Origin of the sequence: Sphingomonas sp., from assembly GCF_965200105.1 — a bacterium.
Classification (GTDB): Bacteria; Pseudomonadota; Alphaproteobacteria; order Sphingomonadales; family Sphingomonadaceae; genus Solisphingomonas.
This window is the reverse complement of sequence record NZ_CBDATN010000003.1, coordinates 54368-109477: the sequence shown is the minus strand read 5'-3', so window position 1 is coordinate 109477 and position 55110 is coordinate 54368. Positions and strand designations below refer to the sequence as shown.

General features: G+C 69.6%; 54 protein-coding genes, 1 tRNA gene and 3 pseudogenes (1 of these 58 running past the window's edge). 20 read left to right on the top strand and 38 right to left on the bottom strand.

The window, feature by feature from the left end; all coding sequences use genetic code 11:
* Nucleotides 1-610 carry the 5' portion of a helix-turn-helix transcriptional regulator gene (locus tag ACOFKX_RS13210; RefSeq protein WP_419827542.1) on the bottom strand. Its footprint begins 170 nt before the window's first position, so only the first 610 of its 780 coding nucleotides appear in the window; its start codon is at nt 608-610; the stop codon falls past the left edge of the window.
* Between the two features lie 109 nt (nt 611-719).
* On the opposite strand from ACOFKX_RS13210, the gene ACOFKX_RS13205 reads away from it, so the two are divergent.
* A complete protein-coding gene (locus tag ACOFKX_RS13205) occupies nt 720-917 on the top strand; it encodes a tautomerase family protein (RefSeq protein WP_419827541.1) in 198 nt (65 codons plus the stop codon).
* Nucleotides 896-1129, top strand: coding sequence for a tautomerase family protein (locus ACOFKX_RS13200; protein ID WP_419827540.1), 234 nt, complete (start codon nt 896-898; stop codon nt 1127-1129). The genes ACOFKX_RS13205 and ACOFKX_RS13200 overlap by 22 nt, the downstream gene beginning before the upstream one ends.
* 275 nt (nt 1130-1404) lie before the next feature.
* Here the strand turns inward: ACOFKX_RS13200 and ACOFKX_RS13195 are convergent, their stop codons facing one another.
* The 4 genes and pseudogenes from ACOFKX_RS13195 to ACOFKX_RS13180 all read right to left on the bottom strand — a co-directional run.
* Nucleotides 1405-1767, bottom strand: a complete 363-nt coding sequence (locus tag ACOFKX_RS13195) for a hypothetical protein (RefSeq protein ID WP_419827539.1) — start codon at nt 1765-1767, stop codon at nt 1405-1407.
* Nucleotides 1764-1937, bottom strand: a complete 174-nt coding sequence (locus ACOFKX_RS13190) for a hypothetical protein (protein ID WP_419827538.1) — start codon at nt 1935-1937, stop codon at nt 1764-1766. Before ACOFKX_RS13190 ends, ACOFKX_RS13195 begins: the two co-directional genes overlap by 4 nt.
* Nucleotides 1938-2215: 278 nt before the next feature.
* Nucleotides 2216-2479: pseudogene (locus ACOFKX_RS13185) on the bottom strand (type IV secretory system conjugative DNA transfer family protein); the annotation flags it as partial.
* Nucleotides 2468-2983, bottom strand: a pseudogene (locus ACOFKX_RS13180) (DUF932 domain-containing protein); the annotation flags it as partial. The pseudogenes ACOFKX_RS13185 and ACOFKX_RS13180, both read right to left, overlap by 12 nt.
* On the opposite strand from ACOFKX_RS13180, the gene ACOFKX_RS13175 reads away from it, so the two are divergent.
* Nucleotides 2978-3349, top strand: a complete 372-nt coding sequence (locus ACOFKX_RS13175) for a hypothetical protein (protein WP_419828303.1) — start codon at nt 2978-2980, stop codon at nt 3347-3349. The pseudogene ACOFKX_RS13180 and the gene ACOFKX_RS13175 overlap by 6 nt on opposite strands.
* Here the strand turns inward: ACOFKX_RS13175 and ACOFKX_RS13170 are convergent.
* From ACOFKX_RS13170 to ACOFKX_RS13150, 5 genes and pseudogenes are all read right to left on the bottom strand, one after another.
* Nucleotides 3329-3919: pseudogene (locus ACOFKX_RS13170) on the bottom strand (LysR family transcriptional regulator); the annotation flags it as partial. The gene ACOFKX_RS13175 and the pseudogene ACOFKX_RS13170 overlap by 21 nt on opposite strands.
* A gap of 260 nt (nt 3920-4179) precedes the next feature.
* Entirely contained in the window at nt 4180-4578 is a 399-nt protein-coding gene (locus ACOFKX_RS13165) for a nuclear transport factor 2 family protein (protein ID WP_419827537.1), read from the bottom strand.
* Nucleotides 4579-4580: 2 nt separating this feature from the next.
* Complete coding sequence (locus ACOFKX_RS13160; RefSeq protein WP_419827536.1) at nt 4581-5750, bottom strand: epoxide hydrolase family protein; 1170 nt, start codon at nt 5748-5750, stop codon at nt 4581-4583.
* Nucleotides 5743-6507 (bottom strand): SDR family NAD(P)-dependent oxidoreductase, encoded by a 765-nt coding sequence (locus ACOFKX_RS13155; RefSeq protein ID WP_419827535.1) that lies wholly within the window; start codon nt 6505-6507, stop codon nt 5743-5745. The genes ACOFKX_RS13160 and ACOFKX_RS13155 overlap by 8 nt, the downstream gene beginning before the upstream one ends.
* Before the next feature lie 113 nt (nt 6508-6620).
* A complete protein-coding gene (locus tag ACOFKX_RS13150) occupies nt 6621-7508 on the bottom strand; it encodes a LysR family transcriptional regulator (protein ID WP_419827534.1) in 888 nt (295 codons plus the stop codon).
* Nucleotides 7509-7866: 358 nt separating this feature from the next.
* Between ACOFKX_RS13150 and ACOFKX_RS13145 the strand changes: the two genes are divergently transcribed.
* Nucleotides 7867-8478: an FMN-dependent NADH-azoreductase gene (locus tag ACOFKX_RS13145; protein WP_419827533.1), complete on the top strand. Its 612-nt coding sequence runs from the start codon at nt 7867-7869 to the stop codon at nt 8476-8478.
* A gap of 41 nt (nt 8479-8519) precedes the next feature.
* Here the strand turns inward: ACOFKX_RS13145 and ACOFKX_RS13140 are convergent, their stop codons facing one another.
* Nucleotides 8520-9437, bottom strand: a complete 918-nt coding sequence (locus ACOFKX_RS13140) for a LysR family transcriptional regulator (protein WP_419827532.1) — start codon at nt 9435-9437, stop codon at nt 8520-8522.
* Nucleotides 9438-9853: 416 nt separating this feature from the next.
* On the opposite strand from ACOFKX_RS13140, the gene ACOFKX_RS13135 reads away from it, so the two are divergent.
* A protein-coding gene (locus tag ACOFKX_RS13135) for an IS3 family transposase (protein WP_419826167.1) occupies nt 9854-10983 on the top strand; the annotation gives its coding sequence in 2 pieces (ribosomal slippage) (nt 9854-10115 and nt 10115-10983; 1131 coding nt in all).
* 194 nt (nt 10984-11177) lie between these two features.
* Here ACOFKX_RS13135 and ACOFKX_RS13130 read toward each other — a convergent pair.
* The 10 genes from ACOFKX_RS13130 to ACOFKX_RS13085 form a co-directional block, all read right to left on the bottom strand.
* Nucleotides 11178-11259 (bottom strand) — tRNA-Leu (locus tag ACOFKX_RS13130).
* Nucleotides 11260-11695: 436 nt separating this feature from the next.
* Nucleotides 11696-12229, bottom strand: a complete 534-nt coding sequence (locus tag ACOFKX_RS13125) for a demethoxyubiquinone hydroxylase family protein (RefSeq protein ID WP_419827531.1) — start codon at nt 12227-12229, stop codon at nt 11696-11698.
* The gene (locus ACOFKX_RS13120; RefSeq protein WP_419827530.1) at nt 12205-12681 is read right to left on the bottom strand and encodes a disulfide bond formation protein B; all 477 of its coding nucleotides are present in this window, start codon (nt 12679-12681) and stop codon (nt 12205-12207) included. Before ACOFKX_RS13120 ends, ACOFKX_RS13125 begins: the two co-directional genes overlap by 25 nt.
* 37 nt (nt 12682-12718) lie before the next feature.
* Nucleotides 12719-14074: a S41 family peptidase gene (locus ACOFKX_RS13115; RefSeq protein ID WP_419827529.1), complete on the bottom strand. Its 1356-nt coding sequence runs from the start codon at nt 14072-14074 to the stop codon at nt 12719-12721.
* A gap of 86 nt (nt 14075-14160) precedes the next feature.
* Complete coding sequence (locus ACOFKX_RS13110) at nt 14161-15324, bottom strand: murein hydrolase activator EnvC family protein (protein WP_419827528.1); 1164 nt, start codon at nt 15322-15324, stop codon at nt 14161-14163.
* A gap of 1 nt (nt 15325) precedes the next feature.
* Nucleotides 15326-15748, bottom strand: coding sequence for a 23S rRNA (pseudouridine(1915)-N(3))-methyltransferase RlmH (locus ACOFKX_RS13105; RefSeq protein ID WP_419827527.1), 423 nt, complete (start codon nt 15746-15748; stop codon nt 15326-15328).
* A 10-nt stretch (nt 15749-15758) separates the two neighbouring features.
* A complete protein-coding gene (rsfS, locus tag ACOFKX_RS13100; protein WP_419828267.1) occupies nt 15759-16106 on the bottom strand; it encodes a ribosome silencing factor in 348 nt (115 codons plus the stop codon).
* Nucleotides 16107-16195: 89 nt separating this feature from the next.
* A complete protein-coding gene (locus ACOFKX_RS13095) occupies nt 16196-16852 on the bottom strand; it encodes a nicotinate-nucleotide adenylyltransferase (RefSeq protein ID WP_419827526.1) in 657 nt (218 codons plus the stop codon).
* Nucleotides 16853-17137, bottom strand: coding sequence for a type II toxin-antitoxin system RelE/ParE family toxin (locus ACOFKX_RS13090; protein WP_419827525.1), 285 nt, complete (start codon nt 17135-17137; stop codon nt 16853-16855). It abuts the gene before it with no gap.
* Between the two features lie 176 nt (nt 17138-17313).
* Nucleotides 17314-18573, bottom strand: a complete 1260-nt coding sequence (locus ACOFKX_RS13085) for a glutamate-5-semialdehyde dehydrogenase (RefSeq protein WP_419827524.1) — start codon at nt 18571-18573, stop codon at nt 17314-17316.
* A 205-nt stretch (nt 18574-18778) separates the two neighbouring features.
* Between ACOFKX_RS13085 and ACOFKX_RS13080 the strand changes: the two genes are divergently transcribed.
* On the top strand, nt 18779-19210 hold the full coding sequence (locus ACOFKX_RS13080) for a PilZ domain-containing protein (RefSeq protein WP_419827523.1): 432 nt from the start codon (nt 18779-18781) through the stop codon (nt 19208-19210).
* A 23-nt stretch (nt 19211-19233) separates the two neighbouring features.
* On the opposite strand, the gene ftsH is transcribed toward ACOFKX_RS13080, so the two are convergent.
* From ftsH to ACOFKX_RS13045, 7 genes are all read right to left on the bottom strand, one after another.
* Complete coding sequence (gene ftsH / locus ACOFKX_RS13075; protein WP_419827522.1) at nt 19234-21201, bottom strand: ATP-dependent zinc metalloprotease FtsH; 1968 nt, start codon at nt 21199-21201, stop codon at nt 19234-19236.
* Between the two features lie 71 nt (nt 21202-21272).
* A complete protein-coding gene (gene tilS / locus ACOFKX_RS13070; RefSeq protein WP_419827521.1) occupies nt 21273-22274 on the bottom strand; it encodes a tRNA lysidine(34) synthetase TilS in 1002 nt (333 codons plus the stop codon).
* Nucleotides 22255-23232, bottom strand: coding sequence for a tetratricopeptide repeat protein (locus ACOFKX_RS13065; RefSeq protein WP_419827520.1), 978 nt, complete (start codon nt 23230-23232; stop codon nt 22255-22257). Before ACOFKX_RS13065 ends, tilS begins: the two co-directional genes overlap by 20 nt.
* 16 nt (nt 23233-23248) lie before the next feature.
* Nucleotides 23249-24139: a helix-turn-helix domain-containing protein gene (locus tag ACOFKX_RS13060; RefSeq protein WP_419827519.1), complete on the bottom strand. Its 891-nt coding sequence runs from the start codon at nt 24137-24139 to the stop codon at nt 23249-23251.
* Between the two features lie 129 nt (nt 24140-24268).
* Nucleotides 24269-26551: a phosphoenolpyruvate--protein phosphotransferase gene (gene ptsP, locus ACOFKX_RS13055; protein ID WP_419827518.1), complete on the bottom strand. Its 2283-nt coding sequence runs from the start codon at nt 26549-26551 to the stop codon at nt 24269-24271.
* Nucleotides 26552-26643: 92 nt separating this feature from the next.
* Nucleotides 26644-27084 carry a CoA-binding protein gene (locus tag ACOFKX_RS13050; RefSeq protein WP_419827517.1) on the bottom strand — a complete coding sequence of 147 codons (441 nt, stop codon included), beginning with the start codon at nt 27082-27084 and terminating at the stop codon, nt 26644-26646.
* A 29-nt stretch (nt 27085-27113) separates the two neighbouring features.
* Nucleotides 27114-28109: an Mrp/NBP35 family ATP-binding protein gene (locus ACOFKX_RS13045; RefSeq protein WP_419827516.1), complete on the bottom strand. Its 996-nt coding sequence runs from the start codon at nt 28107-28109 to the stop codon at nt 27114-27116.
* 9 nt (nt 28110-28118) lie between these two features.
* On the opposite strand from ACOFKX_RS13045, the gene hflK reads away from it, so the two are divergent.
* From hflK to ACOFKX_RS13025, 4 genes are all read left to right on the top strand, one after another.
* A complete protein-coding gene (gene hflK / locus ACOFKX_RS13040) occupies nt 28119-29279 on the top strand; it encodes a protease modulator HflK (RefSeq protein WP_419827515.1) in 1161 nt (386 codons plus the stop codon).
* Complete coding sequence (hflC, locus tag ACOFKX_RS13035; RefSeq protein WP_419827514.1) at nt 29276-30148, top strand: protease modulator HflC; 873 nt, start codon at nt 29276-29278, stop codon at nt 30146-30148. The genes hflK and hflC overlap by 4 nt, the downstream gene beginning before the upstream one ends.
* Before the next feature lie 108 nt (nt 30149-30256).
* Nucleotides 30257-31828: a Do family serine endopeptidase gene (locus ACOFKX_RS13030; RefSeq protein ID WP_419827513.1), complete on the top strand. Its 1572-nt coding sequence runs from the start codon at nt 30257-30259 to the stop codon at nt 31826-31828.
* A 6-nt stretch (nt 31829-31834) separates the two neighbouring features.
* Nucleotides 31835-33364, top strand: a complete 1530-nt coding sequence (locus ACOFKX_RS13025; RefSeq protein WP_419827512.1) for a helicase HerA-like domain-containing protein — start codon at nt 31835-31837, stop codon at nt 33362-33364.
* 200 nt (nt 33365-33564) lie between these two features.
* Here ACOFKX_RS13025 and ACOFKX_RS13020 read toward each other — a convergent pair whose 3' ends face one another.
* Nucleotides 33565-33900, bottom strand: a complete 336-nt coding sequence (locus tag ACOFKX_RS13020; protein ID WP_419827511.1) for an arsenate reductase family protein — start codon at nt 33898-33900, stop codon at nt 33565-33567.
* 10 nt (nt 33901-33910) lie between these two features.
* Nucleotides 33911-34279, bottom strand: coding sequence for a hypothetical protein (locus tag ACOFKX_RS13015; RefSeq protein WP_419827510.1), 369 nt, complete (start codon nt 34277-34279; stop codon nt 33911-33913).
* A gap of 101 nt (nt 34280-34380) precedes the next feature.
* Between ACOFKX_RS13015 and ACOFKX_RS13010 the strand changes: the two genes are divergently transcribed.
* The 3 genes from ACOFKX_RS13010 (at nt 34381) to ACOFKX_RS13000 (ending at nt 36583) form a co-directional block, all read left to right on the top strand.
* Entirely contained in the window at nt 34381-35472 is a 1092-nt protein-coding gene (locus tag ACOFKX_RS13010) for a sensor histidine kinase (protein WP_419827509.1), read from the top strand.
* A complete protein-coding gene (locus ACOFKX_RS13005; RefSeq protein ID WP_419827508.1) occupies nt 35469-36278 on the top strand; it encodes a LytR/AlgR family response regulator transcription factor in 810 nt (269 codons plus the stop codon). The genes ACOFKX_RS13010 and ACOFKX_RS13005 overlap by 4 nt, the downstream gene beginning before the upstream one ends.
* Nucleotides 36279-36340: 62 nt before the next feature.
* Nucleotides 36341-36583 carry a CsbD family protein gene (locus ACOFKX_RS13000; RefSeq protein ID WP_419827507.1) on the top strand — a complete coding sequence of 81 codons (243 nt, stop codon included), beginning with the start codon at nt 36341-36343 and terminating at the stop codon, nt 36581-36583.
* Nucleotides 36584-36586: 3 nt separating this feature from the next.
* Here ACOFKX_RS13000 and dcd read toward each other — a convergent pair whose 3' ends face one another.
* On the bottom strand, nt 36587-37138 hold the full coding sequence (dcd, locus tag ACOFKX_RS12995; protein ID WP_419827506.1) for a dCTP deaminase: 552 nt from the start codon (nt 37136-37138) through the stop codon (nt 36587-36589).
* A 98-nt stretch (nt 37139-37236) separates the two neighbouring features.
* On the opposite strand from dcd, the gene rmuC reads away from it, so the two are divergent.
* Complete coding sequence (gene rmuC / locus ACOFKX_RS12990; protein WP_419827505.1) at nt 37237-38664, top strand: DNA recombination protein RmuC; 1428 nt, start codon at nt 37237-37239, stop codon at nt 38662-38664.
* A 186-nt stretch (nt 38665-38850) separates the two neighbouring features.
* On the opposite strand, the gene ACOFKX_RS12985 is transcribed toward rmuC, so the two are convergent.
* From ACOFKX_RS12985 to ACOFKX_RS12975, 3 genes are read right to left on the bottom strand one after another with little or no spacing between them, the layout of a single operon-like run.
* Nucleotides 38851-40677: a glycoside hydrolase family 15 protein gene (locus ACOFKX_RS12985; RefSeq protein WP_419827504.1), complete on the bottom strand. Its 1827-nt coding sequence runs from the start codon at nt 40675-40677 to the stop codon at nt 38851-38853.
* Entirely contained in the window at nt 40670-41473 is an 804-nt protein-coding gene (locus ACOFKX_RS12980; RefSeq protein ID WP_419827503.1) for a glucose 1-dehydrogenase, read from the bottom strand. Before ACOFKX_RS12980 ends, ACOFKX_RS12985 begins: the two co-directional genes overlap by 8 nt.
* Nucleotides 41473-42363: a bestrophin family protein gene (locus ACOFKX_RS12975; protein WP_419827502.1), complete on the bottom strand. Its 891-nt coding sequence runs from the start codon at nt 42361-42363 to the stop codon at nt 41473-41475. Before ACOFKX_RS12975 ends, ACOFKX_RS12980 begins: the two co-directional genes overlap by 1 nt.
* A gap of 132 nt (nt 42364-42495) precedes the next feature.
* Here ACOFKX_RS12975 and ACOFKX_RS12970 point away from each other — a divergent pair, with 132 nt between their 5' ends.
* On the top strand, nt 42496-43260 hold the full coding sequence (locus ACOFKX_RS12970; RefSeq protein ID WP_419827501.1) for a Crp/Fnr family transcriptional regulator: 765 nt from the start codon (nt 42496-42498) through the stop codon (nt 43258-43260).
* Nucleotides 43261-43270: 10 nt separating this feature from the next.
* Here ACOFKX_RS12970 and ACOFKX_RS12965 read toward each other — a convergent pair whose 3' ends face one another.
* A complete protein-coding gene (locus tag ACOFKX_RS12965) occupies nt 43271-43906 on the bottom strand; it encodes a retropepsin-like aspartic protease family protein (RefSeq protein WP_419827500.1) in 636 nt (211 codons plus the stop codon).
* Nucleotides 43907-44138: 232 nt separating this feature from the next.
* On the opposite strand from ACOFKX_RS12965, the gene ACOFKX_RS12960 reads away from it, so the two are divergent.
* Complete coding sequence (locus ACOFKX_RS12960; RefSeq protein ID WP_419827499.1) at nt 44139-44900, top strand: SDR family NAD(P)-dependent oxidoreductase; 762 nt, start codon at nt 44139-44141, stop codon at nt 44898-44900.
* A 711-nt stretch (nt 44901-45611) separates the two neighbouring features.
* Here ACOFKX_RS12960 and greB read toward each other — a convergent pair.
* Together greB and ACOFKX_RS12950 are read right to left on the bottom strand one after the other, a co-directional pair.
* On the bottom strand, nt 45612-46094 hold the full coding sequence (gene greB, locus ACOFKX_RS12955) for a transcription elongation factor GreB (RefSeq protein WP_419827498.1): 483 nt from the start codon (nt 46092-46094) through the stop codon (nt 45612-45614).
* 20 nt (nt 46095-46114) lie between these two features.
* Nucleotides 46115-48181: a transglycosylase SLT domain-containing protein gene (locus ACOFKX_RS12950; RefSeq protein ID WP_419827497.1), complete on the bottom strand. Its 2067-nt coding sequence runs from the start codon at nt 48179-48181 to the stop codon at nt 46115-46117.
* A gap of 106 nt (nt 48182-48287) precedes the next feature.
* On the opposite strand from ACOFKX_RS12950, the gene dapA reads away from it, so the two are divergent.
* The 4 genes from dapA (at nt 48288) to ACOFKX_RS12930 (ending at nt 54102) form a co-directional block, all read left to right on the top strand.
* Nucleotides 48288-49160, top strand: a complete 873-nt coding sequence (gene dapA, locus ACOFKX_RS12945; protein WP_419827496.1) for a 4-hydroxy-tetrahydrodipicolinate synthase — start codon at nt 48288-48290, stop codon at nt 49158-49160.
* On the top strand, nt 49160-49642 hold the full coding sequence (smpB, locus tag ACOFKX_RS12940; protein WP_419827495.1) for an SsrA-binding protein SmpB: 483 nt from the start codon (nt 49160-49162) through the stop codon (nt 49640-49642). Before dapA ends, smpB begins: the two co-directional genes overlap by 1 nt.
* Nucleotides 49643-49682: 40 nt before the next feature.
* A complete protein-coding gene (locus ACOFKX_RS12935) occupies nt 49683-52019 on the top strand; it encodes an ATP-binding protein (protein WP_419828266.1) in 2337 nt (778 codons plus the stop codon).
* Nucleotides 52020-52083: 64 nt separating this feature from the next.
* Nucleotides 52084-54102 (top strand): M13 family metallopeptidase, encoded by a 2019-nt coding sequence (locus tag ACOFKX_RS12930; protein WP_419827494.1) that lies wholly within the window; start codon nt 52084-52086, stop codon nt 54100-54102.
* A 110-nt stretch (nt 54103-54212) separates the two neighbouring features.
* Here ACOFKX_RS12930 and ACOFKX_RS12925 read toward each other — a convergent pair whose 3' ends face one another.
* On the bottom strand, nt 54213-54932 hold the full coding sequence (locus ACOFKX_RS12925) for an enoyl-CoA hydratase/isomerase family protein (RefSeq protein WP_419827493.1): 720 nt from the start codon (nt 54930-54932) through the stop codon (nt 54213-54215).
* Between the last annotated feature and the right edge of the window lie 178 nt (nt 54933-55110).

Here is a 55110-nt window from a genome sequence, read left to right as displayed (position 1 = left end):
CGTCGGAGGCAGCGTTCAACGACGAGACCAGCTCTTCGAACGCCGGATCGCCCGCGCGCTGATCGTAAGTCATTCGAAACAGCGCGACCATCCGCTCGGCCTCCTGTTCCCAGTGGCTGTCGAACAGCGCCCGTGCCTCCAAGGTCGTCAGCATGTAGAGAAGAATGTTACGGTTGCTTTTCGCCATCGTGGTAAACCCGAAGAGTTCGTCGGCGGCGGCGTTCCACGTCAGCACATCCCAGCGCAGACCGGTAACGTAGGCGGGCTCGGGCAGGCTCCTCACAATGGCAGCGACGATGTCCGGCACCGTCTCAGAGTCGAAAGCCTCGGCAGAATTCCAGACTGCCAGCTTGCGGAGGTGAGCCGTTTCGTCGTCGTCGAGTACGAGTGCTCGCGCGAGCGCCGCCATGGTCTCGGCCGATGCCGATACATTGCGACCCTGCTCGAGCTTGACGTACCACTCGCAGCTGATCCCGGCCCGCTCAGCGACTTCTTCGCGCCGCAGTCCGGGCGTTCGGCGTCGCCGCGTGCCGGAAAGGCCCAGCACGACAGGGTCGAGCCGGTGCCGGCGAGATCGCAGGAAGTCACCCAGTGCCTTTCTACCGCTCACGCTCGCCTCCTGGCTGGTACCGCCTGATACCAGGATAAGGCCGGCTCTTCTTGGGTCAACGTAAGCCGCTAACTTGGTTCCGCACCTGCTCAACCAAAGGAGACCGGCGATGCCTATGGTCTACATTCAACTGCACGAGGGAAAGGACGCAGCGTACAAAAAGGCTGTGTCGGAAGGCATTCACGCCGCCATGATGGATGTGCTCGGTGTACCGGACGACACGTGGGATCAGTTCTTCAACGAGCATAAGCCGGGCAACATGGTCTACGATCCAACTATTTCAGCGTGCCGCGCAGCTCGGACATGATGTTCATCCACTTCTTCTTTAACACGCGTCCGAAGGAGATGAAGGAGCGGTTTTTCGAGGCCGTCGCGGACGAGGTGACCAGGCGCGCGGGACTCCGCCGCGAGGACTTGCTGATGGCGATCACCGAAGTGCCGTGGGAGAAATGGTGGGCCTACGGCCGCACGGTCGATCCGAACACGGGCTTCGACACTCGCATGAAGGGACAACGGTGATGGAAATCTCCGGCTTGGGCGGGCGATTGCCCCTGCAATCGCCAGGAAGCCTCAAAACGGCGGCGCGCGCTCTCTACGACCGGCTTGCGAGTGGACGCCTGGCTAAGGCGTCGCCCTTCACCAGCAAAACTGACGCGGGCGAGCTAATCGGGCCGTTCAACGCGTTGCTTTAGGCGACCTCGGGCTGCAGCAGCCCGAACCCGCTGTCGATGTAGCGGGCGAAGGTGTCGAGGAAGCGGTCGATGACGCCGAGATCGTTCACGGTAGCACTCGCGTCAGAGGATGCGGCCGGGCTGGCGCGGCGGGCTGGCGTTGTTGCCGCTCGGCGGCGTCGCCGGCTGAGGCCGCGTCGGGAACGGGTCCACCGCGCGGGGCCGGTACGGCACGCCCTGACCGCGGAAGCGCAGGCGGATGGCCTGCGCCGCTTCCCGGCAGAGCGCCTCGGTCGCCCAGGGCTGGTTGGTCTTGCAGCCGCGCTGGACGGCGGCGAGCCGCGCCGGGTCCGCGAGCAGGCTCTTCGCCGTGTCGGCCGCCTTCGCCTCGGCGATCAGCGACCCGGCCGTGAGGCCGATCGCCAGCCCTGCTACGAGCTGCGAGCCGTAGCGGAGGAGACGCGCGCGGGTGAGGAGCGCGCTCATTGCCGGAATGCCTGGACTGGCGACGGCGTGTAGGTGACGCCGTTGCCCTGGAATCGCTGCCGGTTGGCGCGGCCCTGCTCCTCGGCCTGCAGCATGCGCGCCTGCTCGAGCGCGGTCGAGCGGCCCTCGGCGAGGCGGAGCTGCTGGTCCTGCATGGTCTGCTTGACCATCAGCGCGAGCAGCTGGTTGGTGGCCTGGGTCGCCTGGAGGATGCCGACCGCGCCCTGGCTTGAACCGACGACCTGTGCGAGCGTGCCCTGGTCGGCGGTGATCGCGTCGTTGACCTGGGCCTGCAGCGATAGCGTCGTGCGCAGGCCCTCCAGCGAGTTGGACCATTGCGTCCGCGCGTCGGCGACAGTGCGGGCGGCGGTCGTGCCGGCGCCATAGCCGGAGGGATATTGCAGACGGAACTGCTGATCGAGGTTGGCGACCTGGGTGGTCAGGCCCTGCGCCTGGCCGTCCGCTCGTCGTTCGACGCGAACGCCACCCGGACGTGGCAGTTGTCGAGGATGGCGTTGTTCGGCCCGTAGGCCTTCTCGATCTGGTTGAGGCTCTGCGCGATCAGGAAAGAGCGCAGGCCGTAGCCCGCCATGAAGGCGAGCGCGGACTCGAAGAAGTCGAGCCGGCCGAGCGCCGGGAACTCGTCGAGCATCAGGAGCAGCTTGTGCTTGCGCGCGATCCCGTCCGAGCCGTCGAGGCTCTCGGTCAAACGCCCCGCCTCGATCGGATTGAGGTCGTCGACCAGGAACAGGAAGACGTCGCGATCGGACGCGTAGAGGGTGGTGGTGTCGCGGCTGATGTCGACGAGGGGATTGTAGACGCCCGTTGACCAGTCGAGCACGCCGGGCACCTTCCAGCGCGTGTCGCCTGTGCCGTTGCCCGCGATCCGCTGCACGGCCGCGACCAGCTCGTGGTCGTAGATGCGCCCGTAGTCGGGACCGGTGACGGCGCGCAGCTCGACGCGGCCGTCCATGTTCTCCAGCGTCTTCACCTGCTCGGCGCGGTGCGAGGTCAGACCGTACTGCAGGTTGATGCCGGCGAGCGGCGCCGGCAGCTGGCGCAGGTAGGTGGCGGGGGCGCTGACCAGCGCGGCGAGCTGGCCGAAGCTCCAGTGCGTCGGCGCCAGTGCGACATCGGAGCCGGGCAGCACGAGGTCGAGCCGCTCGGCGTCGTCGCGGCTGTGGGCGACGGACGTAACCGCTGGAGCGCGGTGCACCGCCTCGACGCCGCATGGCTGTACCGGCTGGCGCTGGAGAAGGGCGTCGCGGGCGCTCGCTATCATGCGGTGACGGAAGAAGGCGTGACGCTTCGCGCCATCGCGGAAGCGATTGGCCGGGCGTTGCGGATGCCGGTCACGGCGCTGCCGCCCGAGCAGGCCCGCGATCATTTCGGCTGGCTGGCGCTCCCGGCGAGCATGGATGCTCCGGCCTCCAGCGATCTGACGCAACAACGCCTCGATTGGCGGCCGGCGGAGAAGAGCGGGCTTATTGGCGACCTCGATAATGCGGATACCGTGACGGTCCAGAAGGCTATTGATCTGGACAACGTACCCCTGACACTCGCCCGAGTAAGGAAGCGATAGAACCTCATCCGAGAAGGCACGCAAGCTCACCCGCTCTTGATCAGCCAACTTGTGGCCCATCGGAACGACTGCCATTAGTGGTTCGCTCCAGCCGCAAGATCGTGTGAGCTCAGGCTCATCTCTTACGCTATAGGTCACGACAACGTCGGACCCTCCATCGCGAACTAGCCGGACCGCATCTGCGCGCACGAGCTCTCGGACGTCCAGTCTCACTTTAGGCTGATGATGCGCCAATTCGAGAAGTAGCCGTGTGAACGGTTCGCTGGCTAAGTCGTCGCCGAGAACCAAGCGAACGCGATCTGGCTGATCGTTCGCATCGCGGCGGGCAGTGGCGACTGCTGCATCAATGTCATCGAGGATACGTCTCGCTTCTTGGTAAAAGCGGGCGCCGGCACGGGTGAGCCAAGTCCGCCTCGTCGTACGCTGGAGAAGCTTGGTCCCGAGGTCAGCCTCAAGGTTGCGAATCGAATGACTCAATGGAGATTGCTCCATGCCGAGCCGCTCGGCGGCGCGCGCGAAATGTAGCTCCTCTGCGACGGCCACGAAGTGGCGGAGATGCCGGATCTCCATATAATATCTTCCTTTGAATCGATCGCTCCCCAGGCCACTGCGAAGGCGATCGACGCTGCAGGGTGATGAACGAGACTGGCTTTGTTCGTCAGTCTCCGCTCAAGTACTTCCGCGCAATGCAAAACCGTTCGGTATGACATTGTATTAGCCCGCCTTCTCCGATCGCCATGAAGGGCGACCCGACGTTTCTCTCCATCGCCCTTGTGCGAGCGCGGCGCTTGTTGACGCGTTGGACCAAAGCGAAGGAGGCGAGTAACCGGCTAAGCTCCAGGCAGGTTCGCCGGATTGTAGTATTCTCGGTAGCGGCCGATGCGGCCGCCGGTCGTCTCAATGACTGCGACGTATTCCTGCTCAAAGCGCTCGTCGGTCGCGACAAGACGCGCCTGCGATCGATACTCCATAACCATGCCCGCGCCCTCGATCGGGTGGCAGGCGTCGAGATCGAACCGTTCGAACACGATCGTGCCCTCGAGCGTCGCCAGATAGGACGCCATCGCCGCCTTGCCCTCGACGCGTCGGGGTTCGGCAGGGGCGTAGGGGAATTCGAATACCGCGTCGTCGTGAAACATATCGAGATAGCCCTCGACACCGGGCGCGAGCCGCGGACCGAGTGCTGCGACCGTCATCTCGGTAACGGGCTGGAGCATGGGGAAGCGCATCGCTAAGCCTCCGATCGCCGCGGCCGCATCGCCCTAAATGCCGCCCTGACCTCGTCGACGAAGACGGCCGGCTGCTCGAACGCTGCAAAATGCCCGCCGCGCGCGATCGCGTCGTTGAAGTAGGCGATGTTCGCATACTTGCTGTCCGCCCAGCGGCGCGAGGTCCGCACATTCTCCTTGGGGAAGACGCTGAACGCGACCGGCATCTCGATCCGCTGGCCCGTGTCGAGCTGAGCCAGGCTCTCCCAGTACAACCGTGCCGACGAGGCACCCGAATTGGTCAGCCAGTAGAGCGTGATATTGTCGAGCAGCTCGTCCAGCGACAGGACGGTCTCCGGGCTCCCGTCATTGTCGGTCCACTCGTAAAACTTTTCGTAGATCCAAGCGGCCTGCCCGATCGGCGTGTCGGCAAGCGCGTAGCCGATCGTCTGCGGTCGCGTGGACTGTTCCTTCGCGTATCCCGACTGCTCCTTGTCGAACAGCTTGAGCCGGTCGAGGATCGCGCGTTCCTTCGGGTCCGCGTTCACGACCTGCTCAGGCGTCGGCTGGACGAAGGCGAGGTTGAAGTGGCAGCCGACGCAACCCGCAGGCGCCTTGTCGGCGATCGCCAGCGCTACCGCGGCGCCCCAATCGCCGCCCTGCGTCCCCCAGCGATCGCCGTAGCCGAGCCGCCGCATCAGCTCGATCCAGGCGTCGGCGATGCGCGGCAGGCTCCACCCGGTCTCGGCCGGCTTGTCGGAGAAGCCGTAGCCGGGCAGGTGCGGCAAGATCAGGTGGAGCGCGTCCTCGCGCCGGCCGCCGTGCGCCGCCGGATCGGTGAGCGGCCCGACCACCTTGTTGAACTCGACGACCGAGCCGGGCCAGCCGTGCGTCATTATAACGGGCAACGCGTCGGGCTCGGGCGAGCGGATGTGGTGAAAGGCGATGCCGAGACCGTCGATTTCCGTGCGCTGCGGGTCCCACGCGTTCAGCATCGCCTCGCAGCGCCGCCAGTCATACCGGTGCTGCCAATGCTCGCACAGCGCCTGCAGGCTGGCGATCGGCACGCCCTGGCTCCAGTCGCCGACCGGCTCGGCCTCGGGCCAGCGCGCCCGCGAGAGCCGGTCGCGCAAGTCGGCGAGCTGCGCGTCGGCGACGCGGATCGTGAACGGCTCGATTCCGGACTCAGGCATCGGCCGGCACCACCGGCCCGATCAGCAGGCCGCCGTCGATGACGTAATCCGAGCCAGTGATGAACGCCGACTCCTCGGACGCGAGGAACATCACCACGCGCGTGATCTCTTCGGGCTCCGCCATGCGCTTGACGGCGAGTTGATCGCCGTTCCACGTCTCCGCGATCGGCTTCGCGCCTGGCCGTGCCGGCTCGGTGATGAACGGCGTCCTGACCACGCCCGGGCTGACCGAATCGACCCGGATGTTGTCGCGCGCGAGCTCGAGCGCGGCGGTCTGGGTCAGGCCGCGAATGCCCCATTTACTGGTACTATAGGCGGCGATGAAGCTCGTGCCGATATGGCCGGTGGTCGAGGCAATGTTGACGATCGCCCCGCCGCCGGCGCGCCGCAGCGACGGCACCGCGGCGCGGATTCCGAGATACGGGCCCTTCAAGTCGGTGGCGATGACGAGGTCCCAATCCGCGGGATCGCTGTCGGCGATCGGGGCGGCGGCGGAAACGATCCCGGCATTGTTCACCAGTACCGAGATCGGGCCGAAGCGGCGCTCAGTTTCGTCGACGGCCGCCTTCCAGCTGGCCGGATCGCGAACGTCGAGCCGCACGAACGCAGCATTCTCCCCGATCTCGCTGACAACGGCGCGACCGCCCACCTCGTCGACGTCCGCGACGACGACGTTATATCCGGCCGCCGCGAACCCGCGCGCATGCGCGCGACCCATGCCGCTGGCCGCGCCGCTGATGAAAACTGTCCTACCCATGCCTCAGTCCAATCTGGATTGTTCTTCGACTTAGGTAGTTCCGGCCCTTGACAGGTATAACCGCCTCGAAACTTATTAGCCCTATTACAACAGCTACTTGCTGCGAGCTCGGCTCAGGTCGCGCGAATGGCCTCCAGGAACAGCTGGAACGCCTGCGTTTGATGCCGCTTGTGAGGGTAGTAGAGGTGGTATCCCTCGAAGGGCTCGCACCAGTCCGCCAGGACGCGTTCCAGTAGACCGGCCTCGACCGCGACGTCTACCACATCTTCCATCAGGTAGGTTGGCCCGACGCCGGCAAGCGCAGCTTCGCGCATAAGATAGGCATCGTTGAACACCGCGCTACCGCCAACTTTAACGGCCAACTCGCGGCCATCCTTTTCAAACTCCCACGGGCGCGTACCGCCGTCGGCACTGCGGAATGTAATGCAAGGATGGCGTCGCAGGTCTTCGGGTGCCGCTGGCCTCCCGTGCAGAGACCAGTAGGCCGGCGTAGCTACGACAGCCATTCGCAGCGTCGGACTGACTCGCACCGCGATCATGTCATTCTCCAGACGCTCTCTCAGCCTAATGCCCGCGTCGAACCCTTCCGCCACGATATCGACATAGCGATCGTCGACGCTCGCCTCGACAGCAATACTCGGATATGCCTGAAGCAGCCGTACAATTGCCGGGGCGAGCACGGCGTCCGCGGCATGCCGACCGGCGGTGACGCGGATCCGGCCCGCCGGACGCTCGGCCAAGTCCGCTAGCGAGGCCAACTCCGCCTCTATCCCGGCGAGGGCGGGCTCCAGCGTCGCGAGCAGCCGCTCGCCCGCGGCGTTCGGTGTCACACTGCGCGTCGTGCGGTCGAGCAAGCGGATGCCGAGCTCCGCTTCAAGCCGTCTGATTGCTTGGCTTAGGGCGGATTGGGTTACGCCCAGCCTTGTCGCGGCACGCGTGAAGCTGCGTTCCGCGGCGACTGCCCGGAACACGGTCAATCCGTTCAGAAGTTCCGGGCGCATCCGTGATCCTCCGCTCGCGCCTACTCATCGGACGACGACGAGACGCCCGCGATCGGCTTTTCCGCTCGGCAATTCCCTACCTAGACCCGCGCTGATTATGGCTGCGCCCAGGATAACGCCAGAAGAACCGTCCGACTGCCAATTACGTCCCCGACGTACGGTTTGCCCTGCCCTATGCCGACCTGTCCGCCGGCATCGTCGGGAAGGCGGAGCGGACCATCGGCAAGCGGCTCGCGATCAAAGCGTTTCGCTGGACGACGGGCGTTCGCATCTAGGCAACGTCCAGTTATCGATGCGTTAGCTTTTCGCGTGACCACGCAACGACGATTTATGTCGGGCCTTCACAAGGAACCGCACCATGCCCAAACTGCTCGTCGTCGAAGCCAGCCCCCGTGGCGAATACTCCGTTTCCCGCCAGCTCGCCGAGCGGTTCGCCGAGGAGTGGCGGGGCAACCACGGCGGGGACGTGATCGTCCGCGACCTCGCGACCTCGCACGTGCCCTACATCAGCCTGCCCTGGATCGGCGGCGCGTTCACCCCGGCCGAGCAGCACTCGCCCGAGATGGACGAGGCGATCAAGGTGTCCGACGACTACATCGCCGAGCTGCTCGACGCCGATGAGATCGTGATCGGCACGCCCATGTACAACTTCTCGATCCCCGCGCTGCTCAAGTCATGGATCGACCATGTCGTTCGCGCCGGCGTGACCTTCTCGATGAGCTACGAGGGCCTGGTCGAAGGCAAGAAGGCGACCGTCATCATCGCGTCCGGCGGGAACTTCGCACCGGGCACGCCTTATGCAGGCCTGAACGTCGCCAGCGACTACCTGAAGCAGATCCTGGGGTTCATCGGCATCACCGACGTGACGGTCGTCCTCGCGGGCGGGACGCTGGCCATCGATCAGGGCCAGACGACGCTGGACGCGTTCGTCGCCCAGCAGACCGACGTGCCGCTGGCCGCCGCCGCCTGAACCGCGCGCGAGCAGCCAGCGCGCCGGCTGCCCGCGTCCTCCTATCGGACGGCTTCGGAATCAGGATCCCAGGACGGCTCCGGCCCGAACCGCGCCGCCAGCGCATCGATGAACGCGCGCGTCTTGGCGGGCGGCGGACCGGGCGGGCGGACGGCGTACAAGCCGGCCTCGGCCACCGGATAGCCGGTCAGGAGGGGCACGAGCGAGCCGTCGGCGATAGCGGCGCCCAGCATGTAGGTCGGCAGTCCGGCGATGCCGTGCCCGCTCACCGCCGCCGCGCGCATGGCTTCGGCGCTGTCGGAGCGGAAGCGACCCGTGACCCTGACCGAGGTGGAGCGCCCGCCCTCTCGGAACCGCCACACGTCGCCGCCGGGCACGGTGTAGACGATGCAGTCGTGGTCTGCGAGGTCGCGCGGCCGCGCGGGCACGCCGCGGCGCGCCAGATAGGCGGGGCTGGCGAGGACCGCCAGCCGGAGCGGCGCAATGCGCCGGGCCACCAAGGTGGAATCGGACAGCGAGCCCATTCGCACCGCGACGTCGAAGCCTTCGGCCAGAATGTCCACCCGCCGGTCGCCGAGCGAGAGGTCCAGCCTCAGCCGGGGATGCACGTCCATGAAGTCGGTGAGCATCGCCGCCAGGTGGGTCGTGCCGAAGGCGATCGGCGCGGTGATGCGCAACAGTCCGGTCAGCTCCTCCTCGCGGCGCCCCGCGTCGAGCAACGCGCCGTCCAGCGCGTCAAAGGCCGACCCGGCGCGAAGGCGCAACGCCTCGCCCGCCTCCGTCAGCACGACGCCTCGGGCGTTTCGGGTCAGCAATCGGGTGCCGAGTCCCTGCTCCAACCGCGCGATCCTGCGGCTCACGACCGATTTCGAGGTGGCCAGCCGATGGGCGGCTCGGCTCAGCCCGCCCGCCTCCGCAACGGCCAGGAAGCACTTCACGTCGTCGTAGTCGGTCGCCATAGCTGCCCCGCTCGTATGCCCAATCCCTGACAAAGCGCCGTTTTGATGGAGAAGACGCAGGATTAATTCATACGTAAGGGGCGAACGGCCAACTTGCTTAGCATTCGTCCCCTATTCGCATCTGATTCCTGGTGACTTGGACGAGCATTTCACCCAAGGGTTCGGGAGCGTACGCCTTAGTGGCGTCTGATTGGAAAATCTTCGCGGGCTACGAGCTTACCGCGTCGGTCAGGTCAGTGCGTCTCAGTACTTCGGGATACGCAGGGTCCGATGCAATTTTGTGGGGTTGCGGCGTTTGCGTCGAAAGGAATGTGGGAACAGCTCGGTGATCAGAGGTGGCTCGGGGAATCTGCACAGCGGGGATAAGTGGATTGCCGATCTGACAGCGGCCATGCTGGCCGCGAGCAGGAGGCAAGATGAGCAAGCGACCGCGCCGGAACCACAGCCCGGCGTTCAAGGCCAGGGTGGCGCTGGCTGCCGTGAAGGGCGAGAAAACGCTGGCCGAGCTGGCGCAGCAGTATGACGTGCATCCGAACCTGATCAACCAGTGGCGGGCACGGCTGCTTGAGGGGGCAGCGGACGTGTTCGGGTCGGAGCCCACAGCGACAGAGCCAACCGTCGATGTGACGGTGCTGCACGCGAAGATCGGCGAGTTGACGCTGGCGAATGATTTTTTGGCCGGTGCGCTCGGCAAGGCCGGTCTGTTGCCGAGCGCAAAGCGATGATCGACCGTGGTCATGCGCTGCCGCTGGTTGCCCAGGTGCGGCAGCTCGGGATCAGCCGCGGCAGCATCTACTATCTGCCACGCGCTGTGCCGGGCACTGACCTGGCGATCATGCGGCGGATCGACGAGCTGCACCTGCTCTATCCGTTCGCCGGCAGCCGGATGCTGCGCGACCTGCTCCGGCAGGAGGGCGTGAGCGTTGGTCGGCTGCATGTCGCGACGCTGATGAAGCGGATGGGGTTGGAGGCGATCTACCGGCGGCCGAACACGTCGAAGCCGGCACCGGGGCACAAGATCTATCCATACCTGCTGCGCAAGCTGGCGGTGACGCGGCCGAACCAGGTGTGGGCAACGGACATTACCTACATCCCGATGGCTCGCGGCTTCGTCTACCTCGTCGCCATCGTCGACTGGTTCACCCGGCGCGTGCTGGCGTGGCGGGTGTCGATCTCGCTCGAGATCGCGTTCTGCATCGAGGCGCTGGAGGAGGCGATCGCCCGCCACGGCAGGCCGGCGATCTTCAACAGCGACCAGGGCGCGCAGTTCACGAGCACGGCGTTCACCGCCGTCCTGCACCGCGAGAAGGTCGCCATCAGCATGGACGGAAAGGGTCGCTGGCGCGACAACGTGTTCGTGGAGCGCCTCTGGCGCTCGGTGAAATACGAGGAGGTCTATCTCCACGCCTACGCGTCGGTCCCCGAGGCTCGCGACGGCATCGGCCGCTACCTCGGCTTCTACAATGCCGTCCGACCGCACTCGGCGCTAGGCGGCAGAACGCCCGACCAGATATACTTCAACCACCCGCTTCTCGCAGCGGCATGATCAACCAGCGGCAGTCCACTTATCCGAGCCGCGAGCCTGTGCAGACAAACCGAGCCACCTCTATCTGCTTCCAAAAGCTGACGCGAGATTGATCGCTTCTGCTAGTCTGAAATTAGAGAACCAAGGTCATGAGGGTAATGGCGCTTTTGGAACGAGCGGAACTCCGGCCCTTAAATCGTTGCTTTAGAGGCTAGTGCGGGTGGTCGGGCTCGAACCGACACTCCTTTCGGAACCGGATTTTGAATCCGGCGCGTCTACCAATTTCACCACACCCGCGTTGAGCCGCTTGGCTCCTATGTGGCTCCTAGCCGATTTTGGCCATTTCCGGGAGAGCCGCTCGGATCGCCCGTAAGTGCCTGTTATCGCGTCGGAACCGAAAAAAGTTCTATAGAACTAAACAAACCTCTTTTTGAGTCCGGCGCTTCTACCAATTTCACCACACCTGCACAGGCCTAGCGTAGCCGTTCGTACTGTCGCCAGATCAGCGAAGCCCCTATGTGACCCCGCCGTGCGAATGGCATAGAAGATCGCCTCGCGTCTAGATGGCCGCAGCCTGCTTTCCACGACCGCGCTGGCGAACGTCACGTCTTCGTCCCGCCGTCCGTTGCAGTCCTTCGGAGAACGGATGCTGGTCCGTGCCTCGCCCGGACGCGCCTTGCCGACGCGTGGATCACGTCCCGCGCTTTTGCGACACAGCTTCCTCAGTGGCGCGCTAGAGGCGTCTGGTCGCCGCGATCGCCAGGCGGCACCCCAGCCGGATCGCGGTGGACATCAGCGGATAGCCGGGAGCGCGCTCGGCGCCGTGGGCGAGCGCCGTTTCGCGATGCTCGACCTCCTCCGCCTGGAAGTCGGCGATCGTCTCGGCAAGCTCGGAATCGCGTGTCCCCAACGCCTGAAGCTGCTCCTCGTAATGGCGGTCGATCTCGGTCTCGACGGCGGCGGTGCAGGCCATCGCGGCTTCGGGTGAGATTAGCGCGGTCACGGCACCAAGCGCGAAGCCGGCGCGATCCCACAGCGGCGCGAGCAGCGTCGGGCGCACGCCGCGCTCGGCGATCAGCGCGTCGAAGCGGGCACGGTGCCGCGCCTCCTGCGCAGCCATGCGCGCGATCTCGCGCGCGGCGGGATGGCGGTTTCCGAGCACCGCGAGCTGGCCGGCATAGATCCGTGTCGCGCCATATTCGCCCGCATGATCGACGCGGATCATCGCGGCGGTGTCCTCGCTCAAGGATGCTTCGCGGTCAGCCATAGGATCACGCCTCCGAACCCGAGCGACAGGATCGCGTTCCATCCTGCGAGCGACACGCCCCATAGCCGCCACTGCGCCTGATCGCACCGCACCAGCGGCGCCGTCATGATCTGCGCCATCATGTCATGCGCGGAACCGGCCATCGCCGGCGTCGCGCAGCGGGTGAGGCCCTGCCACCAGTGATACTCGACCCCAGCGTGGAAGACGCCGATCGCTCCGGATAGGAGGATCGCCACCGCTGCCAACATGGTGAGAGAGCGGGAGCGGGGAGGGTGGCCGCGTAGTGTGATCGCCGCCAGCGCGAGCAGGATCGCGGCGAGGTGGGGCCAGCGCTGCCACAGGCACATCTCGCACGGCACCAGCCCGAAGCCGTACTGCGACACCAGCGCGCCGCCGAGCAGCAGCGTGGGCACCATCACGGCGAGCAGGCGCGCGCGGGACAGCGTGGTCAAAGCATCATGGTTCATCGGAGTGGGGGCGAGTGGAACGCTACTTCGCCGCCGTCCGCGTGGCGGGTGCGGCGGGTGCCGCCAGCCGTTGCAGCGTCTTCAGCGCATAGGCGAGCTGATAGTCGTCGACGCCCTGCTTCTTAAGATCGGCGGCGGTGGCGGTGAAGCGGGGATCGGACTTGGCGTCGCTCTCGATCACGCTGTCGTCGACCTTGGCCTCGTTGATGAGGTGGCGCCTGAGATCGTCCTCGCGAAAGCGCGGGCGGTCCTTGTAGTCGGGATCGGTGAGCTGCGGTACGCGCACGTCGGGCTGGATGCCGCCCTCCTGCACAGAGCGGCCCGACGGCGTAAAGTAGCGCGCGGTGGTGAGCCTGAGCGCGGTATCGTCGGTCAGCGGCAGCAGCGTCTGCACCGATCCCTTGCCGAAGCTGCGCTCGCCCATCACCACCGCACGGCGTTGATCCTGCAACGCGCCGGCGACGATCTCGGCGGCCGAAGCGGAGCCCGCATCGACCAGCACGACGATCGGCGCGCCGTGCGTGTCGTCGCCTGGATGCGCGTAGTAGCGTTCGATATCGTCCTTCTCGCGGCCGCGCTGCGAGACGATCTCGCCATGATCGAGGAAGGCGTCGGAGACCTCGATCGCCTGGTCGAGCAGACCGCCGGGGTTGGAGCGCAGGTCGATCACGAAGCCGGTGGGATGGCCGCCGGTCGCCTTCTCGATGCCGGCGATCGCGGCACGGGTGTCGGCGCCTGTCGATTTCGAGAAGCTGATGACGTTGATGATGCCGATGTTGCCCGCGACCTTCCACTTCACCGGCTTCAGCACGATGTTCTCGCGCATCAGCGTCACGTCGAAGGGCTTGTCGCGGCCGGGGCGCACGATGGTGAGGGTGATCTTGGTGCCCGCCGCCCCGCGCATCTGGTCCACCGCATCGTCGAGCTTGCCGCCGTAGACGAGCTTGCCGTCGATGCGCGTGATATAGTCGCCGGACTTGATGCCCGCGCGATAGGCCGGCGTGTCCTCGGTGGGCGTCACCACCTTTACCGCGCCGTCCTCCAGCTGCACGGTGAGGCCGAGGCCGCCATAATTGCCGTCGGTCGTCATCTTCATCTGCTGGAAGTCGCGCGCGTCGAGATAGGAGGAGTGCGGATCCAGGCTCTCCAGCATCCCGTCGATCGCGCCCTTGACGAGCGTCTGGTCGTCGACCTTGTCGACATAGTCCGAGCGAACCTTGCCGAACACGTTCATGAACTGGTCGAGCTCGCGATAGGTGTCGGAGGCCGAGCGGTTCGCCACCGCCGCCCCCGCCTGATAGGCGACCGGGATCGCGATCGTCGGCACGGCGGCGCCCGCCGCGAGGAGGGCGAGCGCGCGGAACTTGGAATGAGGCATCGAGACGAGGCTTTCCGGGACGGACGTTCGCGCCTCGTTTACAGGCTTTGCCGGGCGGGCGGCAAGCGGCGCGTGACCCGGGTCGCCTACCCCGCTTGCGTCAGCGCCAGGATATCCACCGGCCGGCCGCCGCGCCTGAGTTCGGTCGTCACCTGCGGCTGGCGCTCGCCCGCGCGGCCGATCGCGGCGCCTTGCGAGACCTGCTCGCCGGGGCTGACAGAGGCGGAGGCGAGCCCCGTCACGGTCGTCGTCCACCCTCCGCCGTGACCGAGGATCACGACCGTGCCGTAGCTGCGGAAGGGACGCGCGAAGAGTATCGTCGCCGCCTGTCCGGCGATCACTTTCACGCCGGGATCGACGGCGAGCGTCAGTCCGCGCGCGCGGACGCCCGAGGACGCCACCTCGCCGTAACCGGTAACGACGCGACCAGACGCCGCCAGCCGGTAACGCGGCGGCCCGGAATAGGAAGGCACGCCCTCCGCCGCGCCCGGCCGCTCCCTCGGGTCCGGCAGGCGTTCGAGCGCGATGCGCAGGGTGTCGGCATCCTGCTGCGCCTGGAGCCGGTCGGCAATGTCGCGCGCCTCCGCGCCAAGGCCGAGCGCTCGCTGCGCCTCGTCGGCGGCCTGGTCGGCGAGCCGCTGCGAGCGGCGGATCGCGGTCGATTCGAGCAGCGCGAGCTCGCGGCGCCGATCGGCGAGCATCAGCCGGCTCCTGACCATCGCGTCGGCCGCCTGCTCCGCCTCGGTGTGCAGCGTCGTCGCGCGGGCGAGTTCGGCGCGCAACCCGGCAGTTCGCGCCGCAACCACCGGCAGCGTATCGGCGAGCAACAGCCGCACGTGGACGAGGTCGGCGACCGATCCCGGCTGGGAGACGGCGAGCACCGCCGGCCTGCGCGCCATCGTCTGAAGCGCCGCCAGCAGGTGCAGGATCGGACCCTGGCGATCGGCGATCGAGGCGCGCTGCCGTTGCTGGAGCGCCCCCACCAGCGCGATCCGTGCGCGCGCCGCGACGATGTCCTGCTCGGCGGCCCTGACGCTGAGCGCGAGCGCCGCTGCCTGCGTGCGCGCCCGCTCGGCCTCGCCGTCCGCCCTCTGAGCAGCCTCGCGCAGCGCGCCGGCGCGCGTCTCGGCCTCGGCGGCGGCGCGTTTCGCCTCGATCAGCGTCGCGCGCTCGCTATCGAGCACGCCGATGCCCGGCGGGGCGGCGCCCAGCAGCAGGGCGCAGAGCGCCGCGACGGCCGAGCGCGCCACCTCAACCCTCGCGATGATAGGGGTGGCCGGCGAGGATGCTCGTCGCGCGCCACAACTGCTCGGCCAGCATCGCGCGGACGAGCAGGTGCGGCCAGGTGGCGCGGCCGAAGCCGAGCGTCAGGTCCGATGCCGCGCGCGTCGCCTCGTCATGCCCGTTGGCGGCGCCGATCAGGAAGCGCGCCTCGCGCGCGCCGTCGTCGCGCCAGCGTCCGAGCGAGGCGGCGAGATCGCGCGACGGCAGGTCGAGCCCGGTCTCGTCCAGCGCCACGGTGCGGATCGGGCCTGCCGCCTCCGGCATACGGCCGCCGGTGTCGGGCAACTCGGTAACGCGGGTCGGCCAACCGATGCGCTTCAGGTAACGGTCGACCAGCTCCGCCTCCGGACCGCGCCCGATCCGCCCGCGCGCGACGATGTGCAGCAGCAAGCGAGTCCGCTCAGTTGGGCGTCGCGCGTCCGCCGGCCTTCGCGTCGGCGGCTCCGGCATCGCCGAACGCCCACATCCGCTCGAGATTGTAGAAGGAGCGGACTTCCGGGCGGAACAGGTGGACGATCACGTCGCCCGCGTCGATCAGCACCCAGTCTGCAACCGGCAGCCCCTCGATGCGGGGCGTGCGGTGCAGCTCAGACTTGAGCTTCTCGGCGAGCTTGGTCGCCATCGAGGCGACCTGCCGCGTCGAACGCCCCGACGCGATCACCATGTAGTCGGCGATCGACGACTTGCCGGCGAGCGGGATCGAGATGGTGTCGACGGCCTGGTCGTCGTCCAGCGAGCGCAGCACCAGCGCGTGGAGCGCCTGCGCCTCGGGTGTCGCGGGAGCGGGCGGCGCGGGCTCGGATGTGGTCTTCGCGGACGAAGACGATGGGGAAGCAGTCAACGGTCCTCCTGAGAGACGGTGCGATGCGGGAGCGCGCGGTAAGTGACAGAATCGGTCAGCGCGCCTGAGGTCGGGCGGCGATGCCAGCCGGGATCGGCGACGCGCCGTGCGGTCGCGGACATCGGGTCTGGAACGCTCTTCACAGGCACGAGCGCCGGCACACTCCATCGCGTCCACCGCTTCGCATCGCCCTGCGGCCGGGCGAAGCGGCCTAGCCAGCCCACCGCGGCACCGCGACGAGCGAGCCCTTCATATCCCGGCCGCGTCACCACGGCAATGGGAAGCGCGCGCGCGATGCCGCGCCAGTCCCGCCAGCGCGCGAAGTCGGCGAGGTTGTCCGCGCCCATGATCCAGACGAAGCGGTGGCGAGGGTAGCGGCGCACGAGCGCGCGCACCGTGTCGACGGTGTAGCGGGTGCCCAGCGCCGCCTCGATCACGGTGGCGCGGATCGGCGCGCGGCGCGCCATCGCGCGCGCCGAGGCGACGCGGGCGGAGAGCGGCGCCATGCCGGCGGCGAGCTTCAACGGGTTGCCGGGCGACACCAGCCACCAGACCTCGTCCAACGCCAGCGCGCGGATCACGGCCAAGCTGATCCGCCGGTGCGCGGCGTGCGCGGGATTGAAGGAGCCGCCGAGCAGGCCGATCCGCGCCATCTACCCGCGCCAGTCCTCGCGCTCGTCGCGGATGCGGAGGATTTCGACGGCGTTTCGCATCATGCGGTGGACGATCAGATCTCCCGTCGTGCCCGCCACCAGGAAGCGGACATCCCGCTGGCACGAGGACCGCCCGGCCTCAGGGAACCGGGCAAGGACGCCTGCCTTGTCGCGTATGGCGATCGGCGTCCGGGCGCTACTCTGCGGGGTTGCCCGTGCCGTGATCCGATCATCGTGGGCGCGGAGGTCGTCTGGCGCCAGCCGCGTCCAGATCAGCCGCCGCATCGCGCCTGATGCCGCGCGATCATCTCGTCGAGTTCCCGCATTACCTCCTCGTGCGACACGAAGTCGCCGCGATGGCGGCGTCGATGCCGACTAGTGCGATCGTCTCCTCATCGAGATGCGCGGTGATCGAGGCAGGCTCTTCCATACCGGCGGGATACGCCTCGCTGCCGCCGCCCTCAAGGCCGCGTCTGACCGCGCCCGCGCACTTGCCACTTGTAGGTGGTGAGCCCCTCCAGCGCGACCGGCCCGCGCGCGTGCAGGCGGCCGGTGGCGATGCCGATCTCCGCACCCAGCCCGAGCTCGCCGCCGTCCGCGAATTGTGTGGAAGCGTTCCACATCACGATTGCGGAGTCGACTTGCGCCAGGAAGCATTCGGCGACGCCGGCGTCCTCGGCGATGATGGCGTCGGTGTGGCCCGATCCGTGGCGCGCGACGTGCGCGATCGCGGCATCCGTCCCGTCGACCACCGCCACCGCGCAGACCGCGTCGAGATATTCGGTGGCCCAGTCCGCCTCGTCCGCCGCCACGATGCGCGGATCGAGCGCGCGCGCCGCCTCGTCGCCGCGCAGCGCGCAACCGGCGTCGAGCAGCGCCGTCGCTAACTGCGCCGCGTGCGGATAGGCGCGATCGATGAGCAGCGTCTCGGTCGCGCCGCACACGCCTGTGCGCCGCATCTTGGCGTTGACGACCAGGGCCTCCGCCATGGCCGGATCGGCCGAGGCGTGCACGAAGCTCGTATTGTTGCCATCGAGATGCGCGAGCACGGGCACGCGCGCATCGGCCTGGACGCGGGCGACGAGCCCCTTGCCGCCGCGCGGCACGACGAGGTCGATCAGCCCGGAGGCGCGGAGTAGCGCGCCGACGACGACGCGATCCGCGACCGGCACGAGCTGCGCCGCGTCCGCCGGAAGGCCCGCGTCGGCGAAGCCCTCGGCGAGTGAGGCGTGGACGGCGGCGTTCGACGCGCGCGCCTCGCTGCCGCCGCGCAGGATGACGGCGTTGCCCGCCATCACGCACAGCGCGGCCGCGTCGGCGGTGACGTTGGGCCGGCTCTCATAGACGATCGCGACGACGCCGATCGGCACGCGCACGCGGCTGAGCGCGAGGCCGTTCGGCCGCGTCGACGCATCGATCACGCGGCCGACCGGATCGGGCAGCCGCGACACCGCGTCGAGCGCGGCGGCGATGCCGTCGACGCGCGCCGCGTCCAGCCGCAGCCGGTCGCGCATCGCGGCGGCCAGGCCGCCCGCCTTGGCGCGCGCGAGGTCTTCCGCATTGGCGGCGAGGATGGCGTCGCGGTGCTCGCGGATGCGCGCGGCGGCGGCGGCGAGCCCATGCGCCTTCGTGGCCGTCGACACGGCGGCGAGCAGGCGCGCCCCCGTCCGCGCCCGCGCCGCGAGATCGGCCACGAGGGCGTCGGCTTGGGGCTCGGTCATCGAGGCGGCGTTCATCGTCCCGTCGCTAGCAGATCGGGCTCCCCGCCGGAACGGTGCGCCGCCGGCCGCCGCCGAAAGGCCGATCGCTCCATTTCGGATAATGCGACCCTAACCAGCTGCGTGAGGCGCTGGGTAAGCCGGAGGCGAAGATAGCGAGAAGACAGTCCCGGCTTAGATGGTGGCGCGCGTGGGTATGGAAGGTTTGGTGCGCGTACAGGTCGATAGGGCGGAGCGTATCGATATCAACGCGCCGGGTACGATCGTCGTCCGGGCGCGGCTGCCCGCGACCGTGCAGATCGTCAACCTGTCGCGCACCGGCTGCCTGTTCCGATCGAACGACGTGCCCGATATGGGCGCGAAGCTGCGGATCGGTATTCCCGGGATCGGCACGCGTTCGGCGATCGTCGTACGCAGCGGCACCGACGGCATCGGCTGCGCCTTCCTGGAGAAGCTGCGTACGCGCGACGTCGATCGCGCTCGCTCGGCGCGCTCGCCCGATCGCACCGAAGCATCGGCGGCGATCAAGGCGCTACGCCGCGACATCGCCGAGCGCGACGCGGCGCAGGTGCCGCCGCCGTCGCCGACTTGGATGAAGCGGTTGGGCCGGCTGCGTGCGGGGCAGCAGGAGAGGGGCTAAACTCCGTTCCCGTCGTAGTGCGCTCAGGCGCCCTGCGGCGCGGGATCGCCCCAGCTTCCGCCGGACCGCTTGGTCTTGGGGATCGATGACCCGGCGACCACGCGCGGCGCCGGTGCCGACGGCTTGTCGTCGCGGCCGATATCCTCGCCCTTGATCGCGCGCTTCGATTCCTCGCCGGTCAGGGTCTCATATTCGAGCAGCGCGGTGGCGAGGCGGTGAAGCTCGTCGAGATTGTCGGTGAGCACACCGCGCGCCACGGCCTCACCCTCCTCGACGATGCGACGCACCTCCTGGTCGATCAGCTTCGCGGTCTCCTCCGAGACGGTCTGCGAGCGCGCGACCGAGTGGCCGAGGAACACCTCGTCCTGATTGTCGCGATAGCGCAACCAGCCGAGCTTGTCCGACATGCCATATTCCATGACCATCGAGCGCGCCATCTCGGTGGCCTGCTGGATGTCGTTGGAAGCGCCGGTGTTGAGCGAGTCCGCGCCGTAGATGAGCTGCTCGGCGATACGACCGCCGAAGCATAGCGCGAGCCGCGCCTTCATCTGCTTCATGTTCATCGAGTAGCGGTCGCGCTCGGGCAGGTTCCACGTCACGCCCAGCGCGCGGCCGCGCGGGATGATCGTCACCTTGTGGAGCGGATCGCAGCCGTCGACATGAAGCGAGACGAGCGCGTGGCCGGCCTCGTGGTACGCCGTCGACTTCTTCTCCTCCTCGGTCATGACCATGGACTTGCGCTCGGCGCCCATCATGACCTTGTCCTTGGCCTCCTCGAACTCGCGCATGGCGACGAGCCGCTTGCCCTTGCGCGCGGCAAGCAGCGCCGCCTCGTTTACGAGGTTCGCGAGGTCCGCGCCCGAGAAGCCGGGCGTGCCGCGCGCGATCGTGCGGACGACTACGTCGAGCGCCATCGGCACCTTCTTCATGTGGACGGCGAGGATCTTCTCGCGCCCGTCGATGTCGGGCCTGGGCACCACCACCTGCCGGTCGAAGCGGCCGGGGCGGAGCAGCGCGGGATCGAGCACGTCGGGGCGGTTCGTCGCCGCGATGATGATGATGCCCTCGTTCGATTCGAAGCCGTCCATCTCGACGAGGAGCTGGTTCAGCGTCTGCTCCCGCTCGTCGTTGCCGTTGCCGAGGCCCGCGCCGCGATGGCGGCCAACCGCGTCGATCTCGTCGATGAAGACGATGCACGGCGCGTTCTTCTTCGCCTGCTCGAACATGTCACGCACGCGGCTGGCGCCCACGCCCACGAACATCTCGACGAAGTCCGAGCCCGAGATGGTGAAGAAGGGCACGCCCGCCTCGCCGGCGATCGCGCGGGCGAGCAGCGTCTTGCCGGTGCCGGGCGAGCCGACGAGCAGCGCGCCCTTCGGAATCTTGCCGCCCAGACGCGCGAACTTGGAGGGATCCTTCAGGAACTCGACGATCTCCTGAAGCTCCTCACGTGCCTCCTCGATGCCGGCGACGTCGTCGAACGTAACCTTGCCATGCTTCTCGGTGAGCAGCTTCGCGCGGGACTTGCCGAAGCCCATCGCGCCCGAGCCGGCGTTGCGCTGCATCTGGCGCATCACGAAGAAGGCGATGCCGAGGATCAGCAGGAAGGGCAGCGCTTGGTAAAGGAGCAGCAGCCACACCGAGGTCTGCTCCTCGGGCTTGGCGCGGAAGCGCACGCCCTTGGTCTGGAGCCGCTGGACCAGCCCCGTATCGCCCGGTGAATAAGTGCGGAAGGACTGGTCGCCGCCGAGCTTGCCGGTGATCGAGTCGCCCGAGATCACGACGTCTTTGACCGAGCCGTCGTCGACCTTGGCGAGGAAATCGGAATAAGGGATAACCTCGCCCGCGCGACCGTCGCGCATGCCACCGTCGAACAGCGAGACGAACAGGAACAGCGCGCCGACGATCCCGAACACGACGAGCATGTTCTTCATCCAGGCGTTGCCGCCGGGAGGGCCGCCCTGCGGGTTCTTGTCGTCCTTGTTGTCCATGCCGCGATCCTGCTGGAGAGGTGACGGCAATGTAGGCGGGCGGCGGTTAATGGCAATGGAACGCGCGGCGCTCAGCCGGGGCGGCGCGGCGGCGCGCGGCGGAAACGCCAGACCCGGCCTGGTATCGCCTGCACATCGCCGAGCATGGCGTACTCGCCCCGTTCGAGCATAGCGATGAGGGTCTCGACCTGGCGGTCGGGATCATGGCCGGCGAAGCGCCGCATGACGCGTTCCACCAGGCGCCGCTTGGTTTCGTGGGGCAGGCCGACGGCGTCGATCTCAATCTCGCCTTCACCGCCGTGAACCACGGCGCGTTCACCCCAGCAGCGTTCGGCCAGCCACTCCAGCGCGATCTCCGCTTCCGCGAGGTTCGTCGCCGAGCGGTAGAGCCGCTTCGGATCGAGCCACGGCGCCTTCGCCAGGACGCTGCGGGCCGCCGTGCGGTCGAAGCGCTCGTCCATGTTCGACGGGTCGCGGATGGTCTCGATGCCGGCGCGTGCGCAGATACCGAGCAAGTCCGCCTTGGACCAGGCGAGCAGCGGCCGAAGTACTGTAATATCGTCGGGCTCGTATCTCCAGCGCTGCCGCATCCGGGCTAGGCCGTGGACGCCAGAACCCCTGGCAAGGCGCATCAGCAAGGTCTCCGCGACGTCGTCGCGATGGTGAGCGACGAGCAGCCAGCGCGTCTTGCACCATTCCTGGAGCGCCGAGTAGCGCGCCATGCGCGCACCCGCCTGCAGACCGCCCCGCATCTTCGGGATCGTGACGCTGAGCGTGGCGTGACGCACGCCCAGGCGGCCGCAGAGGCGGGAAACCTGAGCCGCTTCCGCCGCCGAACCGGGGCGGAGGCCGTGATCGACCGTAGCTGCCTCTATCATTCCGCCCGCTGCCGCCGCCGCCAGCAGCAGGAGAGCGGTGCTGTCTGGCCCTCCGGATACCGCGACCGCGACCGGTCCGCCTTCGTACCCAAGCGAGCTAAGCTCGTCAGAAAAGCGGCGGACCGTCTCCGGCCCGATCAGCCGCGCGAGCGCCTCGCCTGTCGGCAGCGGCTCGTCACGCGCCGCACTTGGCATCGGCGCGGGCGGTGGTGATCCGCCCCTTCAGCGTCGGGTTGATGGTGGCGCCGTAGACGTCGCGCAGCTCGTCGAACACCTGGCAGGCCTGCGTGCCCTTCTTGAGCTTCGTCAGCGTGACACCGAGATAATAGAGGCTGTCGGGCGCGCGCTCGCCGCGCGGGAACTTCTTGTAGCTCGTCAGGAAGGCGTCGGCGGCGGTGGAAAGCTGGCCGTCGTCCATGTAAGCGCGGCCGAGCAGGTTCTGCGAGTAGCTCGCGCGCTTGGATGCTGGGTACTTGGCGACCACTTCCTTGAGCTGCGCCTCCGCCTCGGCGTAGCGCTTCTGCGACCAGAGCTGATAGCCCGCCATGTAGCCGTCCTCGGCGGGATCGCCGGTCTTAGCGACGGCGAGCGGGGCGCCCGTCTCTGGCACCGTGCTCGGGGCCGGGCGGGTAAGATCGACCTGCGCGTCGCCCAGCGTCTCGCCTGCCCCGGAGGCGGGCCGCGCGGGCGAGGGCTTGCGAGCGGCGGTGCCGGAAGGCGCGGGCGAGCCGGCCGCCGACGCGGGCGGCGTGCCCGGCGCGCCGCTCGGCGTACCCGTCTCGACCTGGCGAAGCCGGAAATCGGTGTCGGCCTGGAGCTTGGCGTAATTCTGCTCGATCACGTCGAGGCGGTGGTTGTTGACCTCGGACTGATTGGTGAGCTGGCGGACCTGCGTCTCCAGCGCCGCGACGCGCGCGGTGAGGTCGCCGACCGCGCTCGTCGCCGGCGTGCCCTCGCTCGGCGGCGGGGCAACAGGGGCCGCGATCTGCGGCTCGAAATACGCGCCGTCGCCGCCGGGGAAGACTTTGCGCTGGACGGCGCGCAGCTCCTTCTCGATGCGATCGACGCGGCCGGGCAGGTCGGCGGAGGACTGCGCGATCGCGGGCGGGGCGACGCCGGCAAGGAGCAAGGCTGCGAGCGCTGCACGCATCATGGGTCGCTCCGTAGTTTCATCGGCCGTTCGCGTCACGGAACGCCGTCGGCAGGTTGGGGTCGACAGGTGCGGGCGTGCGGTCGATTGTCGGCACCGGTGCGACGGATCCCGCCGCCGCCGCAGCCGCCCCCTGTCGGGCGAGCAGCGCCTGCGGCTTCAGGCTGACGTTCGAGAGCGTGGTCGCCGGCGGGCCGAGCGGCGCCACCGGACGTCCGCCGACCGTGATGGCGAGCGCCTCCGCCTTGCCGAGCCGGATCACCGGATCGGTGGTGCCGGCGGGGACGGTGTAGCTCCGCCCCTTGTCGATCACGCCCAGGAAGATCTTGGCGCCGCCGCGCTCGGTGATGCTCACCCACACCGGATCGCGCGCGGTGAGCACGACCGCGCCGCCGCCGGTGATCGGCGACGCCACGCCGCCCTTTGCCGCCGGCGCCACGGGGGCGGGAGCAGGGGCGCCGTCCACGCCAGCGGCGAGGCGCGCGCGCGCGTCCGGCCCCTCGCCGGAGAGCACGCCCGAGCGCCAGATCGAATAGCCGCCGACCAGCAGCACCGCGATGACGAGTGCGACGATCGCCAGCAATCTGGGCGGCAGCCGGATGGGATCGGCGGGCTCGTAGGGTTCGTAGGGCACGCGCGGCGATCCGCGTTGCGCGCGGTCGAACTCGGCGCGGAAGCTCTGCGACAGGGCGGCGGGATCGAGCCCGACGACGCGGGCATAGGCCTTGACGAAGCCCGCGCTATAGGGCGCCGCCGGAAGCCCCGCGAGTTCGCCCGCCTCGATCTGCTCCAGGTGGCGGATGGGCACGCGCGTCTGGCGCCCGATCTCCTCGATGGTGCGGCCCTGCGCCTCGCGCGCCGCGCGGAGCCGGCTACCGACGGTGCCGGACACCTCCATCGCCTGGTTCATCACGCCTCCCCCGCACCGGTGGAACGCCCCGGACCGCGACCGGCCCGCTTGTCGCGGATCGAAGGGGGCGAAGTCAAACCCCCGCTGAGACGACAAAGCGGTCGGACGCATGGGCGGCACGGCCGGCCGTCAGTCAATGGCGACACCGGCGTCGGCCGCCCAAGCGGCCAGACGCCCGCGCAGGTCGCGCGGCGCCTCGGCGAGGAGGGCGGGCACCGCCGCTTCCAGCGATGCGAGATCGAGCGAGCGGATCATCGCCTTGATTGGACCGACGGCGGCGGGCGTGATCGACAGCCGGCGGATGCCAAGGCCGAGGATCGCCATCGCCTCCAGCGGGCGCCCGCCCATCTCGCCGCAGACGCCGACGTCGACGCGCGCCTCGCGGCAGGCGGCGGACACGCGCGCGAGAAAGCGCAGGATCGCTGGGCTCAGCCAGTCGTAGCGCTCCGCGAGGCGCGGATTGGCGCGATCTGCGGCGAACAGGAATTGGGTGAGGTCGTTCGTGCCGATCGAGAGGAAGTCGAGCCGCGGCAGCAGCTGGTCGAGCATCTCGGCGAGCGCCGGCACCTCCAGCATCGCGCCGTAGCGCACCGCCGCCGGCCCCATCCGGCCGCGCGAGGCAAGCCAGCGGCGTTGCTCCTCGAACAGCGCATGCGCCTCGTCATACTCCCATGGTTCGGAAACCATCGGGAACATGACCCGCAGCGTGCGGCCGGCGGCGGCCTCCAGCAGCGCACGCGCCTGCACGCGCATCAAGGCGTCCCGATCCAGCGCGAGGCGCAGCGCGCGCCAGCCCATCGCCGGGTTCTCTTCGCCGGCCTCGGCGAGGTTCATGTAGGGCAGCGCCTTGTCGCCGCCGATGTCGACCGTGCGGAAGATGACGGGGCGGTCGCCCGCCGCGTCCATCACGTCCTTGTAGAGCCGCGTCTGGCGCTCGCGCTGGGGCAGCGTCGCGGAGACGAGGAACTGGAATTCGGTGCGGAACAGCCCGATGCCGTCGGCGCCGGTGATATCGAGCTGCGCCGCGTCGTCGCGCAGGCCGGCGTTGACCATCAGCCCGATGCGCGTGCCGTCTTGCGTGACGGCAGGCAGGTCGCGCAGCGCCGCGAACTCGGCACGGCGGCGCTGGGTGGCGGCCAGCCGGCCCTCGAACGCCTCCTCCATCGCCGCGCCGGGCCGCGCCACGACGCGCTGCTGCGCGGCATCGAGGAGAAGCATGTCGCCTTCCGCCACGGAGCGTCGGACGTCGCGGCAGCGGCCGAGCACCGGCACGCCCATCGCGCGCGCGACGATGGTGACGTGGGCGGTGAGCGACCCCTCTTCCAGCACCACGCCCTTCAGCCGGCGGCGATCATATTCCAGCAGCTCCGCTGGCCCGAGATTGCGCGCGATCAGGATCGAGTCCTGCCGGAGGCCGAGCTGCGCCGCCGTGCCGAGCTGCCCCGCGACGGTGCGCAGCAGCCGGTTGGAGAGATCCTCCAGGTCGTGCATGCGATCGCGCAGCAGCGGATCGTCGATCTCGCGCATCCGCATCCGGGTGCGCTGCTGCACGCGCTCGATCGCGGCTTCCGCCGTGAGCCCCGCCGAGATCGCGTCGTTGATCCGGCGGGACCAGCCCTCGTCATAGGCGAACATCTTGTAGGTGGCGAGGACGTCCTGATGCTCGCCCGCCACGCCGAACTCGGCCTGGCTCGTCATCTTGTCGATCTGCTCGCGCATCTGGCGGAAGGCGGAGTAGACCCGCTGCCGCTCGACCTCGATGTCCTCGGCGACGGTGTGCTGGATGACGACGCGCGGCTGGTGGTAGACGGCGCGGCCCCGTGCCATGCCGTCGACGAGCTTCAGCCCGGAGAGCGTCTGCGGGCCCTCGTCACGTTCCGCGCGCGCCGCCTTGGCGTCATCGACGAGGCCGGCCGCCGCGATCAGCTCGGCGAGCACCATCGCCACCGTCTGCAGCGCCTCGATCTCGACGTCGTCGTAGCGGCGCGACGCCTCGTGCTGGACGCAGAGCACGCCGACCGCCGCCTCGCGCCTGACGATCGGCACGCCGGCGAAGCTGTGGTACAGTTCCTCGCCGGTCTCGGGCTTGTAGGCGAATTCGGGGTGGCTGGTGGCCTCGTCGAGGTTGAGCGTCTCGACGAACTTGGCGATCGTGCCGACGAGCCCCTCGCCGAGCGCCAGCCTGGTGACGTGGACGGCGTCCTGTCTCAGGCCGCGCGTGGCGAATAGCTCCAGCTCGCCGTCGCGCAGCAGGTAGATCGAGCAGACCTCGGACGACAGCGCCTCGCCGATGATCTGGACGACCTGGTTGAGCTTGGCCTGGGCGTGCGCGCGACCGGCCATCACGTCGTGGAGCCGCGTCAATATCTCCCGCGCGGCGGTGGCGGCGGCGGTGGGGGGCGGGACGGCCATGTGCGAACGGCTATCAGAAAGGCCGAGCGCTTACCAAGTCCCGTTCCATCCGCTCGTCCTGCCGCCGACCGGCATCGTCCCGTCCGATCGCGTCAGTTGGCCGCTGGTTGTATCTTGGGCACGCCGAGCCGCGCGATGTCGATCTTGGTGCAGCGATCCATCACGACCTTCAACCCCGCCGCCTCGGCACGCGCAGCGGCGGCCTCGTTGACGATGCCGAGCTGCATCCACACCGCCCCGGCGCCGACGGCGATCGCTTCGTCTACCGCATCGCCCGAGGCCTCGGGACGGCGGAAGATGTCGACGATATCGATGCGCTCACCGATCTGCGACAGCTCGCGCCAGACATATTCGCCGAGCACATGCTCGCCGGTGATCTGCGGGTTGACGGGGATGACGCGATAGCCGTGGCGCTGGAGCGCGGCCATGACGCCGTGGCTCGGCCTGTCGGGCCGGTCCGACGCGCCGACCAGCGCGATGACGCGGGCGTCCGTGAGGAGCTGGCGGATATCGTCGTCGGCGGTGAGCGGCATGGGCGTCCTCCTGTCCGCCGCTCAACCGCTCAGGCCGGCATCCGCTCCATCAGCGCGGCGGCGATGGCGAGGAAGGGGGCCGCCGCCTCGCCACCGCCGGCCGCCGGCGGCTCGCCCGCGTCCGAAGCCTCGCGAATCGCGCGGTCGAGCGGCACGCGGCCGAGGAAGGGGATGCCGAGCCGCGCCGCCTCCGCCTCGGCACCGCCATGGCCGAAGGGATCGCTGATCTCACCGCAATGCGGGCAGACATAGCCCGCCATGTTCTCGACGAGGCCGAGGATCGGCACGCCGGTGTCGACGAAGAGGCTGATCGCGCGCGCCGCGTCGATCAGCGCCAGATCCTGCGGGGTGGAGACGATCACCGCGCCCGCCGGCCGATGCTTCTGGATCATCGAGAGCTGGACGTCGCCGGTGCCGGGCGGCAAATCCACCACCAGCACGTCCACCTCCCACTTGGCGTCGACGAGCTGGCCGAGCGCGGAGGACGCCATCGGCCCGCGCCAGGCAAGCGCCTTGCCCGGTTCCACGAGCTGCCCCATCGACAGCATCGGCACGCCGTAGCGCGTCTCCACCGGCAGCAGCCGCTGCGCCTCCGCGAACGGCCGCTCGGGTGCGTCGAGCAGGCGCGGCTGCGACGGGCCGTAGATGTCCGCGTCGACGAGGCCGACCGAGACGCCCAGCCGTGCCAGCGCGATCGCGAGGTTCGCCGACAGCGTCGACTTGCCGACGCCGCCCTTGCCCGATCCCACCACGATCAGCCGCCGCTCGCGGCGATCTGCGGTGAGCAGCACGCGTGCGCGCAGGACGCCGGGCACGGAGGCAAGCGCGGCGGTGGCGGCGGCTTCCATCGCCTCGCGAGCGGCGGGATCGAGATCGGCGACGTCGACGATCACGCTGGCGGTATCGTCGTCGGCGAGGCGGGGCGGCTGCGCGCGGCCGGTCGCGACGATGCCGCCGCCGCCGCTGGGATCGGCGACGGTGTCGAGCGCGGTCGCGAGCGCGGCGGGATCGGGGGCGCTGGCCATAGAAGCGCCGTGCATACAGGCGCCGCGCGCGGCGACGCCACTGTTTTTCCTTATCGCTCCGCCTATAATGGCGGCATGAGCGAAGACATGGCGGGGGCGCTTGCCCGACGCGACGAGCACGCGACGCCTCCCGCCCTTCTCAATCAGGAAGGTCCGTGGGGTGGCGGCCAGGAGCCGGCAGACGGCGACGATGCCCCTGCCAACCCCTGGATGCGCCCCGCCTCCCGCCGCCCGCGCCGCCCCGGCGCCGCCGGCCAGCCGTCCATAGAGGAACTGATCCGTCGCAGCCGCGCGCGCTTCGGCGGCGGCCGGCCGGCCGGCGGCGGGCGCCCGATCTGGGGCTACGCGCTGGGCGGCTTCGTGGCGCTGTGGCTCGTCACCACCAGCATCCACCAGGTCGGCCCGCAGGAGCGCGGGCTCGTCACGCGTTTCGGCCGCTACATAGGCACGCTCTCGCCCGGCCTGGGGCTGACGCTACCCGCGCCGGTGGACGTCGTGACCCGCGTCAACGTCGACCAGATCCGCAGCTTCGACGTGCCCGAGAGCGGCGGCGAGAACCTGCTGCTCACCGCCGATCAGAACCTGGTCGATCTCGGCTACGCGGTGCGCTGGTCGGTGCGCGACGCCGAGCTGTTCGAGTTCGGCTTCGCAGACCCGGAGGACACGATCCGCGCGGTGGCGCAGAGCGCGATGCGCGAGGAGATTGCGGGCACGACGCTGGAGCAGGCGACCGGCCCGCTGCGCGCCCGCATCGAGGCGCGGGTCGCCGCACGCGTCCAGGCGATCCTCGATCGCTACCGCTCGGGCGTTGGGATCGAGGGCGTCGCGATCAGGCGCGCCGATCCTCCCGCCGCCGTCGGCGAGGCCGTCAAGGAGGAGGCCGCCGCCCGCGAGCAGGCGCAGGGTTTCCTCGCCGACGCGCGCAGCTATGCCGAGAAGACGCAGGTTGCGGCACAGGCCGCTACCACCTCCTATAACCGGGTGTACGACGCCTATCGCCTGGCGCCCGAGGTGACGCGCCAGCGCATCTACTACGAGACGATGGAGGCGGTGCTCGCCAAGACGAACAAGGTGATCGTGCCAGCCGGCGGCGCTGCGCCCAGCCTGCCGATCACGATCCCCCAGCCGCGCCCGCGCGCGGCCGAACCCGGGCAGGGGGCAGCGCAGTGACACTCGTCTCGCGCGCGCTGCGCAATCCGATCGGCTGGGCGGTACTGCTCGTCATCCTGGTGCTCGCCTGCGCGAGCGTGTTCACGATCGTGCCCGAGACGGGGCAGGCGCTCGTCGTCCGTATGGGCCAGCCGCAGCGCGTCGTGAACGGCTACGGCACTGATCGTCAGTCCGGGAACGATGGGGCCGGACTCGTTGCGCACGTGCCGCTCATCGAGCAGGTGGTGTTCGTCGACAAGCGTGTCCGTGACCTGGACATGCCGCGCCAGCCGGTGCTCTCCACCGATCAACAGCGCCTGGAGGTCGACGCCTTCGCACGCTACCGGATCGTCGATCCCTTGCGCCTGTACCTCGCCGCGCGGGCCGACGAAGGCCGGCTGGCCGACGTGCTGAAGCCGCTGCTCGGATCGGCGCTGCGCGACGAGTTCGGGCGTCGTCGCCTCGCGGCGCTGCTCTCGCCCGAGCGGGACGCGGCGATGGGCGATGTGCGCGACACGCTTGACCGCGCCGCCCGCCGCTACGGCGCGCGCGTGCTCGACGTGCGGATCACGCGCACCACGCTGCCCGACGGCGCGCCGCTCGACGCTGCCTACCAGCGGATGCGCGCCACGCACGCGCAGCAGGCGGCGACGATCCGCGCCGAAGGCGTGCGGCAAGCCGCGCTCGTTCGCGCCGAGGCCGACGCGGCGGCCGCGCGCACCTACGCCGATTCCTTCGGCAGGGATCCGCAATTCTACGACTTCTACCGCTCGATGCAGTCCTACCGCACGAGCTTCGGCGTCGACGCCCCGACGGAAGGCGGCACCACCATCGTGCTGCCCGCCGACAGCGCCTATCTGCGCAACTTCGCGGGGCATGGCGCGAAGTGAGCGGGGGCGCTCGTTCAATGCGCGTTCAGAACCGCGCCGCCAGCTTCGTAGGTGCTGCATCTTCGTCTTCTCTCCATTTCATCCTGTTCTGCCTTTAGGAGGCCGTCCTTGCGCTACGCCTACGCCATCACCGCCGCCCTGCTCGCCGGAGGCGCGGCGGCGACGCTGACGCTTCAGCAGCCCGTCGGCGCGCAGGTCGCGCAGAACGCCGGGTCGGTGGGGAGCGGGCCGCGCGGCGGCCCGGCAAGCTTCGCCGACCTGACGCAGCGGCTGTCGCCGGCGGTGGTCAACATCTCGACGACGCAGCGCGTCAAGGTGAACCAGCAACAGCAGCAGAACCCGTTCGCGGGAACGCCCTTCGACGACCTCTTCCGCCAGTTCGGCGGCGGCGGCGGCGGCGGCGGCGGTGGTCAGCCGACGACGCGCGAGGCGACCTCGCTCGGCTCCGGCTTCCTGATCTCGGCGGACGGCTACGTCGTCACCAACAACCACGTCATCACCGGCGGGCAGGACGCCGCGTCGGCCGGAACGACGACGATGGAGTCGATCACCGTCACGCTGCAGGACCATACCGAGTTCAAGGCGCGCGTCGTCGGCCGCGACGCGGTAGCGGACCTGGCGGTGCTCAAGATCGACGCTCCCAAGCCGCTGCCCTTCGTGCAGTTCGGCGACTCGACGCGCACGCGCGTCGGCGACTGGGTGATCGCGATCGGCGAGCCCTTCGCGCTCGGCGGCACCGTCACCGCCGGCATCGTGTCGGCCATCCACCGCTCGATCAACGGCGGGCCTTATGATCGCTACATCCAGACGGACGCGGCGATCAACTCGGGCAATTCGGGCGGGCCGCTGTTCGACATGGCGGGCAATGTGGTGGGCATCAACACCGCGATCTACTCGGCATCGGGCGGCAATGTCGGCATCGGCTTCGCCATCCCGGCGGAGCAGGCGAAGCCGGTGATTGAGACTCTGCGCAAGGGCGGACGCGTGAAGCGCGGCTATCTCGGCGTGCAGATCCAGGCGGTGGACGACGAGATCGCCTCCGCGCTGGGCCTGCCCAAGAACCATGGCGAGATCGTCGGCCGCGTCGAGCCCGGCTACGCCGCCGCGCGCGCCGGCATCCAGCAGGGCGACGTCATCACCAAGGTGAACGGCCAGGACGTCACGCCGGACAACACGCTCAGCTACACCGTCTCCAACCTGCCGATCGGATCGCGCGTGCCGATCGAACTGTTCCGGCGCGGGCAGAAGGTGAGCGTCACCGCCGTCGTCGGCGAGCGCCCGCCCGAGAGCCAGCTTCGCGGCCAGCTCGGCGCCGATCAGGACGATGACGATCAGGACAACGGCAATGGCGGGCAGGGCGCGCAGGGCAAGGCGACCGCGAGCGCGCTCGGCGCCTCCATCCAGGCGTTGACGCCGCAGATCGCGCAGCAGCTCGGCGTGCCGGCGGCGACGCGCGGCGTGGTGATCGCGTCCACCGATCCGGACAGCGATCTCGCCTCCAATGGGCTGAAGCGCGGCGACGTGATCCTGAGCATCAACCAGACGCCGACGCCGACCGTGGCCGCCGCCGCCGCGTTGATTGACGGGGCGCGTCGATCGGGCCGCGACTCGGTGCTGCTCCAGGTCCAGCGTGGTAATCAGCCGGCGCAGTATGTCGGGGTGAAGCTCCAGAAGAAGTAGGTCGGGATGGCGGACGACATCCTGATCGGGGCGAGCGCGGGCGGGCGGCAGCAGCGGCTCGTCCTGCGCCGCGCCAACCGCCACGGGCTGATCGCGGGGGCCACCGGCACCGGCAAGACGGTGACGCTGCAAGGCATCGCGGAGGATTTCAGCCGCGCCGGCGTGCCCGTGTTCGTGGCGGACGTGAAGGGCGATCTCGCCGGCCTCGCCATGCCGGGATCGCCCGCCTCGCCGATGCACTCCTCCTTTGCCGAACGGGCGAAGGCGGTGGGCGAGGCGGACTGGAGCTACGCCGCCTGCCCCGTGCAGTTCTGGGATCTGTCCGGCGAGCAGGGCACGCCGATCCGCGCCACCATCACGGAGATGGGCCCGGTGCTGCTCGCCCGGCTCCTCGCGCTCAACGAGACGCAGGAGGGCGTGCTCACCGTCGCCTTCACGCTCGCCGACAAGGAGGGGCTGCTGCTCCTCGACCTCGACGATCTGCAGGCCATGCTGGGCGAGGTGGCGGATCGCGCGGACGAGCTGGCGCGCAGCTACGGCAACGTGTCGAAGGCGTCGATCGGCGCGATCCAGCGCGCGCTGCTCCAGCTCCGCTCGCAGGGCGCGGAGCACTTCTTCGGCGAGCCCGCGCTCGACATCCACGACCTGATGGGCGTGGACGAGGCGGGGGCGGGCATCGTCTCCGTGCTGGCGGCGGACAAGCTGATGGCCGCGCCCAAGCTCTACGCCAGCTTCCTGCTGTGGCTGCTCTCGGAGCTGTTCGAGACGCTGCCCGAGGTCGGCGACCCCGATAAGCCCAAGCTCGTCTTCTTCTTCGACGAGGCGCACCTGCTGTTCGACGGGGCGCCGCCCGCGCTCGTCCAGAAGGTCGAGCAGGTGGTGCGGCTGATCCGCTCCAAGGGCGTCGGCGTCTACTTCGTCACGCAGAACCCGATCGACGTGCCCGAGGCGGTGGCGGGGCAACTCGGCAACCGCGTCCAGCACGGGCTGCGCGCGTACACCCCGCGCGACCAGAAGGCGGTGCGCGCCGCGGCGGAGACGTTCCGCGCTAATCCGGGCGTCGACGTCGCGACCGCGATCACCGAGCTCAAGGTCGGCGAGGCGCTGGTCTCGCTGCTCCAGCCGGACGGCGCGCCCGCGCCCGTCGAGCGCACGCTCGTCAAGCCGCCGCGCTCGCGGGTCGGGCCGCTCACGCCTGTGGAACGCGCGACGCTGCGCGAAGGATCGCTGCTGGCCGCGAAATACGACGTCGCGATCAACCGCGAGAGCGCGTTCGAGACGCTCGCCGCCAAGGCGAATGCCGCTGCCGCGCCGCCCACCGCCACCCTTGATGCGAAGCCGGGCAAGGCGCCGCCACCCTCCATGTTCGACAAGATGCTCCAATCGGCGGCGCGCTCCGCCTCTTCCTCGATCGGGCGGCAGGTAGCGAACGAACTCGGCCGCGCGGTGCTCGGCGGCGGGGGGCGGCGATCGTCGTCGAGCGGCATCGCCGGCCAGATCGTACGCGGCGTGCTGGGGTCGCTGCTGCGACGTTGAGCGGGGCGGGGAATACCGCCATCTGCTTTCGCCTGCCCCGAGCTTGTCGAAGGGCGGTCTCCCCCGGCACCGAAGAAGCCAAGCTAGGGCTTCGACAGGCCCGGGTCTGGACGGGATAGACCAACTCGCCACCCGGCCCGACCGGGTTCCGGTTCGCCGGCAGACGGGATCCCGGCTCAAGGCCGGGATGACGGGTGTGGTTACAGGATCTCCAGGATGCGCTCGACGGGCCGCCCGAGCCGCACACCCCTCCGCGTCGCCACCAGCGGGCGCTCGATCAGGATCGGGTCCGCCGCCATCGCGGCGAGTATCGCCTCGTCGCCGGCGTCGTCGAGTGCGCTGGCCCCCAGCTCGCTCCGGCGCAGACCGTCAGCCGGCGTCATGCCCGCCCGCGCATAGAGCGCGCGCAGCCGCTCCATGTCGGGCGGCGTCCCCAGGTAGCGGATCACCTCCACCTCGACGCCATGCTCCTCCAGCAGCGCCAGCGCGGCGCGCGACTTGGAGCAGCGCGGATTGTGCCAGATCGTGGCCTTCATGCGCGGCGCCTCAACTCGCGCCTTCGCCAGTCTGCCGGTCGAGCCCGATCGCCACCCAGGCATCGAGGATGGCCGCGCCGGCGACGAAGGCGATCGCGCCCCATACCGCACGGTTGCCCGGCGATTTGCGCGCGGCGGCGGCAAGCGCCGCCATGTCGGCGGCATCGCCCGCGACCCGGTTCCAGACGCGCACCGAATGCGCCGGCGCATCGAGCAGGCCAAGGCCGGCCACGACTTCGCGCGCGCCGAAGCCGCGTACCAGTCCCTCGTGGCCGTCCGCCTCCAGCGCCTTCGTGATCCTCTCGGCGAAGAGCAGCTCGGTCGCGCCGAGCGCGAGCGAGAACCACCCGAGACCCTTGGACAAGCCCTTGTAATCCATGTCGCTTCCTCTCCGTCTCCACCGGCCAAACGGGCACGGTCGGGCGACGTTCCGGCCTGACGGGTTCCGCCGCCCCGCCGAACCGGCTAGATGCGGTCGCCATGGCGCGCCCCGCCCGAACCCCCGAGCCCTTCTTCGCCGACAAGAACCGCGCCTTTTGGTGGCTCCAGTCGGCGGGGTGGGCGGGCTATTTCACGCTGCGCACGCTGTCGGGCCTCGCCAACAACATGGGTCTGCTGTTCATCGTGCCCTCCGCGCTGGCGACGGCGACGGGCTACTCGCTGACGCTGCTGATGGCGGCGTCGTACCGCCGGCTGCTGCTCGCCAAGCCGTTCTGGACGTGGACGGTGTCGATCACGCTGCTGGTCTCCGCGTCGGCGGCCTTCTCGATGATCGAGGTGTGGGCCAACGCCACCTTCTACCGCCCTGGCTCGCATCCGGAGGGTGCGCAGTTCCTGGGCGCCATCCTGCTCGATTTCGCGGTGCTCGCGGCCTGGTCGGCGCTCTACTACGCCACCAACTTCTACCTGAAGCTGGAGGCGCAGACCGATCAGCTGGAGAAGCTGGAAGGCCAGGCGTCCGCCGCCCAGCTCGCCATGCTGCGCTACCAGCTCAACCCGCACTTCCTGTTCAATACGCTCAACTCGATCTCCACGCTGGTGCTGCTGAAGCAGACCGATCGCGCCAACATGATGCTGTCGCGGCTCAGCTCCTTCCTGCGTTACACACTAGCCAACGAGCCGCTCTCCCAGGTGACGCTGGCACAGGAGGTGGAGACGCTGAAGCTCTACCTCGAGATCGAGAAGATGCGCTTCGAGGAGCGGCTGCGCGCGCACTTCGACGTCGATCCCCGGGTCGCCGGCACCCGGCTGCCTTCGCTGCTGCTCCAGCCGCTGGTGGAGAACGCGATCAAATACGCGGTCACGCCGCAGGAGGAAGGGGCGGACATCTCCGTCGTTGCGCGGCTCGCCGGGGACCGGGTGCAGATCGACGTGACCGATACCGGCCCGGGGTTGAACGAAGGCGTCGCCCGGTCCACCTCGTCGACGGGGGTAGGCCTCGCCAACGCGCGCGATCGGCTCGCCCAGGCGTTCGGGCCGCGCCATCGCTTCGAGGCGCAGCCGGGGCCGGGCGGGGGGTTCGTGGTGACGATCGAGATCCCCGTCGAGAGCGTATCCAAGGAGCCCGCATGACCATTCGCACGATCCTGGTGGACGACGAGCCGCTGGCGATCCAGGGGCTCCAGCTCCGCCTCGAGCCGCATGAAGACGTCGAGGTGATCGCCACCTGCCTGAACGGCCGCGAGGCGATCCGCGCGATCAAGACGCACAAGCCCGATCTCGTCTTCCTCGATATCCAGATGCCCGGCTTCGACGGCTTCTCCGTCATCAACGGCCTGATGGAGGTAGAGCCGCCGCTGTTCGTGTTCGTGACGGCCTATTCCGATCACGCGATCCGCGCCTTCGAGGCGCAGGCGACCGACTATCTGATGAAGCCGGTGGAGGAGGATCGCCTCGCCGACACGCTCGCGCGCGTGCGCCAGCGCCTGACCGATCGTCGCGGCGCCGAGGAGGTGGGGCGGCTGAAGGAGGCGCTGGCCGAACATGCGCCGGAAGCGGCGGAGGCGATGGTGGTCGACGCCGCCGGCGACGACCAGCATGCCGCCAACCGCTACGAGAAGCTCATCAACATCAAGGATCGCGGCCAGATCTTCCGCGTCGACGTCGACACGATCGAGCGCATCGACGCGGCCGGCGACTACATGTGCATCTACACCGGCGACAACACGCTGATCCTTCGCGAGACCATGAAGTACCTGGAGAAGCGACTGGACCCGCGCCGCTTCCAGCGCGTCCACCGCTCCACCATCGTCAACCTCGATCTCGTCAAGCAGGTGAAGCCGCACACCAACGGCGAATGCTTCCTGGTGCTCGATTCGGGCGCGCAGGTGAAGGTCAGCCGCAGCTACAAGGATGTCGTCGCACGTTTCGTGCACTGATCGGGGCACGGATCGCGCGGCCATCCGTTTGGCGCCCGACTGTCATCGATAAGGACACGGACATGGCGAACAGCGACACGCTCACCGGCTCTGGCAAGGACATCGTCGGCCACCTCAAGGAGACCGCCGGCAGCGCGACGGGCGATCGTTCGCTCCAGTCCTCCGGCGTCGCCGACCAGCTCTCCGGCCAGGGCCAGAAGACGATCGGTCAGCTCAAGGACTTCGCCAAGAAGCGCCCGGTGCTGGCGACGACGCTCGCGGGTGTGCTCGGCGTGGCGCTGCTGAACACGCTGCGCGGGAAGTAAGCGTTACAATCTGGGCAGCGTGACGCCGCGCTGCCCCATATACTTGCCCGCCCTGTCCGCGTAGCTCGTCTCGCAAGGCTGCTCGCCTTTCAGGAAGAGGAACTGGCACGCGCCCTCGTTGGCGTAGACCTTGGCGGGCAGCGGCGTGGTGTTCGAGAACTCCAGGGTCACATGCCCCTCCCAGCCGGGCTCCAGCGGCGTCACGTTCACGATGATCCCGCAGCGCGCGTAGGTGGATTTGCCGAGGCAGATCACCAGCACGTCGCGCGGCACCCGGAAATACTCGACGGTGCGGGCGAGCGCGAACGAGTTCGGCGGAATGATGCAGCAGTCGGTCTTCCTGTCGACGAAGCTGTTCTGTGCGAAATTCTTGGGGTCCACCGTCGCCGAGTCGACATTGGTGAAGATCTTGAACTCGTCGGCGACGCGCGCGTCGTAGCCGTAGCTCGACAGGCCGTAGCTGATGCAGCCCTCGGCTCGCTGCGCCTCGACGAACGGCTCGATCATGCCCTTGGCCAGCGCCTGCTCGCGGATCCAGATGTCGGATTGCACCATTGGCGCCTCATCGCGGGTGGCGGGCGGACGCGCAAGCCGGCGCTTGCGATGTTGGATACCGGCTGATAGCGTTCGCCACTTGTTCCTGGGAGCGCGCCGTGGAGATCGCCGTCGTCGCCATCATCGTGCTGCTCGCCGGCCTGCTGCTCGGCTGGTGGGCGGGCTCGCGCGGCGTCGGCTCGGCGCGGGCCGAGGTGGCGGACGGCAAGGCGCGACTCTCGGACGCGGAGGCGCGCGCCGCCGCGATCGACGTGCGCTTGCGCGAGGCGGAGGTGCGGCTCGCCGGGAGCGAAGAACGCGCGGGCGGCGTCGATCTCGTCCGCCGCACGCTCGACGAGGTGATGCGCGAGCGCGACGGCTTCCACCGTGATCTCGTCGCCGAGCGCACGCAGGCTGCCGCCGCGCGTGACGCGGCAGAGGCGCGGCTGGCCGAGCTTCGCGAGGCGCGCGAGGCGCTGGCGCGGCAGTTCGGCGAGGTTGGCACCAAACTGCTCGGCGAGGCGCAGCGCGCCTTCCTCGAACGCGCCGACCAGCGCTTCGCCGAGGCCGACAAGGCGTCGGGCGAGCGGCTGCGCGCGCTGCTCACGCCCGTCGAGACGACGCTCAAGCGCTACGAGGAGGGCGTCGCCAAGGTCGAGAAGGAGCGCACCGAGGCCTATGGCAACCTGACGGGCTTGATGGACGCGATGCGGCTGGGGCAGGAGGGCGTCCGCTCGGAGGCGCAGCGCCTCGTCAACGCGCTGCGCGCCGCCCCCAAGGCGCGCGGGCGGTGGGGCGAGCAGCAGCTCCGCAACGTGCTTGAGACGTGCGGGCTTTCCGAGCACACCGACTTCGCGATGGAGGTGTCCGTCGCCACCGAGGACGGGCGGCTGCGCCCCGACGCGGTGATCCGCGTGCCGCGCGGCGGATCGCTGGTGATCGACGCCAAGGTGTCCTTGAACGCCTACCAGGACGCCTTCGCCGCGATCGACGAGGGCGAGCGCCAGCGCCACCTCGCCGCGCACGCCGCCGCGATGCGCGCGCACGTGACCGCGCTCGCCGCCAAGAGCTACTGGAGCCAGTTCCGCGACGCGCCCGAGTTCGTGGTGATGTTCGTGCCCGGCGAGCATTTCCTCGCCGCCGCGACCGATGCCGACCCGCAGCTCTGGGACTATGCGTTCGGCAAGCGCGTGCTGCTGGCCGCGCCGACCAACCTCGTCGCGCTGGCGCGCACGGTGGCGGGCGTGTGGCGGCAGGAGAAGCTAGCCCAGGACGCGCGGCGCATCGCCGATCTCGGCAAGGAGATGCACGAGCGGCTGTGCGTGGCCGCCGGGCACCTCAAGCGCGTGGGCGGCGGGCTCAACTCGGCGGTGGAAAATTACAACAAGTTCGTGTCGTCCTTCGACGGGCGCGTGCTCGTCACCGGCCGCAAGTTCCGCGACCTCAACGTCGACACCGGCGATCGCGAGATCGAGCCGCCCATCCCGGTGGAGGCGCTGGCGCGGCTACCCGACAGCGCCGAGCCGGAGCGGGCGGCGGCGGAGTAGAGGGCTTCGCGCCTCTGGCCGGTGCGCGGCAGCGGGGCCCCGGCTCAAGGCCGGATGACGAGGTGGGCCCTTCCTCTCACACCGTTCGCCGTGAGCTTGTCGAAGGGCTGCCGGTCTTGAGGACAGGGCTTCGACAGGCTCAGCCCGAACGGGGACGGCACTCGCTCGGCAGCGTCGGCGCGCGCGTCAAGGCTGCCACAACCCCGCCGGCTCGGACAGCCGCCGGTCGAGGAAGTAGGCGGCGCTGACGAACGCCAGGTGGGTGAGCGCCTGCGGAAAGTTGCCGAGCGGCTCGCCGGTAATCGATGCCTCCTCGGAGAACAGCCGCAGCGAGTTGGCGAGGCGAATGCCGCGCTCCATCTCGTGATGCGCCTGCTCCAGCCGGCCGGCGCGCGCGAGGCACTCGACGTACCAGAAGGTGCAGGCGGTGAACGCGCCCTCGCCGCCGGGCAGGCCGTCCTCGTTGCGGTAGCGATGGACGAGGCCGCCGTCGGACAAGCGCTCGCCGACCGCGTCGAGCGTCTTCAGCCAGATGGGATCGGTCGCCGAGACGAAGCGCATCAGCGGCATCATCAGCACCGAGGCATCGAGCGTGGTGCCGCCGCGCTCCTGCACGAACCAGCCATGCTCCGGGTGGCGGTAATGCGTCCAAATCTCGTCGGCGATGCGGTCTCGGTCGCGATCCCAGCGCACCAGCGGGGCGGGCAGCGATCGCTTGCGCGCCAGCCGGATCGCGCGATCCAGCGCCACCCAGCACATCAGCTTGGAGTGGAGGAGGTCGCGATCCTTGTCGCGGAACTCCCAGATGCCCGCGTCGCGATCGCGCCAGTGGCGGCGCACGCGCTCGACGATCGCGGTGACGTGCGCCCAGCCGTCGTGACTGATCGCGCTGCCATATTTGTTGGCGAGATACTCGCTGTCGAGCAGCTCGCCATAGATGTCGAGCTGCTCCTGATCGTGCGCACCGTTGCCGATGCGGACGGGGCGCGAGCCGGCATAGCCGGCGAGGTGATCCAGCGTCTCCTCGTCGCGCGCATCGCCGCCGTCGAGCGCGTACATGACGTTGAGGCGGCCGCGCCCCGGCGTCGCCTTCGCGCGATCGAGGAACCAGGCGCGGCACGCCTCCGCCTCCTCGTGATAGCCCAGCCGCATGAAGGCGTAGAGGGTGAAGGAAGCGTCGCGAATCCAGGTGGCGCGGTAATCCCAGTTGCGGCCCTCTCCGGTCGCCTCGGGCAGGCCGAAGGTGGCGGCGGCCGCGATCGAGCCATGCTCGTGCGACGTCAGCAGCTTGAGCGCGAGCGCGGAGCGGCCGACCATCTCCTGCCAGCGGCCGCGATAGCGGCTCTTGCGCGCCCAGCGTCGCCACGCCCGCGCGGTCTGCTCGATCGCCATGGCGACGCCGTCGGCGGTCGGCGCCTCGTCGGGGGCGTGGAGCACGAACCAGGCCTGCTCGCCGGGTTCCAGATCGAAGCTGGCGCTCGCCTCGCCGTCGTCGGCACGGAGCGGCACCGACGCGGTGAGCCGGAGCGGTTGCTCGGCGTCGTCGAAGGCGACGCTACTCTCCGCCAAGTGCGCCTCGGGGGTGCGGCGCGCATAGTTCGGGCGAGGACGGCATCGCATCGCGAAGCGGACACGGCCGCGCGTCGCCTTCACGCAGCGGACGAGCGCGCGCGTCGCCAGCCCGTGCGCGTGCGGGTGGGGCATGAGGTCGGTCAGCTCGGCGCTGCCCGCCCCGGCGCGCCAGCGCGTGACGAGGATGTTGGTGTCGGGCAGGTAGGTCTGGAAGGCGACCGCGCCGTCGATCTCGGGCGCGAGCGTCCACTCGCCGCCCTCGTCCGGATCGAGCAGCCCGGCGAACACGGTGGGTGAGTCGAGGCGCGGCCAGCAGAGATAGTCGATCGTCCCGTCCGACGCGATCAGCGCGGCCGTCTCCATGTTGCCGACGATACCGTGCTCGCCGATGGTGCGTCCGGGCACCGGGTTCGGCAGCGGATCGGTCCTGCCTTCAGCCATTGTTGCGGAACGCCGGGTAGAGCGCCATGCCGCCATCCACGAACAGCGTCGCGCCGGTGACGTAATCGGCTTCGTCGGAGGCCAGGAACAGGGCGGCGGCGGCGACGTCCGCCACCTCGCCGATGCGGCCGTAGGGAACGAGCTTCAGCAGCCGCGCAAGCTTCTCCTCGTCGCCCCACACATCCTCGTTGATCGGCGTCCTGATCGCGCCCGGCGCGATCGCGTTCACGCGGATGCGGTCGCCCGCCACCTCCTGAGCCAGCGTCCCGACCAGCATGCCGATGCCGCCTTTGGCCGCGGCGTAGTTGACGTGCCCCGCCCAGGGGATGCGCTGATGCACAGAGCTCATCGACACGATCGCGCCGGCGGCGCGTGCCGGGCGCCCGGCCGGATCCTGCGCGCGGAAGCGGCGGATCGCCTCGCGGCTGCACAGGAACTGGCCGGTAAGATCGACGTCGATCACCGCCTTCCACTCGGCGAGCGTCATCTCGGCGACGGGCGCGTCCTTCTGGATGCCCGAATTGGCGACGAGCAGGTCGACGCGGCCGAAGGCGGACGTCGCCTCATCGAACAGCCGCTTCACCGCGCCCTCGTCCGAGATGTCGGCGGCGACGGCGATGGCGCGGCCGCCGCGTGCCTCGATGCCGGCGACGATGCGGTGCGCCTCGTCCTTGTGGGCGTGGAAGTTCACCGCGACCGCCGCGCCTTCCGCCGCGAAGACGCAGGCGACGCCCTCGCCGATGCCGGTGCTGGCGCCCGTCACGATCGCGGCGTGCCCGGCGAGCCTGCCCGGCATCACCACAACACCCCGTGATCGGGCATGCACGGCGGCGGGGCTTGGTCGCCGATCGCCTGGAGGAGGTCGATCTCGATGGTGCGGCACATCGCGGTGAGCGGCACGTCGTGGACGGTGTCGGCGAAGGGATCGACGAGGTCGTCGCCGATCTGGAGCACGGCCAGGAACATCAGGCCCGCCACCGTCGAGCCCACCGGCGTCGCGAGTTCCAGCGTCTCGACGAGGCCGATCGGCAGCAGCACGCAGAACATCCGCGTGAAGAAGCTCGGCAGGAAGCGGTACTGCGTGGGCAGCGGCGTGTTCTTCAGCCGCTCCATGCCCCCCTGCGCGTTGGCGATGTCGATCAGGATGGTCTCGACGCGCGACTGGAGGATGGTGTCGAGCGAACCGGCGCGGCGTGCCTCGTCGATCCGCCGCCCGGTGCCGTCGAGCAGCGCGTTGGGCCGGTTGGTGCGCGCCAAGGCGTCGGCGGCCTCTTGCGGCGAAAGGTATCGCAGCACGTCCTCGTCGGAAGGCTGACGGCGAAGCGCGCGGCGCAAAGCGTGGACATAGGCGATCTGGCGGAGCACGATCGTGCGGGTGAGATCGCGGCTCGCGTCGCCGTCGCGCGGCAGGAAGTTGACCGCGACGCGCGCGAGGCTGCGCGAGGCGTTGATCATCGCGCCCCAAAGCACCCGACCTTCCCACCATCGCTGATAGGCGGAGTTGGAGCGGAAGCCGAGGAACAGCGCCAACGCCGATCCGAACAGCGTGAGCGGCAGCGCCGGCGCGTGGAACGGCGTCAGCAGGTAGGCGGAGGTGACGGCGACGTCCCACACGAACAAGAGCGCGAGCGGCTGCCACACCTCGAGCACGATGGTGCGCACGCGCGGTATGGCATCGACGATCATCAGGGCTCCAAGCTGGGTCGTTCCGCGTCCAACGTCGGTACGGGGCGGAAGGATGCCGGCGCGCGGCGCTTGATCTTTGCGCGTTTCCGGTCCTTGAACGGGCGGCCACGTGAGGAGGACGGAAGGAGAGCGATGTCGAGGACGGATGCGCTGGTCGCCCGGCTGAACCGCTACATGCCGCTCGACGCCGAGGAGCGCGAACGCATCGAGCGCGCGACGGAGCGCGAGCGCCGCGTGGCGGCGGGCGAGGTACTGTTCGAGGAGGGCGGCGAGAACGACAGCCTGTACGTCGTGCAGCAGGGCTGGCTGCACAGTTCCGTCCGCATCGCGAGCACCGGCGGCCGGCAGATCCTGCGCTTCCACTATGCCGGCGACCTGATGGGCACCTCCAGCATCGCGTGGAGCCGCGCGTCGGCGACGCTGACCGCCGTGTCCGACTGCATCGTCTCGGAGATGCCAAAGGCGACGCTCGGCCGGCTGTTCGTCGACACGCCACGGCTGGCGGGGCTGCTCTACGCGGTGGCGGCGGCGGAGGCGGTCGCGATGAGCGACCGGCTGACCTCGATCGGCCGCACCGACGCGCGCGAGCGGCTCATCACGCTGCTGCTCGACATGCTGGCGCGGTTGCGCGTGACGGCGGGCGGCGTGGTCGACAGCTTCGAGCTGCCGCTGACGCAGGCCGATCTTGGCGACGCGACCGGCATGACCAAGGTGCACGTCAACCGCACCTTTCGCGCGATGGAGGCGGAGGGGCTGATCGAGCGCAAGGGCAAGCGCGTCCGCATCGTCGATGAACCCGCACTGATCCGCGCCGTCGACTTCGTCGATCGCTACGGCGAGGTCGCGACCGACTGGCTGCCGCGCGGCCAGGGTGCCGTCGCTTCCGCCCGGCTGTAGGGCCCGCGGCTCAGCCGCGGGTGTTGGTCGGGTGGTGCGGGGTGAGGATCAGCGTGCGCCCTTCCACGCGCCAGCCCTTGAGGCGGGATAGGAAATTCATGCCGAGCACGTCGGTGTCGCCGAAGCCCGGCGACACCACCACCGCGAGATCGCGCGCGACGATGTCGCCGAGGCGGAGCGTGCCGACCCGCGCGGTGTTCGCGGCGATCGTGCCGTTGGCGGTGCGCAGCACGACGGGTAGCACGCCGCGCTCGACGTCGAGCCCGGCCGCCGCCGCGGTGGTCGGGGATAGCGCGGTGACGGTGGCGCCGCTGTCGATCAGCATGCGGCGCGCGACGCCGTCCACGTTCGCGCGCGCCCAGAAATGCCCGTCGGACGCCATCGGCACGCGCACCTCGCGGCCCGCCACGACCTGCTCGTCGAGCCCGAGGCGCCGCGCGATCGGATCCAGTACCGGATCATAAGCCGCCTGCCGCCGCGCGACGGTGAACAGCAGCAGCACGAGCGCGGTGGAGAAGGCGAGCGACAGTAGCGTGCGGACGAGCGGTACCCGCCGCGCGACTGCGAGCACCACGAACACCACCACCGCCGCGGCGAGCAGCGGGGCGTGATTGGCGAGATCGAGGTGGCGCCAGGCGTCGTTCATGGGACGGCCGCCGTGTAGCAGGGCTAGGCTTTCGCGTCGCTGACCCGCTCGGCGGGTTTGATGGACGGCTCGTTCCGTCCGCGTCGCGACGGGGTGCCGGGCCACGGCTCGCGAGATCGGCCAGCCAAAGACGTCGCGGGTTGCGGCTCTGTTCCTTGACACCCCACCTGCCCCTTCATAGCACCCGCGTCGGGATGGACAGGGCCAGCGCGGCCCGAGCGGGAGCCGGCCGATGGACCTCAACGGAATCGCGGCGATCGTGACGGGCGGTGCCTCGGGCCTCGGCCACGCCACGGCGGCGATGCTGGCGGGTGCGGGCGCGAAGGTCGCGATCTTCGACCTCAACGAGGAGGCCGGGAAGGCCGTCGCGAAGGAGCTGGACGGTGCCTTCCTCAAGGTCAACGTGGCCGACGACGAGAGCGTCGCGACCGCGCTGGAACAAGCCGAGCAGCGGCACGGCCCGGCGCGCGTGCTGGTCAACTGCGCGGGCGTCGCTCCGGCAATCCGCATCGTCAACAAGGAGGGCGCCGCCCACTCGCTCGACGCCTATCGCAAGGCGGTCGAGGTCAACCTCGTCGGCACATTCAACACGCTGTCGAAGTTCGCGGCGCGGCTGATCGCGGCGAGGATCGAAGGCGAGGAGGCGGGCGTGATCGTCAACACCGCCTCGGTCGCCGCATTTGACGGCCAGGTGGGGCAGGCGGCCTACGCGTCGTCTAAGGGTGGCGTAGCCGGCCTGACATTGCCCGCCGCGCGCGATCTCGCGCAGCATCGCATCCGCGTGATGACGATCGCGCCGGGCATCTTCCTCACGCCGATGATGAAGGGCCTGCCGCAGGCGGCGCAGGACTCGCTGGCGACGCAGGTGCCGCACCCTTCGCGGCTCGGCGCCCCCGAGGAGTATGCCCAGCTCGTCCAGTCGATCATCGCCAACCCGATGCTCAACGGCGAGACGATCCGGCTCGACGGTGCGATCCGCATGGCGCCACGCTGAGCGTGGCCGAAGGCATCTTCCCTCACGCCGCCGTCGTGCGGTCGGTACGGTTGCACGGGCCGTGGGGGATGGCTCCAGACGCTCACCTGACACCGGCTTCGCGCGCGCGCAGGCCGGCCTTGCCCGCACGCGCGGCGGCCGCGAAGGCAAGGGCGGCTTCACGGAGGTCGCCCCGTCGATCCGCGCCACGCTGCTGAACGCCTTCCGAGGACGGGATCGTCGGTTGCGTGACGCAGGGCGGCGTTCGCCGGCCGCCACCTCTTGCTCGCCTCCAGGCTGCCCGACAGTGCGCCGGCATCCCCATCGACCGCAGGGCAGCTCCCCCGCGGCAGGCGCCGCACGAGACCTCGGTCGAAGCGATCCGGGATCGTCATGGGGTGCCCGGGTTCATTCAGTTCCGGGGCGCGTGGGCGGTCGCGAACGGATAGGGCGTGAGCCGCGAGAAGATGAACGGCTGCGCGCTCGACCGTCGTCGCAGGGCGGCGGCATTATCGTCGCCGTTGGCAGCCAGGCGATCGACGACGCCCGGCGCTCGTCGCCGGCGAGACGACGGTGAAGCGCTTTGGTTTGGCGCCGCTAGCGCGCGTCGAGGAGCCGACGGTCAACGCCTGCGAGCCCGTCAGGGCGCGGGGTGGCCGCTACGTGATGCTCGTCGGGGGATCCGGCCTTCCGTGCGCGAGATGGCGCGCCTCGATCGCCGGTGAGGCGGGCTCAGCCGGCGGGATAGGCGATCGCCGTCACCTCCCAATCCTTTGCGCCGCCGGGCAGCTCGACGCGGCGCACGTCGCCCGGTGCCGCACCGCGCAGCGCGCGTGCCAGCGGCGATTTCCACGAGATGCGGCCCGCGCGCGCGTCCGCTTCGTCCTCTCCGACCAGCGTGACGGTGCGTTCTTCGTCCTCCTCGTCGGCGATCGTCACCGTCGCGCCGAAGAACACGCGCCCGCGATCGGGCTGGCGGGCGGGATCGACGACTTGCGCCTGCTTCATCCGCCGCGACAGGCGATCGAGCGTGCGATCGATTTCGCGCAGCCGCTTGCGACCGTAGATATAATCCCCGTTCTCGGAGCGATCGCCATTGCCGGCCGCCCAGGAGATCGTCTCGACGAGCTTGGGCCGCTCCTGCTCGAACAGGCGGCTATATTCCGCGCGCATCGCCGCGAAGCCGGCGGGCGTGATGAGGTTCGTCCTCTCCAACGCGCGTCAGCCCCCCGGCATCAACCGGGCACGCGCTTGCCGAGGTAATAGGTCAGTCGGTTGGCGTTGGACTGGCCGACCCGCGCCGGGTTGAACGTATCGTAGACGACGGTGTTGGCGAGCACGTTCTGCACGTAGCCCCGCGTCTCCGAATAGGGGATCCGCTCCACCCAGTCGACGATGTCGATCGCGCCGGTGCGCGGATCGCCGTTCTGCGACAGCCAGCGGCGCACGTTGCCCGGCCCCGCATTGTAGGCGGCGATGGCGAGGGGATAGCTGCCGCCGAACGCATCCATCATCCGCCCGAAATAGTTGGTGCCGAGCGTGGCGTTGTAGCCGGGGTCGGTGGTCAGCCGCATGAAGTCGTAGGGCAAGCCGAGCTGCCCCGCCTGTTCGCGCGCGGTGCCGGGCATGAGTTGCATCATGCCGCGCGCGCCGGCGCCGGATACCGCCTGCCGATCGAACTGGCTCTCCTGCCGCATGATGCCGTGGATGAAGCTCCACGAGTTGGCGATGTCCTGCGGCACGGGCACGGTGGGGAAGCCCGAGCGGACATAGTCGCTCGCGCTCTCGGGCTTGGCGGCGCGCTCGGCCATGACGCCCAGGTCCGGGCGGGCGAGCTCCTGCGCCAGTTCGGCGGCGAGCACGTGGTCGGCATCGGAGGTCTCGCTCTGCGCGGCGATCGCGCGGAGGAAAAGCGACTGGTCCTTCCAGTCGCCGAGCTGGCCCAGGATGCGCGCCGCGCGCACGAGGTCGCTGGCATCGAAGGCGGCGCGGTCCGCCGAGGATACCAGCGACGTGTCGGCGACTGCGGGCGCGGGCACCGGGCGGCCGATCCGCTCCAGCGCGAGCTGGCCGTAATATTGATCGGGGAAGGCGGCGGCGTTGGCGAAGTAATCGTTGGCGCCGCCCGCATCGCCGGAGGCCAGCGCGGCGCGGCCCGCCCAGTAATAGCCCTTGGCGCGCGCCTGCGGGCTGCGCGCGGCGTCGGCGTAGCCCCGGAACATCGCCACCGCGTCGGCCGGGCGGCGAAGTTGCTGGAGCGCGGTGGTGCCGGCCAGCCAGGCTAGGCTCGTGTAATCGTCGCGCTGGTCGTAGGGCAGCGCGCGCAGATCGGTCCCCGCAGGGTAGGTGGCGGCGAGCTGGCTCGCGATCCCCCAGGCGAGCGGCCACTGATGGTCCGCCGCCGCCGATCGGGCGAAGGTGAGCCGCACGTCCAGCCAGCGCGCCGGATCGAAGGGCGCCGCGTCGAGGCGAAGCGGCTGCGCCAGTTCGTAGCGGGCGACGGGCTCCTGCGCCGTCTCGCGCAGCCACTGCGCGCGATCGAGGAGGTAGCCGGCGTCGCGCGTCGCAATTTCGCCCAGCGCGCCGCCACGCTGCTGCGCGTCCGCCGACTTGAGCTGGTAGGCGAGCCGCGCGGCGTAGAGCGTCTGGCGGGCGGGGCTGGCGAGCGGGAGCTGGCGTTGCGCCGCGACGAAGGCGCGCGTCCAGAGCAGCCGCTCCATCCGCGTATCCTGATCGGCTTGGGTCAACGACGTGCCCCAGCGCGCGGTGAGCCGCGCCTCGTCGAGCGTGGTAAGCCCGGCGAGCGTCCAGGCGGTGCGCGCGGCCTGTTGCGCCTCGGTCGCCCGGCCTCGCGCCGCGAGCGCCTCGGCGTAGCGCAGGCTGGCGACGCCGGTCTGCGCGGGCAAGCGCGTGAAATAGCCGATCACCATGTCAGGCGGTGTCACGTCGGGCTGGATCGATGCCTCGGCGGCCTTGCGGATGCGCGCCTCGCCCGGCCAGCCCGGGTGCGCGACGAGGAAGTTCGCGTAATCCTGGAAGAGCAGCCCGTCCGACTGCTGGAGCCGGCGCCACGCCACCAGCGCCTCCGCCACCGGATCGCTCTGTACGCCTGTGCTCCCGGCATAGGGGCTGGCATAACCGTAGCCGGTGCCCGACGTCGCCGACGGCATCGCCGCCGAGAGGCCGAGCTGCTGGCGATACCAGCCGACCTGCGCCGGCGTGAGGCTGGCGCCTGCGGCGGCGGCGAGCGCGAAGCCCGGCAGCGCGATCAGCAGGCGGCGATCGGCGACCCGGCGGAGCATGCTGGACAGACGCGCCGCCGGCTTCCTATCTGCCAGCCAACGCGACACCCATCCGTCCATCGCGTACATATGCCCGAACGGACGCGACGCGGGCAAGGAGCAAGGCATGTTTTCGGGCTCGATCCCCGCATTGGTGACGCCGTTCCGCGACGGGCGCCTCGACGAGGCGACGTTCCGCGACTTTGTCGATTGGCAGGTGGCGGAGGGCTCCTCCGCGCTGGTGCCGTGCGGCACCACCGGCGAATCGGCGACGCTCGACCATGACGAGCATCACCGCGTCGTATCGTTGTGCATCGAGGCCGCCGCCGGCCGCGTGCCGGTGATCGCGGGCGTCGGCTCCAACGACACGCGCGTCGCCATCGCCAATATGAAGCGCGCGCAGGCGGCGGGCGCCGCCGCCGCGCTGGCGGTGATGCCCTATTACAACCGGCCGTCGCAGGCCGGGATGCTGGCCCACTTCCGGGCGCTGGCCGACGCGTGCGACCTGCCGATCGTGCTCTACAACGTGCCCGGCCGTACCGTCACCGACATGAGCGTCGAAACGATGGCTGCTCTGGCGGCGCTTCCCACCATCGTCGGCGTCAAGGACGCGACCGGACATCTCGGCCGCGTCGCGGCGCAGCGGCTGGCGTGCGGGCCGGATTTCGTTCAGTTGTCGGGCAATGACGAGACCGCGCTCGGCTTCAACGCGATGGGAGGAGTCGGCTGCATCTCCGTCACCGCCAACGCCGCGCCGCGCCTGTGCGCCGATCTTCAGACGGCTTGCGAGGAAGGGCGTTGGGCGGACGCGCTGGCGTTGCAGGACCGCTTGACCCCGCTTCACTCCGCGATGTTCGCCGACGCCTCGCCGGGGCCGGTCAAGTACGCGCTCTCCCGCGTGCGTGACTTCCCGATCGAGCTGCGCCTGCCGATGACGCCGCCATCCGATACCGCGCGGGCGGCGGTGGACGCCGCGCTCGCCCATGCCGGGCTCGCCTGATGGCCCGCCCCCGTCCGCTAGAGTTCGAGAAGAAGAAGGTCGTCGCCGAGAACCGGCGCGCGCGCTTCGAGTATTTCCTGGAGGACTTCTTCGAGGCGGGTATCGCGCTCACCGGCACCGAGGTGAAGTCGCTGCGCTTCGGCGAGGGGTCGATCGCCGAGAGCTACGCCGAGTTGCGCGGCGACGAGGTCAACCTCGTCAACGCCAATATTCCCGAATTCAGCCACGGCAACCGCCACAATCACGAGCCCAAGCGCCCGCGCCGCCTGCTCCTCCACGCGCGTCAGATCGACAAGCTGAGGAACGGCGTCAGCCGCGAAGGCATGACGCTGATCCCGCTGTCGATCTACTTCAACGGACGTGGGCGCGCGAAGGTCGAGCTGGCGCTCGCCAAGGGCAAGAAGCTCCACGACAAGCGAGAGACGATCAAGGAGCGCGACTGGAAGCGCGACCAGGCGAGGCTGCTGCGCGATCGTGGCTGAGGGCGGCGTCATCGCGCGCCGTGCCCGCGCCGTGGACGGCATGGTGGCGGCGGGTATCGCGATGCTCGGCATCCTGTCCTTGCTCGTCGTGGCGCGGATCGCGGATGATTGGCGGTTCACGGCCGGGCTCGGCGCGGGCTTCACGATCCTGGCCGGCGCGGCGCTCGCCGCCAGCCGGTGGGGCGTGCGCCGGCACGACGATCGCACGCTCGACCGCGCGCTCGCCCGCGCGGCGCTCGACGCCACGGGCGATCCCGCCGCGCTGACGGCGCGCGACGGCGCGATCGTCGCCGCCAACGCCGCCTGGCTCGCGCGCTTCGGCGCTGCGCTGCCCGAGGGTGGCGAGGCGGCGGCGCTCGCGGCGCGGCGTGATGGAACGGCGACGCTCACGCTCGCCAGCGGCGCGGTGCTCGCCGCCTGCGTCGGCGGGTGCGAGGACCATCTTCTCTGGCGCGTCCGCGAAACGGGCGGTGATGCCGTCGTCGAAGCGGGCCGCGCGATCGACGCGCTGGGCGCGCGCTTCGGTGAATCGGGCGTGATGCTGCTGCTGGTCGACGCCACCGGCCGCATCCTCGCCGCCAACCGCGTCTTCGCGGCGCGCGCGACCGGCCGCGACGGCGATGTCGTCGGGCAGGACTTCGCGGCATTGCTCACCCAGGACGAGGCCGGCGCGCTCCGCTTCGGGCGCGAAGCGACGGAGGAGGGCGGGCAGGACGACCTGCGGCTGCGCCTGCTCCACGTGCCCGTCGCGGGCGACGACGTCGCGGGCGCGGCGATGGTCCTGCTGTTCGACGAGCCGGTGGGCGACGGCGCGAGCGACGCCCACCCCTCCGACGTCCACGATCTGCTCCATATGCTGCCGCTCGGCCTCGCGCTGGTCGATCGCGACGGGCGCTTCCTGTTCGTCAACGACGCCTTCGCCCGGATTGCGCAGGTGGGGCCGAGCGAGCGGCCGGTCTATCCCGGCGACCTCGTCGTCAAGGAGGACAAGGGCGCGGTCGCCGACGCGGTGCGTCGCTTCGCCGCCGCGCGTCCGCCCGCCGGGCCCGCCGGGCAGGCGCCGATCCTGTCGGGCGACGTCGCGGTGCGCCTCGCGCGCCGGCCCGAGGAGCCGGTGTCGCTGACGGTCGCCTCGGTGCGCGGCATGGGGCCGGCGACGGTGCTCCTCAGCCTCAAGGATTCGAGCGAGGAGATCCGGCTCAAGCGGCAGGTGAACCAGGCCAACAAGATGCAGGCGGTGGGGCAGCTCGCCGGCGGGATCGCGCATGACTTCAATAACATATTGACCGCGCTTATCGGCCATTGCGATCTCATGCTGATGCGCCACACGCCTGGCGACAGCGATTATGACGATATTCAGCAGATCCGCCACAACGCCAACCGGGCCGCCGGTCTCACCCGCCAGCTCCTCGCCTTCTCGCGCCAGCAGACGTTGCGCCCGCAGGTCGTGCAGCTTCCCGATATCGTGTCGGAGGTGTCCAACCTGCTGAAGCGTCTGCTCGGTGACGCGACGCGGCTGGAGATCAATCACGGTCGTGCGCTGGGACCGGTGCGTGCCGATCCGGGCCAACTCGAACAGGTGATCGTCAACCTGGCGGTGAACGCGCGCGACGCCATGCCCGGCGGCGGCACCATCACCATCCGCACATTCGGGGTCGCCGCCGCTGAGGTGCGCCACCTCGGCTCCGACATCCTGCCGGCGGGCGACTATACCGCGATCGCCGTCAGCGACACCGGCACGGGCATCGCGCCCGCCGACCTGCCCAAGATCTTCGAGCCCTTCTTCACCACCAAGGAGGTGGGCAAGGGCACGGGCCTCGGCCTCTCCACCGTCTACGGCATCGTCAAGCAGTCGGGCGGCTTCATCTTCGCCGACTCCGAGCTCGGCCGGGGCACCAGCTTCGTGATCTACCTGCCTGTATTCCACGGCGAAACCGCCATCGAAACGGCCGAGCGGCCGAAGCCCGCGCCGGCTTTGTGGGGATCGGGCCGCATCCTCCTCGTCGAGGACGAGGACATGGTGCGATCGGTCGCCGAGCGCGCCCTGTCGCGACAGGGCTATCAGGTGTCGACCGCCAGCAACGGCGAGGAGGCGCTGGAGCTGCTCGCGCAGGTGGAGCGCGAGGGCGAGGGGTTCGACCTGCTGGTTTCCGACGTGATGATGCCGCTGATGGACGGTCCGACGATGGTCGCGGAGGCGCGCCGGCGCTTCCCGACGCTGCCCGTGCTGTTCATGTCGGGCTATGCGGAGGAGCAGCTTCGCCGCTCGATCGACCTGCCCGACGTGGCCTTCCTCGCCAAGCCATTCTCGGTGCAGCAGCTCGCCGAGGCGGCGCGCGACGCGCTTGCCGCCGCCGGACCCGCGCCGGAGGCTTGAGCCCGGGCAGGCATTGGACGAGCTGCCGATTGTGACGGGCCCGCACCGCTGCTAGCGATCGGCGATGACGAACCGCCGCCTGCCGATCCTGCTCGCCTCCGCCCTGGCGCTCGCCGCCGCCGCGCCGCCCGCCAAGCCCGTCTACGGCACCTGGGGCGTCGACTACGCCACCATGGATCGTTCGGTGAAGCCCGGGAACGACTTCTGGCGCTACGCCGAGGGCACATGGCTCAAGACCAAGCAGATCCCCGCCGATAAGGCGCGCGCCGGGTATAATTACGAGCTGCCCGACGAGGCGGAGAAGCAGGTCCGCGCGATCGTCGACGACGCGGCCGCGCACCCCACCACGCCGGTCGCGCGCCAGATCGCCGATTATTATGCCGCGTGGATGGACGAGCCCGGTATCGAGGCGCGCGGGCTGAAGCCGCTCCAGCCCTATCTCGATCGCATCGCCGCCGTCCGCACGCGCGACGAGCTGGTGTCGCTGATGGCGCAGCCCGGATATCCCTCGCCGATCGGCATCGGTCCGATGCCGGATCCCAAGCAGCCGACGCGCTACACGGTGGGCGCGGACCAGGCCGATCTCGGCCTGCCGACGCGGGACTACTATCTGCTCGCCGGGCCCAAGTACGACGCCTTCCGCAAGGCGTATCGAGATTATCTGGTTCGTATCCAAACGCTCGCGCACCTGCCCGATCCGGCGGCCAACGCGGACCGGATCGTCGCGCTTGAGACGGCGCTCGCCAAGGACCAATGGACGCCCGAGAGGCGGCGCGACCCGCAGGCGACCTACAATCCCATGGACCGCGCGCAGCTCGCCAAGCTCGCGCCGCAGTTCGACTGGACCCCCGTGCTCCAGGAGGTCGGGCTGGGCGCCATGCCCACCGTGATCGTCGGCGAGCCGAGCGCGATCGCGTCCGCCGGCCGGCAGATCGAGAGCGTGCCGCTGGAGACGTGGAAGACGTGGATGGCGGTGCGCTTCGTCAGCGATCACGCCACCTTCCTGCCCAAGGCGTTCGACGACGCGCATTTCCAGTTCTACAGCCACACGCTGAACGACGTGCCGACCCAGCGCGAGCGGTGGAAGCGCGGCATGCGCTTGCTCGATCGCAACCTAGGCGAGGCGGTCGGCCAGCTCTACGTCCAGCGCCACTGGTCCGACGCGACGCAGCGCGAGGTCAACGAGCTTGTCGAGGATCTGCGCACCGCCTACGGGCAGAAGATCCGCGCCGCGAGCTGGATGGACGAGCCGACGCGCAAGGAGGCGCTGGCCAAGCTCGCCGCCTTCGATCCCCGCGTCGGGCACCCGCCCAAATATATCGACTATTCGAGCATGACGGTGAGCCGCGTCGATCCGCTCGCCAACGATCTGAGCGCGGACGACTTCCGCTGGAAGCTCGGCCTATCGCGGCTCGGCAGGCCGGTGGATCGCACGCTGTGGTTCATGAACCCGCAGACGGTGAACGCCTACTACGATCCCGTGCAGAACCAGGTGACCTTCCCGGCCGCTCAGCTCCAGCCGCCCTTCTTCGACGCCGCCGCCGATCCGGCGGTCAACTACGGCGAGACCGGCGCCACCATCGGCCACGAGATGGGCCATGGCTTCGACGACGAGGGTCGCCAGTTCGACGCCAAGGGCATGCTGCGTGACTGGTGGACGCCGGCTACCGCCAAGAGATATACCGCGCACGCGCAGATGCTCGCCAAGCAGTTCGACGCCTACGAGCCGGTGCCCGGCGTCCACATCAAGGGCCAGCTCACGCTCGGCGAGAACCTGGCCGACCTGGGCGGGATGGAGGTGGCGTACTCCGCCTACCGACTGTACGTGCAGCGCCACGGCGAGCCACGAGTGATCGACGGCTTCACCGGCGACCAGCGCTTCTTCCTCGCCTACGCGCAGAGCTGGCAGGGCAAGGCGCGCGAGGGAGCGCTACGCCAGCAGCTTCTCGCCGATCCGCACAGCCCGGAGGAGTATCGGGTGAACGGCATCGTCCGCAACCTGGACCCTTGGTACGCCGCCTTCGCGGTCAAACCCGGCGACGCGCTCTACCTCTTGCCGGCGCAGCGCGTTCGCGTCTGGTAAGGCCTTGGACAGGCCTGTCTCGCCGTCACGGGTCTGGCTCGAGACATCGCTGCCTTGCGACGCGGCCTCGGTGGACCCGGCTCAAGGGCCGGGCAGTTGGCACGACCGTTCTAACCGCGTCCGCCGCGATACTGGGCGGCCGCGCGCGCGAAATCGGGCGAGGCGAAGCTGGTTTCGAACCGCTCTCTGCTGCCCCACCGACCGAGCATCGTCGCCTTGAGCGAGCAGAGGCTCGACGACGCGTTGGCGGCGATCCGATCAATGAGGTCGCGACCCAGATCCTCGCCTTCGTCGACGAGCTCGACCAAGCCCAGCCGCTCCGCCGCGCGACCGTCATAATGTTCGCACCCGTAGATCATCCGCGCGGCGTGGCCGGGGCCGACCAGCCGCACCAGCGCCTCGACATCGGTCTGCGGATAGGAGAGGCCGAAGCGTGCCGGCGTCACCGCGAAGTCCGCGTCCGGCCGCGCGACGCGGATGTCGCACGCAGTCGCCAGCGCCACCCCGACGCCGTAGCAGCCGCCCGAGATGAGCGCGACCGTCGGCTTGTTGGTCCGCCGGATCCAGCCGAACGCGCTGTCCATCGAGCCCGCGAACTTGCGTCGCATGCGCCCGTCCTCGGCCAGCGCGTGAAGCTCGACCATGTCGGCGCCTGCGCAGAAGCTCGCTGGATCGGCGGACGTGATGGTGATGAGGCTCGCCTTGCTGGTGTTGGCGGCGCGTACGCATTTCTCGAGCTCGTTCCAGCCGGCGACAGGGACCGCGTTGCGTCGGGTGCCACGATCGATGACGATGCGGGCCTCGCGATCCTGGACGACGAACTCGAACATGACATCCTCCGGCCCGCGAGAGCTTGAGCTCCCGTCAGGTCTCGAGAGGTTACGCGCGCCCAAGCGCGTGTCAACGCCGCCGCTCGGCGGAGATGCGTGCGATGCATCGTCCCAGCACGGGCGCCGCCGGTCCCTTCGCATGGCGCCGGACGAACGGCGTGGCCGCCGTCGCAAGCGC

Coding starts and splice junctions, on each gene's coding strand:
- ACOFKX_RS13205 (WP_419827541.1), top strand. CDS start 720: ATGCCTATGGTCTACATTCAACTGCACGAGGGAAAGGACGCAGCGTAC.
- ACOFKX_RS13195 (WP_419827539.1), bottom strand. CDS start 1,767: ATGAGCGCGCTCCTCACCCGCGCGCGTCTCCTCCGCTACGGCTCGCAG.
- ACOFKX_RS13190 (WP_419827538.1), bottom strand. CDS start 1,937: ATGGTCAAGCAGACCATGCAGGACCAGCAGCTCCGCCTCGCCGAGGGC.
- ACOFKX_RS13165 (WP_419827537.1), bottom strand. CDS start 4,578: ATGCGCTTCCCCATGCTCCAGCCCGTTACCGAGATGACGGTCGCAGCA.
- ACOFKX_RS13160 (WP_419827536.1), bottom strand. CDS start 5,750: ATGCCTGAGTCCGGAATCGAGCCGTTCACGATCCGCGTCGCCGACGCG.
- ACOFKX_RS13155 (WP_419827535.1), bottom strand. CDS start 6,507: ATGGGTAGGACAGTTTTCATCAGCGGCGCGGCCAGCGGCATGGGTCGC.
- ACOFKX_RS13150 (WP_419827534.1), bottom strand. CDS start 7,508: ATGCGCCCGGAACTTCTGAACGGATTGACCGTGTTCCGGGCAGTCGCC.
- ACOFKX_RS13145 (WP_419827533.1), top strand. CDS start 7,867: ATGCCCAAACTGCTCGTCGTCGAAGCCAGCCCCCGTGGCGAATACTCC.
- ACOFKX_RS13140 (WP_419827532.1), bottom strand. CDS start 9,437: ATGGCGACCGACTACGACGACGTGAAGTGCTTCCTGGCCGTTGCGGAG.
- ACOFKX_RS13125 (WP_419827531.1), bottom strand. CDS start 12,229: ATGGCTGACCGCGAAGCATCCTTGAGCGAGGACACCGCCGCGATGATC.
- ACOFKX_RS13115 (WP_419827529.1), bottom strand. CDS start 14,074: ATGCCTCATTCCAAGTTCCGCGCGCTCGCCCTCCTCGCGGCGGGCGCC.
- ACOFKX_RS13095 (WP_419827526.1), bottom strand. CDS start 16,852: ATGGCGCGGATCGGCCTGCTCGGCGGCTCCTTCAATCCCGCGCACGCC.
- ACOFKX_RS13090 (WP_419827525.1), bottom strand. CDS start 17,137: ATGCGGCGGCTGATCTGGACGCGGCTGGCGCCAGACGACCTCCGCGCC.
- ACOFKX_RS13085 (WP_419827524.1), bottom strand. CDS start 18,573: ATGACCGAGCCCCAAGCCGACGCCCTCGTGGCCGATCTCGCGGCGCGG.
- ftsH (WP_419827522.1), bottom strand. CDS start 21,201: ATGGACAACAAGGACGACAAGAACCCGCAGGGCGGCCCTCCCGGCGGC.
- tilS (WP_419827521.1), bottom strand. CDS start 22,274: ATGCCAAGTGCGGCGCGTGACGAGCCGCTGCCGACAGGCGAGGCGCTC.
- ACOFKX_RS13065 (WP_419827520.1), bottom strand. CDS start 23,232: ATGATGCGTGCAGCGCTCGCAGCCTTGCTCCTTGCCGGCGTCGCCCCG.
- ACOFKX_RS13060 (WP_419827519.1), bottom strand. CDS start 24,139: ATGAACCAGGCGATGGAGGTGTCCGGCACCGTCGGTAGCCGGCTCCGC.
- ptsP (WP_419827518.1), bottom strand. CDS start 26,551: ATGGCCGTCCCGCCCCCCACCGCCGCCGCCACCGCCGCGCGGGAGATA.
- ACOFKX_RS13050 (WP_419827517.1), bottom strand. CDS start 27,084: ATGCCGCTCACCGCCGACGACGATATCCGCCAGCTCCTCACGGACGCC.
- ACOFKX_RS13045 (WP_419827516.1), bottom strand. CDS start 28,109: ATGGCCAGCGCCCCCGATCCCGCCGCGCTCGCGACCGCGCTCGACACC.
- ACOFKX_RS13025 (WP_419827512.1), top strand. CDS start 31,835: ATGGCGGACGACATCCTGATCGGGGCGAGCGCGGGCGGGCGGCAGCAG.
- ACOFKX_RS13020 (WP_419827511.1), bottom strand. CDS start 33,900: ATGAAGGCCACGATCTGGCACAATCCGCGCTGCTCCAAGTCGCGCGCC.
- ACOFKX_RS13015 (WP_419827510.1), bottom strand. CDS start 34,279: ATGGATTACAAGGGCTTGTCCAAGGGTCTCGGGTGGTTCTCGCTCGCG.
- ACOFKX_RS13010 (WP_419827509.1), top strand. CDS start 34,381: ATGGCGCGCCCCGCCCGAACCCCCGAGCCCTTCTTCGCCGACAAGAAC.
- ACOFKX_RS13005 (WP_419827508.1), top strand. CDS start 35,469: ATGACCATTCGCACGATCCTGGTGGACGACGAGCCGCTGGCGATCCAG.
- ACOFKX_RS13000 (WP_419827507.1), top strand. CDS start 36,341: ATGGCGAACAGCGACACGCTCACCGGCTCTGGCAAGGACATCGTCGGC.
- dcd (WP_419827506.1), bottom strand. CDS start 37,138: ATGGTGCAATCCGACATCTGGATCCGCGAGCAGGCGCTGGCCAAGGGC.
- ACOFKX_RS12985 (WP_419827504.1), bottom strand. CDS start 40,677: ATGGCTGAAGGCAGGACCGATCCGCTGCCGAACCCGGTGCCCGGACGC.
- ACOFKX_RS12980 (WP_419827503.1), bottom strand. CDS start 41,473: ATGCCGGGCAGGCTCGCCGGGCACGCCGCGATCGTGACGGGCGCCAGC.
- ACOFKX_RS12975 (WP_419827502.1), bottom strand. CDS start 42,363: ATGATCGTCGATGCCATACCGCGCGTGCGCACCATCGTGCTCGAGGTG.
- ACOFKX_RS12970 (WP_419827501.1), top strand. CDS start 42,496: ATGTCGAGGACGGATGCGCTGGTCGCCCGGCTGAACCGCTACATGCCG.
- ACOFKX_RS12965 (WP_419827500.1), bottom strand. CDS start 43,906: ATGAACGACGCCTGGCGCCACCTCGATCTCGCCAATCACGCCCCGCTG.
- ACOFKX_RS12960 (WP_419827499.1), top strand. CDS start 44,139: ATGGACCTCAACGGAATCGCGGCGATCGTGACGGGCGGTGCCTCGGGC.
- ACOFKX_RS12950 (WP_419827497.1), bottom strand. CDS start 48,181: ATGCTCCGCCGGGTCGCCGATCGCCGCCTGCTGATCGCGCTGCCGGGC.
- dapA (WP_419827496.1), top strand. CDS start 48,288: ATGTTTTCGGGCTCGATCCCCGCATTGGTGACGCCGTTCCGCGACGGG.
- smpB (WP_419827495.1), top strand. CDS start 49,160: ATGGCCCGCCCCCGTCCGCTAGAGTTCGAGAAGAAGAAGGTCGTCGCC.
- ACOFKX_RS12935 (WP_419828266.1), top strand. CDS start 49,683: ATGGTGGCGGCGGGTATCGCGATGCTCGGCATCCTGTCCTTGCTCGTC.
- ACOFKX_RS12930 (WP_419827494.1), top strand. CDS start 52,084: ATGACGAACCGCCGCCTGCCGATCCTGCTCGCCTCCGCCCTGGCGCTC.
- ACOFKX_RS12925 (WP_419827493.1), bottom strand. CDS start 54,932: ATGTTCGAGTTCGTCGTCCAGGATCGCGAGGCCCGCATCGTCATCGAT.